Source organism: Mesorhizobium sp. M1050 (assembly GCF_040318715.1).
In the GTDB taxonomy this organism is placed as follows: domain Bacteria; phylum Pseudomonadota; class Alphaproteobacteria; order Rhizobiales; family Rhizobiaceae; genus Mesorhizobium.
Genome location: NZ_JAMYMV010000010.1, coordinates 1 through 55,609, shown reverse-complemented (window position 1 = coordinate 55,609; position 55,609 = coordinate 1). Strand labels below are relative to the sequence as shown.

Sequence of the window (55,609 nt, the reverse complement as noted above, 5' to 3'; positions counted from 1 at the left end):
GACGCCATTGAAACCCTTCTGGCCATAGGTTTCGACATTGTAGCCAAGCGCCTCGATTTCGGCGCGCGGGAACTGCTCGTCGACCGTCTTGATCTCCTGCAGGCAGGCGATATCGGGCGCGCTTTCGGTCAGCCAATGGGTCAGGTTGCCGATGCGGGCGCGCACGCCGTTGATGTTCCAGGTGACAATTTTCATAACGGTCCCGATGCTGCTCAGTTGGGGTCTTGCGGCGGATGGCGTTCGACGAGCCCGATCGTATTGCCGGCGGGGTCCTTTAGGAAGGCCATCCATTCGGTTTCCCCGGCTGGGCCGAACTGGCCCTCGCTGTCACGATGGACAAGTGTCGGCGTCGCGGTGAAGGGGACGCCGGCCGCCGCCGCCGAGGCGTGGAAATCGTCGAGACCCGATATGTCGAGATAGACTGTTCCTGCCGGTATGCCGTCGGTGAACAACAGCCTGGTATCGCCGGCCATGATAAATGCGATGCCGGGCGGATCGAAGCGCGCATGCAGGTTCATGCCCAGGACGTCGCGCCAAAAGGCCAGCGTTGCATCGAGGTCGCGGCCGGCCGACAGTGCGATCTGGCGGACCGCGCCGATGGCAGGCATTCTATATGGAAAAGCTCGTGCCGCAGCCGCAGGAGGCGACTGCGTTCGGATTTCGGATCTGGAACGACTGGCCCATCAAATCATCGACGAAATCGATCACCGAACCGCCCATATAGACCAGCGACAGATCGTCGATCAGCACCGTGGCGCCATCCTTCTCGATGGCGACGTCATCGTCGTTGCGCGTGTCGACCAGATCGAACTTGTAGGAAAAGCCGGAGCAACCGCCGCCTTCGACGGAAACGCGCAGCGCCGTCTTGCCCGCCTCGCTCGAGACAATCTTTGCGATCCGCTTGGCGGCGGCCTCGGTCATGTCGACTTTCATGGCAGTCTTGGCATCCGCGCCCATCGGCGTCACCTTGCTTTCGGTTTCACATGATAGGTATGAAGCGCGAGGGGCCAAGTCAACCAGGCCCAAATTATCTGGACCAAGTCAACTGCGGCGGCATCAGCCATGACCAATGAGTTGGGCGACATCGGATTTGGCTATCGGCCACGCGCCGCCTATGCCTGCGATCCGGCAAAGTCGCGCGGACGGTTGTTCGAAGAGTTGGAGAGCCCGACCCGCACGCCGTTCCAGCGCGACCGTGACCGCATCATCCACTCGACGGCCTTCCGTCGTCTCAAGCACAAGACGCAGGTCTTCATCGCCCATGAAGGCGACCATTACCGTACTCGGCTGACCCATTCGATCGAAGTGGCGCAGATCGCGCGCGCTTTGGCACGAGCGCTGCGCGGCGATGAGGATCTCGCCGAGGCGGTGGCTCTGGTGCATGATTTCGGCCACACGCCCTTCGGCCACACCGGCGAGGATGCGCTGAACGAGAAGATGGCCGCCTGGGGTGGTTTCGACCACAATGCGCAATCGCTGCGCATCGTGACGAGGCTGGAGGCGCGCTATGCCGAATTCGATGGGCTCAACCTGACCTGGGAAACGCTGGAAGGCCTGGTCAAGCACAATGGACCGCTGACGGATGCCGACGGTCAAGGCCTGAAAGGGCGGGTGCCGCAGGCGATCCGTGATTATTCCGAGCTGCACGACCTCGAGCTGGACCGGTTTGCCGGCATTGAGGCGCAATGCGCTGCGATCGCCGACGACATCGCCTACAACACGCACGATATCGACGATGGCCTGAGAGCAGGGCTGCTGACGCTGGATATGCTGGAGACGGTTTCGCTGCCCGGAACCATTCTGAAAGGCGTCCGCGCACGCTATCCCTCTCTTGATGACGTACGCACCGGCCATGAGCTGATGCGGCGGCAGATCACCGCCATGGTCGAGGATGTCATCGTCTCCACCACTGCCAATCTGGAGCGCATCAGGCCACGGAACGCCGATGCCGTGAGAGCGGCTGGCGAGACGATGGTGACTTTCTCGGCCGAAATGGCCGCCTTCGAGAAAGAACTGAAGGCCTTTCTCTACAAGCATCTTTATCGGCACGCGGAAGTCATGCGTGTGCGCGCGGACGCCGAGCGGATCGTCAACGATCTGTTCGACGCCTATTTCGCCGATCCGCGCGCCATGCCGGACGGCTGGCGCGAGGGGCTGGATCGGGCCGCCGTTCGCATCAAGGCGCGCAGCGTCGCCGATTTTCTGGCGGGTATGACCGACACCTATGCACTCAAGGAACATCGGCGCTTGTTTGACCATACGCCGGAATTGAGCTAGGGCGGGCTCGATTTTGCCGGCCAACGAGCCGGATTCCCTGTAAAGCCACCAGAGCCAGTCCCATGAATATCTTCGCCGACTTCACCGCGCGAATCATAAAAGCTGTCGAAGCGCTTGATTTGAAGGACAGTAATGGCGTTTCGCCGGATCTGTCGCGCATTGCCGTCGAACCGCCGCGCGACGCCAGCCATGGCGACCTGGCGACCAATGCGGCAATGGTGCTGGCCAAGCCGACCGGCCAGAATCCGCGCGTGCTGGCCGAGAGACTGGCGCAAGCGCTGCGTGAGGACAAGGATGTCGCCGCCACCGAAGTGGCTGGCCCGGGTTTCGTCAATCTCCGGCTGAAGGACGGCTTCTGGCAGGTGCATCTGACCGCCTTGCTTGGCGAAGGCCGCAATTATGGCCGCTCGTCGATTGGCGCTGGCAGGAAGACCAATGTCGAATATGTCTCGGCCAATCCGACAGGGCCGATGCATGTCGGCCATTGCAGGGGCGCTGTCGTTGGCGACGCGCTGGCCAACCTGATGGCCTTTGCCGGCTACGACGTGACCAAGGAATACGTCATCAACGATGCCGGCTCGCAGATCGACGTGCTCGGTCGCTCCGCATTCCTGCGGTACCGCGAAGCGCTCGGCGAGGACATCGGCGAAATACCTCCCGGTCTCTATCCCGGCGATTACCTTGTCCCTGTCGGGCAGACGCTGGCCAAGGAGTTTGGCCGCTCTTTGCTGCAGATGCCGGATGACGAGGCGCTCGCCATCATCAAGGACCGCACCATCGATGCGATGATGGCGATGATCCGCGAGGATCTGGCGATGCTCAACGTGCATCACGACGTGTTCTTCTCCGAGCGCACGCTGCACGCTGACAATGCCAGGAAGATCCGCTCGGCGATCAACGATTTGACGCTGAAGGGTCACATCTACAAGGGCAAATTGCCGCCGCCCAAGGGCGAGAAGCCCGATGATTGGGAGGACCGCGAGCAGACGCTGTTCCGCTCGACCGCGGTCGGCGACGACATGGACCGGGCGCTGGTCAAGTCGGACGGCTCCTTCACCTATTTCGCCGCCGATGTCGCCTATCTCAAGGACAAGGTCGATCGCGGCTTCGTCGACCTGATCTATGTGCTCGGCGCCGACCATGGCGGCTATGTCAAGCGGCTGGAAGCGCTGGCGCGGGCGATTGCCGGCGACGAGGTGAAGCTCACCGTGCTGCTTTGCCAATTGGTGAAGCTGTTTCGCGACGGCGAGCCGGTGCGCATGTCGAAGCGGTCTGGCGATTTCGTGACGCTGCGCGAAGTGGTGGAGGAAGTCGGCCGCGACGCGATCCGCTTCATGATGCTCTACCGCAAGAACGACGCGCCGCTGGATTTCGATTTCGCCAAGGTGACCGAGCAGTCCAAGGACAATCCGGTGTTCTATGTGCAGTACGCTTCGGCACGCTGCCATTCGGTATTCAGACAGGCGAGCGAGCAACTGGGCGAGGCCAATTTCGATCGTAACAGCCTCGCGTCCGCCGTGGCTTTGCTGACCGACGAGGGCGAAATCGGCCTGATCCGCAAGCTTGCCGAATATCCCCGCCTGATCGAGTCGGCTGCACTTGCGCTCGAGCCCCATCGGCTGGCATTCTACCTTTATGATCTGGCCTCCAGCTTCCACGGACACTGGAACCGTGGCACGGATAATCCCGACTTACGTTTTGTTAAGGTTAACGACCGACAATTGACGCATGCCAGACTAGGGCTGGTGCAGGCTGTTTCAGACGTTTTGACGTCCGGCCTGACGCTGATCGGAGCCGCCGCGCCCACCGAAATGCGTTAGGTTTGACTAAATAACCTGTCACCTTTTGCCCACATTGCGCTGGTAAGGGCCAACCCTACGCGACGTCCATGGCGTCCGAATGAGTGCGAGTTCGGGAACAATAATGGCAGACAGAACCCAGCTGAGAGTAGCCGACAACAACGACATCGCCGACGATGATCCGTTCGCGGAACTGACCAGGATCATGGGGTTCGACCCGCGCCAGCCGGTCAAGCCGCAGTCGCCCGCCCAGCCGAAAGTCCCAGCCGCCGATCACGCGGCGGAAGAGGGCGATTTCGATATCGATCTCGAGAAGGAAATGATGGCCGAGTTCGGCGCTGACGACAGCGACGCCGTTCCGGTTGCCGAGGCCCATGAGCCTACTTTCGAGCATCGGCCGGCGTTCGAAGCGGCTGAGGCCGGCGCAACGGATGACGACGAGTTTTCGGTTTCGCTCGACGACGATTTCCATCTGGACATGGCTGACGTCGACGACCAAGCTACCGGCTCCAGCCAATCGGGCGCTGCCGAAGCCGCACCGTCCGTCGAGCCGGCTTTCGACGCCGATTTCGGCAATGCCGTCGCCAGTTCGCTTGAGGATGTCTCGCCCTTCGAGGACGATCAGCCGATGGCGGACGAGTTTGCCGCGTCGCTCGACCATGACTTCCGGATTGACGAGGAAGCTGAAGAGGTCCAGCACGCTGTTGACGACGCGCCTGCTGCCGAGACGGCCGCCTCCGATCATGAATTCGACGATGTGATTGCGATCTCGCTCGAAGACGAGCTGATGCTCGACGACCATTCGGTGATGGAACAGGCCCACAGGGCTGCCGATCCCGTCGAGTACCCCATGCCGGAGCAGGCTGCTGCGCCTGACGGTCAGGCCCCCGACGAAAATTTTGCCTCCGACGAAAATCTTGCCAGCCATCTCGACGACGGCATGGCAGATGTCGACATGGATTTTGACGTTCGCGCTGACGAGCCGGTCGCATCCGAGGAGCCGGAAGCGCATGATATGCTTGCCGATAGCGCGGATGCGCAGGGCGAGACGCCCAGCGCTGAAGCAGGGTCGGATGATGCTTTCGACCTGAATTTCGACGACACGTTTGCCGAAACAGTCGAAGAACCGGCCACTGAGTTTGTCGCCGCTCCGGTCCAGCCGGTGGCGCCAGACGTCATCGCAGCCGAGCCGGAGCAAACCCCGATCGAGGACGAACGGAGCCTGGAAGACGAGTTGAATGCGCTGCTGGGCGCCATGACCGCGCGCTCGGCGCCTGTAGCCAAGGAGGAGCCGGTCATGGCTCAGCCGGCTGTCGCCGCGCAGTCGCCTGTCGCCGAGGCTGCAGAGACCACCGAGGAGCCGGCCGATGTTGTCGGTGAGCTCGACTGGGATCTTGACGAACCCGCTCCTGAGGAGCCTAACCACCTCGGCACCGCCCAGGCGGCCGATGCCGATGTCGACGATCTTTTGCATGATGAACCTGAAGATCGGGATCCGGGCTCGGAGGCTGCCGGACATGGTGATGTCGATTTCGACGATGACGCCTTCGACGCGGCCTTTGCCAAAAGCCTGGACCCGCGTGATGCGTCCGCTTCCCGGGACAATTCGACAGATTCTCTCGATTGGCCGGCGGAGCGTTCCACGCCGCCCGAGCCAGTCCGTTCGTGGAGCCGCGTGACGCCGGTTCCGCAACAGCCCTCATTTAGCGCTCAGCCTCCGGTTGGTGGTCAGCCGGCCGCTTCGATGGCACCCATGACCACAGCCTCGGCGGTCGCGGGGGTGACGTCCTACCGTTCGGCCGAGCCGGTCGAAACTGTCGCCCCTGTATCCGCGCAGCAATCGCGCCAGTCAGCGCGTTACGAAGACATGCCCGATGTCGAGACTGTCGATGTGCCCGAGCGTGTCGTGGCGCTGGCGGACGATCTCGACATTCCGGAACTGCATTTCGAGGAAGATCAGCCGGCGTCGCCTGGCTATGACGATCTCGACGCCGAGTTCTCCAGCCTTCTCTCCGAGATGAACGCGGTGGAGGTCGCTCCCGCTACCGCGAGCTACGTGGCGTCTTACGAAGATGACTCTTACGCCGCGGGTTTCAAGCCGGGTTATGACACAGCCAAGCAGGGCTATGACAACGCCAAGCAGGGCTATGACAGCGTCAAGCCGGGCTATGACAGGGCCAAGCCGGGCTATGACAGGGCCTCGCTGGGTTATGAGCCGGAAGCGCGGACCTATGCGGCGCGGCCCATGGAAGTGTCTGCCCGCACGGCGGCGCCAACAGGTTATGCCGATGCCGCCGACGGCTTCGATCTCGACAGTCTGCCCGGCAATCAGCCGGCTTCACAGGCGGACGATTTCACCGTCGACGAACTCGACTACGATCCCGAACTCGATGAGGCGATGGCTGTTCCGGGCCTCGGCGAGCGTGAGGCTGCAAGGCCTTCGCGCGGACGTGGCCTGCTCATCGCCGTGATTGTCGGTGGGGTGGCGGTCGCAGGCGGCCTTGGCGCCTTTGCGCTGTCTTTCGGCGGCAAGGGCGGTAGTGAAGCGCCCGTGATCGTTAAGGCCGACAACGCGCCGATCAAGGTCAAGCCGGAGAATCCGGGCGGGGCCGTGGTACCAAACCAGGACAACAAGGTCTATGACGCGGTCAGGGGTGCGAAGCCCGCCGAGCCGGTCCAGGAGAAACTGGTTACCAACACCGAAGACCCGGTAGACGTACAGGCGAAGGATCCGAGCCGCGCCATCGATCTTTCGCCGGACCAGAACGCCGGCGCCGCAGTCACCATCGGACCCGATGACGGCAACGCCGTGCCGACCGCCGGCGCCGCTTCGACCGACAACACAGCGCCCGCGCCCAAGTCCGAGGATCGCATCGCGCAGGTGCTGCAGGATGCCGACAAGGGCACCAATGCCGATGTCGTCGCCGTTGCGCCGCGCAAGGTGAGGACCATGGTGGTCAAGTCGGATGGTTCGCTGGTGCCGCGTGAGGATCCGGCGCCGGCCGCAACGCAAGTGGCCGCAACCGAGCCGGTCGACCCGGCGCCGCAGCATGTTGCCCCGTTGGCGAAGGCCGATGCGGACCAGACCGGCACTGTGGCGCCCGCCGCCGCCCAGGCAGATGATGGGCCGGCTCTCAAACCGGTGGCCGCAGCACCGGTGGCGGCAGCGCCGGTAGCGACAGCCAAGCCCAAGGCTGAGGCCAAGGCGCAGTCCGCCAACACGCCGACCAAGGTTCCGGTCGCGCCGCAGCGTCCGTCCGACCAGCCGGTTGATGTCGTCGGCGAGGTCAAGCCCGATCAGGTCGCGTCCATCGATCCGGCGTCGACCGCGACCGGCGGCGGCTCGTGGTCGATGCAGATTGCTTCACAGCCGACGGTCGAGAGCGCCCAGTCCAGCTATCAGGATCTGCAGCGCCGCTATGGCAGCGTGCTCGCCGGTCGTACCGCCAACATCGTCAAGGCCGAGATCGCCGGCAAGGGCACGTTCTACCGCGTGCGCGTTCCGGCCCAGTCGCGCAATGATGCGATCAATTTGTGCACCAGCTACAAGGCCGCCGGCGGCAACTGCTTCGTCTCGCGCTAGAGCCGGAGCCAACCAATTGTAGAAGCCGGCGCGGTCACCGCGCCGGCTTTTTATGGGGAAAGCAGATCTGGCGTTTGACGGCTTGTGATCCGGATGATTCCCTTTGATCGTGTGAAGCCCTAAACTGCTGACATGACCGAATCAAAATCCATGATCCTCGGCTGTGCCGGGAAATCGCTCACCCGCGAAGAAATCAATTTCTATCGCAATGAATGCCCTTGGGCCTTCATCCTGTTTGCGCGCAACATCGGCGAGACCGAACAGATCCGCGATCTGGTCGCCGAGATGCGCGACTGTATCGGGCGTCCGGACGCGCTGGTGTTCATCGACCAGGAGGGCGGCCGTGTGCAGCGCCTGCGGCCGCCATTGGCGCCGAACTATCCGGCCGGTGGTGCGCTCGGCGCGCTGTGGCGCGACGACCATGATGCCGGCGCCCGCGCGGCCTGGCTGATGGCGCGGCTGCATGCCTTTGACCTGCTGCGCTACGGCATCACCGCGGATTGCCTGCCGGTGCTCGACGTGCCGATTGAGGGTGCCAGCGATGTCATCGGCGCGCGTGCGTATGGCAAGGAACCGCGACCGGTGATCGAACTCGGCCGCGCCGCGGCCGAAGGGTTGATGTCGGGCGGCGTGCTGCCGGTCATGAAGCATATTCCGGGCCATGGACGCGCCTTTGCCGATACGCATTTCGAATTGCCTGTGGTCAATGCCTCGCTGAGCGATCTGCAGCGGCATGATTTCGCCCCGTTCCGGGAGCTCAATCATCTGCCGATGGCGATGACGGCGCATGTCGTCTACAGCGCCATCGATCCCAACAATCCGGCGACCACCTCCGGCAAGGTCATCGACGAGATCATCCGGCGCGAAATCGGTTTCGACGGGTTGCTGATGAGCGACGACACCTCGATGAAGGCACTTTCTGGGGATTTCCCGACAAAGGCGGCCTCGATCCTTGCCGCGGGCTGCGATCTGGTCCTTCACTGCAATGGCGTTTTCGAGGAGATGGCCGGCATCGCATCGCGGACCACGGGGCTCGAGGGCGCGTCGCTGGAGCGCGCAAAGCGGGCGCTGACCTATATAAAGAACCGGGACACGGTTGAAGAAACCGAAATACGTGCCGAATTCGCCACCTACTTCGATGCAGTGGCCTAGCAAGGGAAAGTGAAAAGCAGTGGCGGAAACATTGGAAAGCAAGGCCGCGAAGGCCGCACCGATGGACCGTCTGTGGGCCGAGAATGACGATTCACGCGTCACCGGCGACCCGTCGCTGGTCGTCGACGTGGCCGGCTTCGAAGGTCCGCTCGATCTTCTGCTGCATCTCGCCCGCACCCAGAAAGTCGATCTGGCGCGCATTTCGATCCTGGCGCTGGTCGAGCAATATCTGACCTTTGTCGAGACGGCGAGGGCACTCAGGCTCGAACTTGCCGCCGACTATCTGGTGATGGCGGCGTGGCTGGCTTTCCTCAAGTCGAAGCTTCTGATCCCCAAACAGCCGGGCGATGAGGGCGAAAGCGGCGAGGAACTGGCGGCGGTGCTGCAGTTCCGGCTGAAGCGGCTGGAAGCCATGCGCGACGCCTCGGCCCGCCTTGTCAATCGCAACCGGCTTGGCCGTGATGTGTTCGCGCGCGGCATGCCGGAAATGGTCATCGTCGAAAAGCGTAACGCCTATTCGGCCTCGCTCTACGATCTCCTGACCGCCTATGCCCAGCAGCGGCAGAAGCAGGCGATCAACAATGTGACGATCGCCAGGCGTGGTGTCTGGTCGCTCAAGGACGCGCGCGATATCCTGACCCGCCTGGTCGGAGCCCTGCACGACTGGGCGACGCTGGAAAGTTTCCTGATCGTGTACATGACCAGCCCCGAGGAGCGGCGCACGGCGATCGCCAGCTCTTTCGCGGCCACGCTGGAACTGGTGCGCGAAGGCACGATGGACATGCGGCAGGACGAAGTGTTCGCTCCGATCTATCTGCGCGGCCGCGCGCAGGCAATCAAGGCAGTCGAGGTGGCATCATGAGCGAACGCGCCAACGCTTCGGTTATCCCGTTCAAGGTCGGCGATGAACCCGAAGAGGAATCGCTCTCCCAGTATCCTTCAGAGCAACAGGTGCAGAATCCGGCCGAGCGGCTGCATCTGGCGGAAGCCGTACGCATGGCCGAGGCGATCGTGTTCGCCAGCGCTGAACCTGTCAGCGAAAAGCAGCTTGCGGCGCGTCTGCCAGATGGCATCAACGTCGCCCTGGCCATGGCCGAACTGCGCCAGATCTATGCCCGGCGCGGCGTCAATCTGGTGCGCGTCGGCGATGCCTGGGCATTCCGCACCGCCGGCGATCTGGCTTTCCTGATGAGCCGCGATACTGTCCAACAAAGGAGGCTGTCGCGCGCAGCGCTCGAAGTGCTGGCGATCATTGCCTATCACCAGCCAGTGACGCGCGCCGAAATAGAGGACATCCGCGGCGTTGAAACCTCGAAAGGGACGCTCGACACGCTGCTGGAAACGGAATGGGTGCGCATGCGTGGCCGGCGCAAAACGCCGGGACGCCCTGTCACCTACGGCACCACCGACACTTTCCTTGATCATTTCGCGCTGGAGGAGATCCGCGATCTTCCGGGCATGGAGGAACTGAAAGGGGCCGGGCTGCTTTCGGGCCGCATGCCGTCGAATTTCTCCATTCCGCAGCCGCCGGCCGATCCCGACGCGTTGACCGACGACGAGGACGCTCTGACCGACATCGACCTCGAGGAACTCGGCCTGCTGACGCCGCGCGTCACGGAGGATTGACTGGCGTAGCTGCCAATCTGTCGAGGATGCGCGGATTCGTAGCGGGCCATCGCGTTGAAAATGCGTGACATCCGCCACCCTTTCATAAACTCTGTCGCAGTTGTGTTTGAATCCCTACGCGAAAGCGCATAGATCATCGCCAGGGAAAACGTTCGAGAGAGATTTGCTATGGGTTCATTTTCGATTTGGCATTGGATGATCGTGCTGGTGATCGTGCTGCTGGTGTTCGGCCGCGGCAAGATTCCCGAGCTGATGGGCGACATGGCCAAGGGCATCAAGAGCTTCAAGAAGGGCATGGCCGACGATGACGTTGCCGAAGACAAGCGCACCGTCGAACACCGTGCGGATGAGACCGTTGCGGCCGCGAAGGAAAAAGCCAGCAAGAGCTGAGCCACAGGTTCTAGTCGGAACAGAGTGCCATGTTTGAAGTCGGCTGGACCGAAATGCTGGTCATCGCGATCGTCATGATCGTGGTCGTCGGACCCAAGGATTTGCCCAATATGCTGCGCACTTTCGGGCGCACGACGGCGAAGCTGCGCGCGATGGCGTCCGATTTCCAGAAGCAGTTCAACGAAGCGCTGAAGGAAGCCGAGCTTGACGACGTCAAGAAGTCGGTCGACGAGCTCAGAGGCCTCAGCCCGATGGCCGAGATCAAGAAGCAGCTCAATCCGTTCGAGCAGGCCGCGGCCGACGTTCGCTCCGGCGTCGATGCGGCGATGAAGCCCAAGCCGGCGGCCGATCCGGCAATGCCTGCCGCTTCGACGCCGCTGGCGGCCGAGCCTTTGAAGAATGGCGCAACGACCATGCCTGGCGTCAACGGGCCGGAAGCCACGCCGGCAGCGCCAATTTTCCCGGCAATGGCCGATGACTCGGTGGTGACGTCGTCATTGCCGACAGAACCGGTCGTGGCGCCAAAGGCGTCCGCGGCGAAGGTGGCCAAGGCTGCGCCGGCAAAGGCAATGCCGGTTGCAAAAGTACCGGCCACGGCTTCGACGAATGTCGCAAAGGCTCCTGCGCCGGCGAAAACGATCGCCACCAAGGCCCCGCCTACGCCCAAAGCGCCAGCGAAGACCGTGGCGGCGGCAAAGGCTGAAACGCGCAAAACCGCGAAGCCTGCTGCGGCCAAGGCGATCGCGATCAAGACCGTGGCGAAAGCCGATCCGAAGCCTACGCCGGCCAAGACACCGGCGGCCAAGAAGACGGCGGGAGCCGCCAAGTGAGCGTTTCGGACAAGGAAAAGGACGAGATCGAGAAATCGTCGGCGCCGCTGATGGAGCATCTGATCGAGTTGCGCCGGCGGTTGATCTGGTCGCTGGGCGGCTTCTTCGTCGCGTTTCTCGTCTGCTTCTTCTTCGCCAAGAAGCTGTTCAACCTTCTGGTCGTCCCGTTCAGATGGGCAACGCAGTGGGCAGGGCTCGATCCGCACAAGGTCGAGCTGATCTACACCGCGCCGCAGGAATTCTTCTTCACCCAGGTCAAGCTCGCAATGTTCGGTGGCATGGTGATCGCCTTTCCGCTGATCGCCACGCAGATCTACAAGTTCATCGCTCCAGGCCTCTATAAGAACGAGCGCAACGCCTTCCTGCCGTTCCTGATCGCTTCGCCGATCCTGTTCCTGATGGGCGCGTCTCTGGTCTATTTCTTCTTCACGCCGATGGTGATGTGGTTCTTCCTCGCCATGCAGCAGACCGGCACCGACGAACAGGTGCAGATTTCGCTGCTGCCGAAAGTGTCGGAATATCTCAGCCTGATCATGACGCTGATCTTTTCCTTCGGCCTGGTATTCCAGCTACCGGTGGTGACCAGCCTGATGACGCGGGTCGGCATGCTGTCGTCCAAGGCGCTGGCCGAGAAGCGCAAATGGGCAATCGTGATTGCCTTCGTCGTCGCCGCGGTGCTGACACCACCCGATCCGATGAGCCAGATCGGCCTGGCCCTCCCGACGATCCTTCTCTACGAGGTCTCCATCTGGGCTGCCCGTCTGATCGAGCGCGATCAGGAAAAGCAGCGTGTGGCGCGCGAGAGACAGGACACAGCGGAAACCGTGGCGGACAAAGCCCCAGACGAGCCTCCGGCGCCTGCTGCCTCCTAATACCGGGCTGCGTGGAAAACGGCTGCCGCTGCCTCGCCTCATCTTGCATCGATCAAGGATGCGGTTTACCCCCTCTTGCTGAAACGCATCGCTATCAAGCGCTGCGTTTCAGTTTTGTTTTGAGCATGTCGTTGTCCAAAACCGCTGCGCACTTTTGGGCGACATGCTTCCTGAGGACGGATGAACCATGCTTGACATCAAATGGATTCGCGACAACCCGAAGGCCCTTGTCGAGGCGCTAGTCAAGCGCTCGTGGTCGGCCGGTGAGGCGCAGTCCACGGTCGACGGGCTGATCGCCTCGGACGAGGCGCGGCGCGAACACGTCACCGAATTGCAGACCAAGCAGGAGCGCCGCAATGCCGCCTCGAAAGAGATCGGCAACGCCATGCGTTCAGGCGATGCGGCACTTGCCGAAAGACTGAAATCCGAAGTCGGCGAGATCAAGACCTTCATCCAGAATGGCGAGGCGCGCGAACGCGAACTCGACAAGGCGCTGAACGATGCGCTTGCGGTGCTGCCCAACGTGCCGCTCGACGACGTACCTGTCGGCAAGGACGAGCACGACAATGTCGTCAAGCGCGTCGTCGGCAAGGCGCCGACACCGCCGAACTGGGTGAAGGAGCATTTCGAGATCGGCGAAGCGCTCGGCATGATGGATTTCGAGCGGGCGGCAAAACTGTCGGGCTCGCGGTTCACCGTGCTGAAAAGCGGCCTGGCGCGGATGGAACGCGCGCTCGGACAATTCATGCTCGACCTGCACACGACCGAGCATGGCTACCAAGAAGTCATCCCGCCACTGATGGTCAAGGACGACGTTCTGTTCGGCACCAACCAGTTGCCGAAGTTCGAGGAAGATCTGTTCTTCACGCCGCACGGGGAGGGCAGGCTTGGCCTGATCCCAACAGCCGAAGTGCCGCTCACCAATCTGGTGCGCGAAGAAATCACCTCGCATGAAAAACTGCCGCTGCGCTATACGGCGCTGACGCCGTGCTTCCGTTCGGAAGCGGGTTCGGCCGGGCGCGACACGCGCGGCATGCTGCGTCAGCACCAATTCTACAAGGTCGAGCTGGTGTCGATCACCGACCAGGAGTCCTCGCTCGCCGAACACGAGCGGATGACGCAATGCGCCGAGGAAGTGCTGAAGCGGCTCGGCCTGCCGTTCCGCACCGTGACGCTGTGCACCGGCGACATGGGCTTTGGCGCGCGCAAGACCTACGACATCGAAGTCTGGCTGCCCGGCCAGAACGCTTATCGCGAGATTTCGTCCTGCTCGGTGTGCGGGGATTTCCAGGCGCGCCGCATGGACGCCCGCTACAAGGACAAAGACGGCAAGGGCAACCGCTTCGTCCATACGCTCAACGGTTCGGGCACCGCGGTTGGTCGCGCGCTCATAGCTGTCATCGAAAACTATCAGAATGAGGATGGCAGCATAACCATTCCTGAAGTGCTGCGGCCTTACATGGGCGGTCTGGAAAAGATCGAAGCGAAATAATGCGCATCCTCCTGACCAATGACGACGGCATTCATGCCGAGGGCCTGGCGTCGCTCGAACGCGTCGCTCGCACCCTGTCCGACGACGTCTGGGTGGTGGCTCCGGAGCAGGATCAGTCAGGCTACGCCCATTCGCTGTCGATCTCGGAGCCGCTGCGGCTGCGCAAGATCGGCGAGAAGCATTTTGCCGTGCGCGGCACGCCGACCGATTGTGTCATCATGGGAGTCAAGAAGATCCTTCCCGGCGCACCCGACCTGATCCTGTCCGGCATCAATTCCGGCGCCAACATCGCCGACGATGTCACCTATTCCGGCACCGTCGCCGGTGCCATGGAAGGCGCGCTGCTCGGCATCCGCTCGATCGCGCTCAGCCAGGGCTACAGCTATGTCGGCGAGGACCGCGTCGTCCCATACGAGACGACCGAGGCGCTGGCGCCGGCGCTGCTGGAGAAACTGGTCGCGACGCCGTTGCCGGACGGTGTTTTGCTGAACGTCAATTTTCCGAACTGCCTTCCAGAAGAGGTCGCCGGAACGGTCGTCACCTCGCAAGGCAAACTGGTGCACAGCTTGTGGGTCGATGAGCGCCGTGACGGGCGCGGCCTGCCTTATTACTGGCTGCGTTTCGGCCGCGAGCCGGTCGAAGGCAAGCAAGGCACAGACCTCTATGCTCTGCGCAACAGGCTGGTGTCGGTGACACCACTGCAGCTAGACCTCACCGCGCATGAAATCCGTGATCAACTGAGCAAGGCGCTTGCATGAACCAGGGCCTCGATGACCGTGAAGGCTTTGCCGCCTTTCTGTTGCGCCTGCGCGGCAGGGGGACGGTGCCGAAGGCGTTGATCGCAGCCTTCGAGGCGACGCCGCGGCGCGGCTTCCTGGCGGCCCAGTTCCATCAGATCGCCTGGTCGGACCGCATGCTGCCGATCGAATGCGGCGAGGCGATCGAAGGCGCGGACATGCAGGCGGCGGTGATCGCCGCACTCGCCATCGAGCAGGGCAATCGCGTGCTCGAGATCGGCACCGGCTCCGGTTATACCTCGGCCGTGATGTCGCGGCTGGCGGCGCGGGTCGTCACCACCGATCGCTACAGGACGCTCGTCGAGCAGGCCAGGCAGCGTTTCGAGGCGCTCGGTATCGGCAATGTCATCGTGCGCCAGGCCGATGGTTCCGGCGGGCTGCCGAACGAAGGGCCGTTCGATCGCATCGTCGCATGGGCAGCCTTCGACAGCCTTCCGCGCTTCCTGCTCGATCAATTGTCGAGCGGCGGCATCGTCATCGCCCCGATCGGGCCCGAGGAGGGCGAGCAGGTGCTGGCCAAGCTGACCAAGGTCGGCAGCCGGTTCGAGCGTGAGGATATCGGCCTTGTCCGCTTGCAGCCTATCCTGCGCAGCGTGGCCGCCGTCATATAGGCGATGTTGCAAACGCCAGCTTCGCGCCCGTCCTCGACACCGGCTCGGCTGACGTAAAATCTCCCCTCAGCTCACCCTCTAATATTTTAAGAAAAATTTCGCCGGATTCCATGGGGTTAACCGTCGAGTAACATTAACGCGCTTTAATCATGCCTAGTTTGTACCGGGTATGTGCGGGTTAGTGCGATGCAACTCAGAGTTTTGAAGACAAACGGTCGCAATCTGGCGCGAGGCTGCGCCATACTGGTGGTCGCGGGTGCTGCTGCGGGATGCAGTTCCCAGGTTTCGCGGTTCAATGGCGTCGACGACGTCTTTACATCCTCGACGAACAATCAGCGCGCGATCATCAACAAGCAGGATGCCGTACAGCAGCCCTATCCGGGTGATGTCGCGGCCGCCCCAATCGATGGCAGCCACACACAGTCGGTCAGCCGCTCCAGCCTCGAGCCGGTTTCGACGCGGCCATTGCCGCCGCCCGTTGCCCAGGCGCAGCCGGCTCCCGCACTGGCGCCTGCCGCAAAGCCGATGCGCACCGCATTGGCTGCGGCGCCGCATGTCGACAGGACCACGACCGGTACCGTCGCTCCGGCCGCATCGCCGTTCAAGGTTGCGCAGCCCGATGCACCGCGCGTGGCAGCTGCTGGTACGCCGCATGCGACCGAGATCGTCGTCAGGGACGGTGAAACGATTTCAGGCATAGCGCAGCACTACAAGGTGCCGGCCGACGCGATCATGAAGGTCAACGGGCTGAGCGCGACCAAGGGTCTGAAGACCGGCCAGAAGCTGGTTATCCCGGCCTATGCCTACTCGAACAAAGGCGAGCCGAAAGTCGCCGAGGTCAAGCCGGCGAAAGACGGCAAGCACGACCAGCCGGCCACGGCACCCGAAAAGGTCGCGGTCCTGCCCCAGCAGCCGAAGCTGAAGGAGGGCAAGTCCGCCGCTCAGGTCGACACGGCGGCCGCCGCAAACCAGCCCAAGCAGCCCAAGCCGCAGATGGCCGCGGCCAAGGCCGCTGGGACCTACACGGTCCAGTCGGGCGATACGATGTCTTCGATTGCCAGGAAGACCGGCGTTGGCGTCGTTGCTCTGAAGCAGGCCAACGGGATGAAGGATGGACTGCTTAAGATCGGCCAGACCCTGAAGGTGCCGACTGGTGGGGCCGCGACGGTCGCCAGCGCCAAGCCTGCCAAGATCGATCCGGTGACCACGGCCACGACGCAGCCAGCGGCAAAGACCACGCCGTCGGAAACGCTGGCGTCCTACACGCCGCCGAAGAAAGATTCGAAAGTCATCCAGCAGGCCGAGGACGACGATGCCGTCGCGCCTGACGCCACCGGCATCGGCAAGATGCGCTGGCCGGTGCGCGGCCGCGTGATCTCCGGTTTCGGGTCCGGCAAGGACGGCGTCGACATCGCCGTGCCGACGGGAACGCCGGTCAAGGCGGCCGAGAACGGCGTCGTCATCTATGCCGGCGACGGGCTCAAGGAATTCGGCAACACGGTTCTGGTGCGCCACGAGAATGGCCTGGTCACCGTCTACGGCCACGCCAGCTCTATCGAGGTGCAGCGCGGCCAAAAGGTCAAGCGCGGCCAAGAAATCGCACTGTCGGGCATGAGCGGCACGACGGACTCGCCGAAGCTGCATTTCGAAGTGCGCAAGAACTCTGCCCCGGTCGATCCGTCGGGCTACCTCGAATAGAAAAAAAGCAATTTGCAGGCCGTCTGACCTCCAGTCCGGCCCGCCGGCTCAGCCCGCTCCGCCAGGAGCGGGCTTTTTCAGTTGGTTGCGAGATGCTTGTTCCTCAAGACTCAAAGATGATCGCGGAGCGTGTCGGCGATCATCACTTCAAGGCTGCTGGCCTTCACCCCTAAGAGTGCCTCTGCGTCGGATGAATCGACCAGCAAGGGCCTTTCGAAGAGGTAGCTCATCTCGATAAGCTCATGCATGCCCAATGCTTCCATCTCTGAGACCGAATAGGAACGTACTTCTGAAACCTCCCGGCGAAGCATCGCCGCGGTTTTCAAGATGAGTTCCCGGGGGGAGGCGTGTTGCGAGGGAACATGAAATGCCCGTCCCCATTCACCCGTGTAGCGGGAGGCCGCGACAAGTGTCCTGGCGACGTCCCTGGTGAAGCTCCAGGCATGAGTTGCCTCAAGGTTTCCAATGAAAGCGTTGGGCTTCCCCTCGATTATGGAGGGCAGCGCGACCAGTGAGAAATAGCTGATCGCGCCCTGTCCCAGATAGTCGCTTGACCGCACTTCGATCGCCGGTACTTTGGCACGGACCGCCCGCTGCCACATGATGGTCCTGGCAGTTCCTTTCTTCGAAGTCGGGTCCAGAGACAGGTCGGAGCGAAGCGGGCTATCGGCATTTTCCCCATAACCATAGAGGTTTCCGAGCACGATGAGCTTCGCGCCGACAGTTTCCGCTGCGCGCACGGTGCCATCGATGATGGGAAAAAAGTCGGTCGGCCACCGATGATAGGTGGCCATCGCACACATGAAGATGACATCGGCGTCTCGGCAGATGCGCGACAGCTCCGAGGCATCCGTGGCGTCGGCCTGTATTGGCCGCACGTTCTGCAACGCGTTCGAGCCGACGCTTCGGCTTGTGAGAACGACATCATGTCCTTCCTCGCCAAGAAGGCGAGCGGTCTCGCTTCCAACCGGCCCTGCACCGACAACAACATAGAAACTCATCGCAACCTCTCTTTCAACCTTGATGGAGAGGCGGAAGTACAGGTTCGCGGCATTGAAAATCGCGCGAGAATTGCCAAATCTTCAACAGATTTTGCCATGAATCGAGAGAGCATGCGTTCGCAATTCGCTTCGGACCAATCCTCGTCCCACGTAACGATGGTTTCCCGGCATGTCGAAGCAGGCGTCCATCGTCTGTCGCGGGTGCCACACCATCGCATCATGGTGCATGCAAGCGCGGCGACGCGCTCTTACTGCAATGAGGTTGGACGATATTTCGTGAGGCGAGCCGGCGATATCGACCTGGTACCCGCCGGCCAAGAGGGCGGCTTCGAGGCCGAAAGCCCGTTCGACACCATTGAGATTGCATTGCGGCCGGCCTTGATGGAAAGGGTGGCGGCGGAACTTGGTGGCAAGGCGCGAGCATCGCGGCTCGACACACGCCACTTACTTCGGGACCCGCGCATCGAACATCTTGCTCGAGCACTCGAGAGCGATCTCAATGCAAACGCGCCGAGTGGTTCCTTGTTTGCCGACAGCGTTGGTGCCGCACTCGCGGTGAGGCTGCTTGGCCTCGATGATCCTGGTATCGATCGAACGAACCGGCTGTCGGATACCCAGCTCAAGCGCGTGTTGGAGCACATTGAGGCCGCATTACACGAGCCCCTCTCGATCGATCGACTAAGCCGGGTTGCCGGCGCGAGCAGTTCGCATTTGCGGACATGGTTCAAGGTGGCGACGGGCTTTACCCTGCACCGCTACGTGTTACGACGTCGCGTCGAACGCGCACGGGTTCTGTTGCAGCGAGGCGATCTCAGCACAAGCGAGGTCGCAGAGTTGACGGGCTTCGCACATCAGTCACATCTGGCGCATTGGATGCGCCGCGAGATCGGCCAAACGCCGCGTGACTTGCGAAGGGCGTCGCGGCCCAAATGACCTTGTCTTTGGATTGCGTTGGTGACGCAATCCACGCCTCAATCCTTCAGCGGTTTGCCGAGCCGGCCGGCCAGGTCCTGGGTGAACTGCCAGGCGACGCGGCCCGAGCGGCTGCCGCGGGTCGTCGCCCATTCCAATGCTTCGGCGCGCAGTTGCTCGGGATCAATGGCGAGGTCGTGATGGCGGACATAACCGTCGATCATGTCGAGATATTCGTCCTGGGAGCATTTGTGGAAGCCGAGCCACAGGCCGAAACGATCGGAGAGCGAGACCTTTTCTTCAACCGCTTCGGACGGGTTGATGGCGGTCGAGCGCTCATTGTCGATCATGTCGCGCGGCAGGAGATGGCGACGGTTCGAGGTAGCGTAGAAGATGACATTAGCCGGGCGTCCCTCGACGCCGCCTTCAAGTGCTGCCTTCAGCGACTTGTAGGAGGTGTCGTCGTGGTCGAAGGAGAGGTCGTCGCAAAACAGGATGAAGCGGAAGGAGGCTGCCTTCAGCAATCCCATCAGTTTCGGCAGCGTGTCGATGTCCTCGCGGTGGATTTCGATCAGCTTCAACGGCAGCTCGGACTTGGCCTCGCCGTTGATCCGCGCATGGACGGCTTTGACCAGCGACGATTTGCCCATGCCGCGCGCACCCCACAACAACACGTTGTTGGCTGGATAGCCGGCGGCGAAGCGCTCGGTGTTGTCGACCAGGATGTCGCGGACGCGGTCGACGCCACGGATCAGGCCGATGTCGACGCGGTTGACGTTGCGCACCGGCTCCAGATAGCCCGGATCGGCCTGCCAGACGAAGCAATCGGCCTCGCCGAGGTCGGTTTGGGGCACTGGCGGCGGGGCGAGGCGGCTCACCGCCTCGATCAGCCTGTCGAGTTTCTGGTTCAGGGCTTCAATGCTGCTGTCGGTCATGTCTGTCTTTTGTTTTCTGTTTTACCTGTCGCGTCGAGGTTCGAAATCGGTTGCAACCTTTTGTTCGAGCATGATCTTTTCTCAAAACCGGCTCGCGCTTTTCGCGATCATGCTCTAACACGGCTCAACAGGCCGGAAAAGCAGCCGATTTGGCTGGCCGCGCAGTTGCATTGACAACTTTACCGACTATATTCCGGCCAAATTTCAAGGGGCCGCCAAGTTGGCGGCTGTTTTCTAAATTCAGGAGTACCTCGATGTTCGTGACACCGGCATACGCTCAAGGCGTCGGCGCTTCTCCCGACATGTTCATCAGCATTTTGCCGTTTGTCCTGATTTTCGTGATCATGTATTTTCTGATCATCCGGCCGCAGCGCACGCAGTTGAAGAAGCGCGGCGAGATGCTGGCGGCGGTTCGTCGCGGCGACACGGTCGTCACCGGCGGCGGCTTTGTCGGCAAGGTGACCAAGGTGATCGACGATAACGAACTCGAGATCGACCTCGGCGGTGGCACCAAGGTGACCGCGCTGCGTTCGACGATCGCCGATGTGCGCGTCAAGGGCGAGCCGGTGGCGAACCAGAACGCCAAGAAATAACCAGATTTCAGGCGGAGCGATCCGCGGACACGCTCTGACGGACGACGCCATATGTTGTATTTTTCGCGCTTCAAGATGATCCTGATCTGGGTGGCAGTGGCCATCACGGTGATCCTCGCCGCGCCCAATCTCATCCCCGCAAGCACCTTGGCCCAACTGCCCAGCTGGGTGCCGAAGCGTCAGATGACGCTCGGCCTCGACCTGCAGGGCGGCTCGCACATCCTGCTGGAAATGAATCAGAACGATCTGATCAAGGATCGGCTGGAGACGACGCGCGACGAAATCCGCACACTGCTGCGTGACGCCAAGATCGGCTATACCGGCCTTGCCGGCACGGGGCGGACCTTGCAGGTCCGCATCACCGATCTCACTCAAGTGGATGCCGCCAAGACGGCGCTGAAGACGCTAACCGATCCGGTTGCTGCCGGCCTGTTCACCGGCGGCTCCATCCAGGAAATGACGCTCGACGATTCCGAGCCCGGCCTGCTCAAGTTCAACGTCACCGACGCCGGCATCAAATATCGCACATCGACGGCGTTGACGCAGTCGATCGAGGTGGTCGAGCGCCGCGTCAACGAACTCGGCACGACCGAACCCATCGTGCAGCGGCAGGGCGACGATCGTATCCTTGTCCAGGTGCCGGGTCTTCAGGACCCGCAGCGGCTTAAGGAAATCCTCGGCCAGACCGCCAAGCTGACCTTCCAGATGGTCGACCAGTCGATGCCGGTGCAGGACGCCCTCAACGGTCGTCCGCCCGCCGGCTCGTCCGTGCTCTATTCGCAGGACGACCCGCCGGTTCCCTATCTGATCGAGAACCGCGTCATCGTTTCCGGCGAAAATCTCGTGGATGCGCAGGCGACATACAATTCGCAGAACAATGAGCCGGTGGTCTCCTTCCGTTTCGATTCGAAGGGGGCTGCGCGTTTCGGCCAAGCCACCGCGCAGAATGTCGGGAAGCTGTTTGCCATCATCCTCGATAACCAGGTGATTTCGGCGCCGCAGATCCGCGAGCCGATCCTCGGCGGCACCGGCCAGATCTCGGGCAATTTCACCGCCCAGAGCGCCAACGACCTGGCCGTGCTGCTGCGCGCCGGTGCCTTGCCCGCGACATTGACGGTGATCGAAGAGCGCACGGTTGGCCCGGGTCTCGGCCAGGATTCCATCCATGCCGGCAAGGTCGCCGGCATCATTGGTTCGATCCTGGTCGTCGTGTTCATGTTCGTTGCCTATGGATTGCTCGGCTTCCTCGCCAACATCGCGCTAGCGGTGCACGTGGCAATGATCGTCGGACTGCTCTCGCTGCTCGGCGCGACACTGACCTTGCCGGGTATCGCCGGTATTGTGCTGACCATCGGCATGGCAGTCGACTCGAACGTGCTGATCTACGAGCGTATCCGCGAGGAGCGGCGTGCCGGCCGCTCGGTGATCCAGGCGATCGATACCGGTTTCACCAAAGCGCTGGCGACGATTGTCGATTCCAACATCACCTCGCTGATCGCGACCGTGGTGCTGTTCTATCTCGGTACCGGACCGGTCAAGGGCTTTGCCATCACGTATGCGATCGGCATCCTGACGACCGTCTTCACCGCGTTCACCTTCACCCGTCTGCTGGTCTCGATCTGGCTGCGCCGCGCTCGCCCGAAGGAGTTGCCGCGTGCGCCAGTGACCTTCGTCCCCGCCGGCACGAAAATTCCGTTCATGGGAATCCGTCGCTGGACGTTCACGCTGTCGAGCGTGCTGTCGATCTTGTCGGTGGTGCTGTTCATGACGGTCGGCATCAACTACGGCATCGATTTCAAGGGCGGTTCGCTGATCGAGGTTCAGGCCAAGAGCGGCAATGCCGACCTCGCAGACCTCCGCGCGCGACTGACCGAACTCAATATCGGTGAGGTGCAAGTCCAGCAGTTCGGTACGCCGAACGACGTGTTGATCCGTGTCGGGACCCAGGATGGCGGCGAGAATGCCGAGCAGACCGTCATCGACAAGGTGCGCGGCGAACTGCAGGACAATTATGACTTCCGCCGCGTCGAAGTGGTGGGGCCGACCGTCTCGGGCGAACTCGCCAAGCAAGGCACGATCGCCATGCTGATCGCGCTGCTTGGTATTCTGATCTATGTCTGGTTCCGTTTCGAATGGCAGTTCGCGGTCGGTGCCATCGTGGCGACGGTGCACGATGTGGTCATGACACTTGGCTTCTTTGTCATCAGCGGGCTCGAATTCAACCAGTCATCGCTGGCGGCGATCCTGACCATCATCGGCTATTCGCTGAACGATACGATCGTGGTCTATGACCGTGTTCGAGAGGATCTGCGAAAGTACAAGCGGATGCCGCTGCCGCAACTCTTGAACAACGCCATCAATGAGACGCTGTCGAGAACGACACTGACCTCGGTGACGACGATCCTTGCGTTGCTGGCGCTGGTGCTCTTCGGCGGCGAGGTGATCCGCTCGTTCACCATGGCGATGCTGTTCGGCGTCGTTTTCGGCACCTATTCGTCGATCTTCATCGCGGCACCGCTGCTGATCCTGTTCAAGCTGCGGCCGCAGGCTTCGGTAGACGAGGAGAAGCCGCTCGGCGGTGGCAAGGCGGTCGCGACCTGACGCGCCGCCCCGAAGGGGTGACAAAACGGTGACCAGCAAAGGCATCGTCATCCGCGAGGCTCATTTTCCCGGCCGCGCGCCGATCGAAGCCTACGGCAATGGCGGGTTCCGCTTTGCCGACATGTCGCATCGCGGCTCGCTGCTCTGCCTGCCATCCGGCATCCATGGCTGGGAACCGGCGGATCCGTTTGCCCTGACTGTGGCGGATTTCGACAAGCTGCTGGGAGAAGCCGAAAAAGTCGAGATACTGCTGGTCGGCATGGGCAGGGATCTCAGGCCATTGCCCGCCACACTACGGGCCGCGCTGAAAGCGGCCGGCATTGCGTCCGACCCGATGTCGACCGGTGCAGCGGTACGGACCTACAATGTCCTTCTGGCGGAAGAGCGCGCCGTGGCCGCCGCGCTCATTGCCGTCGACTGACATGTCTCAAAATGCCGAAATCGTCATGGACGCAGTGCGCGCCGGCGACCCTGACCGCTATCTCACGGCGCTTTATGCGCCGGCAGACAAGCGCGACGCGCTGTTTTCGCTCTACGCCTTCAACGCCGAAGTCGCAGGCATCCGCGACCGCATCCACGAAGCGTTGCCGGGCGAGGTGCGCCTGCAATGGTGGCGCGATGTCATAGCCGCCGGCGGCGAGGCCGGCGCCGGCCATCCCACAGCCGAAGCCTTGAATGCCACCATAGCGACATTCAACCTGCCGAGACTGGCCTTCGAGAACATGCTCGATGCGCGCATCTTCGATCTTTACGACGACCCGATGCCGTCGCGCACCGATCTTGAAGGCTATTGCGGCGAGACGGCCGCCGCGCTCATTCAGCTTGCGGCAATGGTGCTCGATCCCGGCGAGGCGCCGCGCTTTGCCGAACTGGCGGGCAGGGCAGGCTGCGCGCAGGCGATGACCGGCCTGCTGCTGTTGCTGCCATTGCACCGCAAGCGCGGACAGTGTTTTATCCCAGCCGATATCCTTGCTGCGGCTGGCTCTTCGCCGCAAGAATTCATCACAGGCGATGGCGGTCCCGGTGCCAAGCGCGCAGTGGCGGCAATGACCGCTCTGGCGCGGGACCATCTTTCCGCCTTCGAGCAAGGTGCTGCGGCGTTGGCGGTCTCGCTGCGCCCGGCATTTCTACCGCTGGCGCTGTCGCGCGCCTATCTCACGAAAATGGAGCGCGGCTCCCCACTCGACGGTGTGGCGCGGCTGTCCGCCGTGCGCCGGCATTGGCTGCTTTTGCGCCGCGCGACCAAAGGCTGGCCGGCATTTTGACGTAAACGTCAATCATGCTAAGGAGTCCTCGAGCCAGAACTATCGCCAAAGACGACAGGCCGGCCGGAGGAGATACCCGTTCATGAGCCTGCCGCTGCTGATCGCGATCGTCGCCCTTGGCATTGCGCTGTCGGTTGCCGCGGTGCATTTCACCGGCGGCAGCAAGACGGCAACGCTGGCCGGCGCCGATCAAGCAATGCGCCGATTCGCCGAGGATTTTCCCGACGAGATAGCGGCATTGATCCGCCTGACGGCGGACGCCAGGACCGCTTTTCTGGATATCGGGCGAGGGCGCATCGGGATCGTTCATAGCATCGGCGACTGCTTTTTGACCCGCATCGTCACGCCTGAAGATGTGGCGGTTTTGAACGTCGGAGATGTGAACACGGTCTCGTTCCGGCTCGCCGATTTCACCTGGAAGGGCGGCCGCTTTCGCTTTTCCAGCGCAGCAGATGCACAAGGCTTGCTGAAGACACTTCAGCCGCAACATCCAAGTTCCGCCCGGGAGGCTGCGTGATGGACGACTACAACTTCCCGCAGGTTACTCAGTTGGCCATTCCGTTCTTCGTTGCCGCGATCCTGATCGAGCTTTGGCTGGTGCGAACCGGCCGCGCCAAGGGATCGTTCGAGACGCGCGACACCTTGACCAGCCTGATGATGGGCACCGGCAATGTCGTTGCCGGGCTGCTGCTTGGCGTCGTGTCCTACTGGGCGCTGCTGTGGCTGTGGCAATTCCGCGTCTTCAATCTCGGCCTGTCGGTCTGGGTGTTCCTTGCCGCCTTCCTGCTCGATGATCTGCGCTACTATCTCTATCATCGCATCGCGCACCGGGTGCGCTGGGTATGGGCGGAGCACGTCAACCACCATTCCAGCCAGCACTACAATCTGTCGACGGCGCTGCGGCAAAGCTGGACCGGCCTGTTTACCTTCATGTTCGTGCTGCAGGCGCCGCTGGTGCTGCTCGGCTTCCATCCGGCGGTCATTGCCTTCACCTTCGGCTTCAATCTGGTCTGGCAGTTCTGGATCCACACCGAGACGATCGGCAAGATGTGGGGCTGGTTCGAGTTCGTCTTCAACACGCCCTCGCATCACCGCGTCCACCATGCCACCAATCCGCGCTATCTCGATGCCAACTACGCCGGCACGCTGATCATCTGGGATCGCATGTTTGGCACCTTCGTCGGGGAATTGGAACAAGACCGGCCGCGCTACGGCATCGTCAGGAACCTCGGCACCTTCAATCCGCTGAAGGTCGCGTTCCATGAATGGATCGGCATGTTCAGGGACGCCCTTGCGCCGGGGCTGACCTTGAGCGATCGCCTGAATTACCTGATCAAGCCGCCAGGCTGGAGCCATGACGGCTCCCGCGAAACCTCGGAAAGCCTGAAGGCTGCCTATGTCAGGCGAAATCCTGACGAGGCCGGCAAGCCAGGGTTGCCGATGGCTGGTGTCGAGCTAGCCGAATAACTATCGCCTCAGGAAGGTTCTCTCGACCCGCCATCACGCATGAGCGTCTCATAGTCGCGGCCGCCATAGAAAACACTAACGATGCGGACGAAGTTGTCGTCGACGATGTAAGCGATGACTGCAGAGTGCTCGAACGGAACTGTTCGCAATCCCGGCAGGATGTCGTCGCGGGAACGACCGCCGCGAGGCGCGTTGCCGATGCTCTGGCACCGGTCTTCGATCCGCAGAACGAACTTCAATGCGACATCGGGACTTCCGCTGGCCTCGACTACATGTCTGAAAATGTTGGCAAGATCATTTCTGGCATCTTCGCGATACTCGACCTCAAGCCGCCGAATCATCAGCACGGCTCGAATACTGGGCGAAGAGGCCCCGGAGGTGAGCGCGAACCTCTTCTCCCGAACGGCCTGGCCTTGTATCCTCCATCGACGCCTTAACCCGGGCCCTGATCGAGGCCATGCGCTCGGCATGCTCTTCCTCTTCGCGCTGGAAGGCACGAAGGGCGGCGCGGATGACCTCGCTGGCCGATCCGAAGGAGCCGTCTTCAACCTTTTCGCGGATCATGCGCGCCATTGCGGGCGTGACGGTGACGGATAGTTTCTCGGCGGATTCCATGGCAGTCTCTCTTACGCGCGAAGTGGGATAATATCCTACTTGACGCGTAAGGTCCATCAGGAGAAGAAGCTGCTACTCCGCCGCTTCGGCCGTTTCCGTTTGCACCGGCAGTCCCAACCACTGCCGGCAATCGGCGCGTGCGCGTGATGTGATGGCGTGGCGCTTGGCAACGGTCTTGTCCTTGCCGCGCATGCGTTTGCCCTCGGACTTCGGCGCCTCCACGGGCGGGAATAGGCCGAAATTGACGTTCATCGGCTGGAAGGAGCGTTTTCCCGGTTCGTCATCCGATACGATGTGGCCACCGGTGATGTGGTTGAGCAGCGCGCCGAACGCTGTGGTGAGCGGCGGCAGCGACGGCGCCTGGCCGAGCCGCTCAGTGGCGGCGAAGCGGCCGGCGAGCAGGCCGATCGCAGCGCTCTCGACATAGCCTTCGCAGCCGGTGATCTGGCCGGCAAAACGTAGTCCCGGGCGCGATTTCAGTTGCAGCGAAGCATCGAGCAGGGTCGGCGAGTTGATATAGGTATTGCGGTGCAAGCCGCCGAGCCGGGCGAAATCGGCGTTTTCGAGACCCGGTATGGTGCGGAACACGCGCACCTGCTCGGCATGCTTGAGCTTGGTCTGGAAACCGACCATGTTGTAGAGTGTGCCCAGCGCATTGTCCTGCCGCAGCTGGACGACGGCATAGGCCTTTTCCGTCGGGTTGTGGGCATTGGTCAGCCCCATCGGCTTCATCGGCCCATAGCGCAAAGTCTCGACGCCGCGCTCGGCCATGATCTCGATCGGCAGGCAGCCGTCGAAATAGGGCGTGCCTTCCCATTGCTTGAACTCGGTCTTCTGGCCGTCGACCAGCGCCTGGACGAAAGCAAGGTACTGGTCCTTGTCCATGGGGCAATTGATGTAGTCCTTGCCGGTACCGCCGGGTCCGACCTTGTCGTAGCGTGACTGAAACCAACAGATGTTCATGTCGATCGTGTCGAAATGGACGATCGGCGCGATCGCGTCGAAGAAGGCGAGCGCATCGGCGCCGGTCGCCTCCGCAATCGACTGGGCAAGCGAAGGCGCGGTCAGCGGACCGGTGGCGACGATCGCCTGGTCCCAATCCGGCGGCGGCAGATCTGGCACTTCCTCGCGCTGGATGGTGATCAGCGGGTGGGCTTCGAGTTTTTTCGTCACAGCATCGGAGAAACCGTCGCGATCGACGGCAAGGGCACCGCCGGCCGGCACCTGGTTGGCGTCGCCGGCGCTCATGATCAAGGAGCCGGCCAGGCGCATTTCGGCATGCAACAGGCCGACGGCGTTGTTTTCGGCGTCGTCGGAGCGGAAGGAGTTGGAGCAGACCAGCTCGGCCAGGCTATCGGTCTTGTGTGCATCGGTGCCGCGAACGGGTCGCATTTCATGCAGGATGACGGGAACGCCGGCCTGCGCTGCCTGCCAGGCGGCTTCGGAACCGGCGAGGCCGCCGCCGATGATGTGGATGGGATTTTTGCTCATGAGCGTCGGAATAATCGCTTGATGCAGCGATTGCAATTGCCGTGCGTAGCGCAGGCAAACAGCGGTTCGGAGAATCAACCCCGAATATAACAACACCCGCCGGGGGAGGAGGTCCGGCGGGTGTCGTTTTTTGGGTCGACTTTCGGGAGGAGGTGAAGGCCGACCGTATTCGTCATCGCCGGGGAGGAGGTCGGCTTTGACGAAAACTCTTTCGCTGTTTTTACGAGGGGCGAAACCTCTGGGGCAAAATCAGCCTTGCCCCGGGAAAACAACGCCCGCCGCGGGAGGAGGTGCGGCGGGCGCCGTTTTTGTGGTCAACCCTCGGGAGGAGGTGAAGGTTGACCGGATCCGTCAAGGTCGGGGAGGAGGTCGACCCTGGCGAAATTCTGGTTAGATCGCCCGGCGGGCGATGACCTTGATTTCGTCGCGGACGATACCGAGGTCATGCAGCTGGCGGTTCGAGAGGCGACCCAGCTCGGTAACCGTCTCGCGATAAACGCGCCAGTTACGATAGTTGCGGATCAGGTTCATTGTCGTTCTCTTTTTCAAAACTGGTTCGGACCATTCGCGGTCCGAAGAATTAGACCGCCTTGCGAGCGACGTAAGGAATATCGCTGCGGCTAATGCCGAGGTCGGTCAGTTCGCGGTTGCTCAGGCGGCTCAGCTCGGACACGGTGTCTCTGTAGCGGCGCCAGTTGCGGTAGTTGCGGATCAGGTTCATGGTAGTTCTCGTTTCGTCTTTCTTGCGGATCATTCCGTTTGTGTACGAACCATAAATAGGCGGGCCTATATCGATTTAAAAGCGCTATGGCTGCATGGCAGCAATGCAAATTGTGCAATGCAGCATTAACGCGCGTTCACGGACCTGACACAAAGAAACCCGAATCGGAAAATGCCGCAGCGTCAACGGTTTGACCTCGTCGGCTGACAAGAAGACCAAACTGGGGAGAAGCGGCATGGCGGGTTATTCGTCGCGGGTCAGGGTGGATATTGCCCGCTGGCAGCAGGCCGGGCTGATCGATGCGCCGACGGCCGATTCGCTCGCACGCGATATCGAGGCTAACGAGCGCAAATCGCTCAGCTTCGGCTCGATCCTGGCGATGATGGCTGCCTTGCTATTCGGCGCCTCCATCCTGATTTTCGTCGCCGCCAACTGGGACACGGTTCCGCGGCTGGCGCGCGTTCTGGCACTCTTTGCGGTCATCGTTGGCGGCTACATCGGCGGCGCGGTGTTGAAAACGCGCGACCATGCGGCGATCGGCGAGGCGCTGTGGATCGTGGCCGCAGCGGCTTTCGGCGGCTCGATCGCGCTTATCGGCCAGATGTATCATCTGTCCGGCGACGAGGCGTCGGCTCTGGTCACCTGGGGCACAGGCACGGCATTGGCGGCGGTGATGTTGCGTTCGAACCCGCTGACTGTCGCTTCTGTCGGCATTGCCGATGCCTGGCTGTTTCTGAGAGGCTTCGACTATTTCAGCCGCAGTGAATTTCCGCATGCCTTCGTCGTCATGGCGACCGTGCTGTATGCCGTCTCGTTTTGGACCCGCAGCCAGCCGGCGCGGCACCTGATCATCCTGTCGGTGTTGTCCTACCTGGTGCTGCTGATCACGAACCACGACACGCTGCAGGTTGCGATCCCGCTGGTCATCGTCTCGGCGCTGCTGTTCGCGGCCTCGGTCCTGGCGCCAGACCCCGTCGACAGGATCGTGCAACTCGGCGGCCGCTTACCCTTGCACGCGTTGCTCGGCTTCCTCACCGGCCTGGCGATGATCGAGTTCGAACTGGCCGATGAAAGCACCTACAACAGCGGTTTCGCCATCGCTTCGGTCATCGCCCTGGCCGGCATCGTCGCGGCAATCGTGCTGGCGGGACGGGAGAGCCGTGGGTTGCGCTGGCTTGCCTATGCCGGTTTCGCCTTCGAACTTGCCATCATCTATGTCGTGACCTTGCAATCGATGCTCGACACGGCCGGCTTCTTCCTGGCCGCCGCGGTGCTGCTCGGCGTCCTTGCACTGGTCATCATCCGCGTGGAAAAACGCATGAAGGGTCCAGTCGCCGGGGGAGTCGCAGCATGATGACCGGGAAAAGACTTGTTGTCTCGGCGCTGGTGCTGGCGCTTGTCCAGATCGGCTTCCTGGGCTGGATCATCGCCGGCCGAGCGGCGATCCTGCGCAACGGCAAGGAAGTGCTGCTGAAGGTCGAACCCATCGACCCGCGCGACCTCCTGCGCGGCGACTATGTTGTCCTCGGCTACGAGATTTCGCGAATACCGGTGAAAATGATCACCAACATTCCGCCCGGCAAATTTTCGAGCGACGACACCATGATCGTCGTCCGCCTGAGCAAGGGCGCCGATGGCTATTGGCAGCCGATGACCGCCTGGTTCGGCAAGGCGCCGACGCCGGCCGCTGCCGGCGAGGTTGATATCGTTGGCCATGTCGCCGAGGGCTGGGATCTTCGCGGCGATGTCACGACCATCGCGCCGGACTATGGCATCGAGCGCTTCTACTTGCCGGAAGGCGAGGGGACGGCGATCCAGAACGACATGCGGGTGCGGCCGTTCGGCATCCGGCTCGCGCTCGCCAGTGACGGCACCGCGCAAATCAAGGCGCTGGTCGACGGTGACAGGACGCTGTTCGAGGAACCGCTATATTAATAACGATGGATGCCGGTGATCGGTGCGAACAGCGCGGCGCCGGAATGGACTCATTTTTGTATCAACTGTGGTACCCCGCCGGGCGGAGCGTGTGCCACTATACGAAATAGCCAATAGATTGTTCGCAAGAAAGTTCACTGACTCAGGGATGGAGAACTCCGCTGATCAACTCCGGACCTTACTCGTCTCGGCGATGATTTTGGGATAGGGGCCAAGCAATATTGTGTAGCTAAAGTCTGCAACGCCTTTTTCCTGCTTGTGTATCGAGGGGCTGCGCACAACCCAGTCATACACGCCAGAAACCATGCAGCGATCGTTTGCACAGGTGACCACAATGCTGTCATTGCGGACGTTATATGCGCGTTCGGGCCATCGCTGGTAATATTTCCTCTTGTCCTGAATGATCGAACTCAGGTTCGTCAACTTGCCATAATAGTCGACCGTGCGAGCGTAGGACGCCTGAACTTGAGCAAGAGCGAAATCGTCGTTGTCGCCATGATGCTCGAGGAGATCCTTGACGAAGGCGACCGCAGCGCTCTCCGCCTGTTGCCTTGCGTCGGGTGCAGGCATTGGCACGGGCGCAGGATCTGGCCTCGTCGACACCTGCGATGTATCTGCGGGCGATTGGTTCGCTGCGACATTGGTCACACGTAACTCTGCCATTTCGCCGGCCGATAGATACCTTATGTCATGATTGTCATAGCTCGAAGCCAATTCCATCAGCTTGGGGTCCACTCCCATCTCGACTACATAGGATGTGATTGCGGCCGTTCCGAGCTGGACACGGGCCTTTGCTTCTTCTCTGGACATCCCGTCAGCCGGTTTCAAAAACGCCCGATGAACGCCTATAGAGCCTGGTTCGGCAACACGGTGGACGCCGCCCAAGAAGGCCAGTGAGCAGGCTGAAGCGCACTGCAATTGGCGAACCTGAAGCGTATCCAACCCCGCCGCGCGGATCATACGCCCCAACCGAAGCGCGCTGCCGACATTGCCGCCGGGGGAGTTGAATACGATCATCCGGGCCCCGCTGCTCACAACCGCGTTGCTAAAAGCGTTCAGGGGTTCATTGTTGTTGAACTCGCCGGAAACAACAAGAAACGGCTGCTGCCCTGGAGACGAAGCAGGCGTGTATTCTAGGGCCTCAACTTTACATGTTGCTGCCGCGACAATTGACGCTACCGCCACAACTAGAGAAACTACTCGCACAGCCCGACAGCGCCCCAACCTGCCTGCCGCAAGTAAGAACCTGTCAACGAACTATTTCAAGGGCCTTCATTGAAAGTTGGATTTAATTCGAAGCGGTCATTGGCCTAAAAATTGGTGCGGATGAAGGGACTCGAACCCCCACGCCTTTCGGCACTGGAACCTAAATCCAGGGCGTCTACCAGTTCCGCCACATCCGCATGGACCGGCAATCCCATGTAGCCATCATTCTGTCAATGTCGGAGACAAGATGTTGGGTCAGAGACAAGATGTTGGATCAGGATCAAAATGTCGGTCATTCGCCGAAATGCGAAGACTGTTGAAAATTGGCCTCGCCTGTGACAAAAGGCGTGTCAAATGTGACGGGACGCGCCGATCCGCTTCTGCAGAATGTGATAAGAAGTAGGAAAAACAAGAACTTATTCACATTTTGGAACGCAGTTTGGGAGAGTTTGAGCCGGATTTTCGGTCAAATCGCCAGGTTCCGTACCAAAAGCCATTCCCGGCAAGAATATACCGGCAGGCTGTAAACGGCAGAGGCCGTGCAGTCTCATTGGTGAAAACAAAGGTTTTACGATGCAGGTCACCGAAACGCTCAACTCCGGTCTCAAGCGTGAGATCAAGATCACCGTGCCGGCCGGTGACATGGAAGCCAAGCTGATGGCACGGCTTTCGGACGCCAGGAACAAGGTCCGCATCAACGGCTTCCGTCCCGGCAAGGTGCCGGTGCAGCACCTGCGCAAGGTCTACGGCAAGTCGTTCATGGCCGAAGTGGTCAATGAGATCCTCAACGATTCGACCCGTTCGATCATTACAGGGCGTGGCGAAAAGGCTGCCATGCAGCCAGAAGTCATCATGACCGAGGACGAGAAGGAAGCTGAGAAGATCCTGGCCGGCGGCGCCGATTTCGAGTTCCGCCTCAACTACGAGGTCATTCCGGCGATCGAGATCAAGGACTTTTCCGACATCAAGGTGACACGCCAGGTGTTCGACGTGCCGGACAGCGAGATTGACGAGCAGGTCCAGCGCGTTGCCGAATCGGCGCGCAGCTACGAGCCGAAGACCGGCAAGGCTGCCATTGGCGACCGCGTCTCCATCGATTATGTCGGCAAGATCGACGGCGAAGCCTTCAATGGCGGCGCCGGTACCGATCAGCCGCTGGTGCTGGGCTCGAAGGAGTTCATCCCCGGCTTCGAGGATCAACTGGTCGGCGCCAAGGCCGGTGACGAAAGGCAGGTCACCGTGACCTTCCCGGAAAACTACCAGGCGGCGCATCTTGCCGGCAAGGAAGCGACCTTCGACGTCACAGTCAAGGAAGTGTCCCAGCCCGGCGCGCTGGAAATCAACGATGAGACGGCCAAGAACCTCGGCCTGGAGTCGCTGGAGCGCCTGCGTGACGTCGTGCGCGGCCAGATCGAAAACCAGTTCGGGGCCATGACGCGCCAGAAGGTCAAGCGCCAGCTGCTGGACCAGCTCGACGCGTCCTACTCGTTCGAGGCACCGTCGAAACTTGTCGATGCCGAGTTCAACAACATCTGGGCGCAGGTCGTTCGCGACCTGGAAGCGGCCGGACGCACCTTCGCCGACGAAGAGACGACGGAAGAAGAGGCGCGCGCCGAGTATCTGCGTCTCGCCGAGCGCCGCGTGCGCCTCGGCTTGGTGCTGGCTGAAATCGGCGAGAAGGCCGGCGTCACCGTATCGGACGACGAGCTGCAGCGCGGCCTGTTCGAGCAGGTGCGCCGCTATCCCGGCAACCAGCAGCAGGAAGTCTTCGAATTCTACCGCAACAACCCGGAAGCGCTGAACACGCTACGGGCGCCGATGTTCGAAGAGAAGGTGGTCGATCATCTACTCGGCCAGATTTCGGTTACCGACGTCAAGGTCAGCAAGGAAGAGCTGATGGCCGACGACGAGGGGGACGAAACCGCCGCCAAGGCGAAGCCGGCGAAGAAAGCCGCCGCCAAGAAGGCTGACGAGAAGAAGGCCGACGACGCCGAAGAGACCAAGAAGAAGGCCGCGCCGAAGAAAAAGGCCGCCAAGGACGCCGAATAACACCAGCGCCCTAGCTAAAACAGGAAGGCCGCCCTCGGGCGGCCTTTTTCGTTGCCAAACTGCAACAGCCGCGACACTTCGCGCGGTACGGCCTGTGGCGACCAAGCTTTGATCATTATCTGCGCTTCTATTGCAGCCGCTTGGGTTGTTGGAGGACGTGTTGAAGCTGTTCGTCGAAATGGGACACGCTGCGGCAATTGCCCTGGTGCTGGTCTCGGTATGCGGCATTGCCCGTGCCGAAGCGGTGCTTGACATTTGGCGGTTCGAAACGGGCGAAGACGGCGTCGTCACGGCCTCGCTCTATGCCACCAACAAGCTGATCACCGGTGGCGGCGCCTTGAGCTACAGCCCGATCCTAACGATTGCCTGCAGGGCAAACGGGGAGCCGCATTGGACCGAATGGCTGCAACTGAATGACGGTGTCTCGGCCAGCCGCAAGATCACCATGTCGGTGACGGTCGATCAGGGCAGCAAGTTCGACGAGAGCTGGTCGGTCGGGCCCCGCGGCAGGATGCTGGTGCGCGATGGCGCCGATGGCATCAGGCGCCTTGCTGCCGCGAACCGGCTCCAGCTATCATGGCGCTTCGGGCTGCTTTCGGGACGCGGCGAGGCCGACTTCAACCTCGCCGGGTTCGGTGAAGCGGTCAACCAGGTGGCCGGAAACTGCAACGCCGACCCGCCGTGACCGGATCGACGGGCCAAAGCGGCATTGTTTGCTCAAGCGCTCACCTTTTGGAACCCACCACTTAGATTAGCAGCAGGCCCTTCATCGAGGCGTTGCCCTTGCGACCGATGATGATATGGTCATGCACAGCGATCCCCAGCCGCTTGCCGGCGTCGATGATCTCCTTCGTCATCTCGATATCGGCGCACGACGGCGTCGGATCACCTGAAAGATGATTGTGCATCAATCTTGAGAAACGACGTAACAGCTTGAAAAAGCGTCGAAAAATGAGATTGGCGGAAGGCGTTGATGCCGGTAATTGAGAGCGGTTAATCATGGGTCCCCGTGAATGTCACGCGCCATCAGACTGGTTCATGGACGGGCGGCGGCACTTCACGATACTCTGTTGCTCCTAAGCCTTCTTGGCCGCACGTGGCCCAAAGCGGACGTGAAGACGTAGGTGCACCCCAGCCTGCCATTTGGATGGCCAACTTAAGAGCCAAGTCGTCATCAAACGCTCTCGGGGCTGTACATATCGAATGGAAACGTGATCCTAAATACCCCGTTATCAGGACCTGCGTTCTTCGCTTTCACCAGAGTTGCGATAGTCTCAGATGCAAAACGCTCTATGGGGTGTGACAGGATCAGCGAAATCGTACCGTCTATCAAAGCAGCCCGCGTATCTTCAAAGAGTTCATAGCCTACGGTAACGAAGTCTTCCCGTTTTGGAGTAGCCCTGAGTGCGGCTATCGCACCTGTAACACCACCCCCTGAGATGAATAGTCCGCACATATCCGGATGATCTGTCAGCAGCTTTTCGACATGTTCACGGGCAACCACGGCTGACTCGTAAGTTGGCAACGGTTCGAGCAGCGTGAATTCCGAATTATGTTCACGGAAGTAAGAACGAAACCCGCTTTCGTTCATTTCCTGGTTCCGCAATCGGTGGCTGCCGACAAGAATGCCTATCTTGCCCGGTTCCCGCACCATGCGGTCAAACGCCCAGGCAGCGGTGCGTCCTACTTTCCAATTATCGAGCCCGACAAAGCTGATGGCTCCCTTGGCCGTGAGGGGGCCGATAAGTGAAACGACCGGCACGCCGCTTTCAAGAACTGCGTCAATCGCGTCAGCAACGGCAGGATGCTGCGGCGCTACAATCGCAAGTGCTTCGCACCGCCCGCCGAGCGACTGAATATGTGCCGCGACTTTCTCCGGCGTGAGGTCTTCCATGTACTCGACCGTTAGATCGATATTGCAGGCAGGATAAGCTTCCGCAGCTTGCGCAATTGAATCGCCGAGTAGGCGATAGAAGCGTCTCTCCCGTCGCTGCAGCAAAACCCCGACACGGTGGATCACCTCTTGTGGCTTCGCCGCCTGCTTGATGGTGCCAAGTCCGTAGAAGCCGATTTCCTCAGCGGCTGCCAAAACGCGTGTGCGCGTATTGCTCCGGACCGATTCAGGCTCGGACAGTACACGATTGACCGTTGACACGGATACACCTGCAGCTTTTGCCAAGTCCGGAATGGTTGGTCTCTTCATGTCAAAAATTCCATTACTCTGGTTTCGGCGTCTCAAGAAATATCATCCATACAAATTTTCGAAACGATTTGAGACGATTTTCCGAAGAGATAGTAATCCATATTGACCTGAAAGATGTCAACGTAGCATTCATTACGCGTTGACAGTGCTCAGCGATCTACGAGCTGTCAGCGCTTTTGGGGGGAGGCCCAGCGCACAATTGGGACGAGGAGGCTCAACGTCGTTGTGTTGAGATCGCGGACCTGCGCGTGCCTACCGGGATCGGCCGCACGGCCAAAAAAGGCAAAAAAGTATGACGAGCCGCAGCCATGCGGCTTTAACCTGAGGAGGAATTTCGACATGTCGTTCACCAAGAAAATCGCCACCGCAGCCATGGCATTCATGCTGGCATCCAGCGCTCATGCGGGTGACACGGATATCGCCGTCATCGTGGGTTCGGCCCAAGATGGCTTCTGGAACATGGTCAAGAAGGGCGTCGATGATGCTTCGCTGATGGTCAAGGCCAATGGCGGCACCGTCAATTTCATGCAGACCCAAAACTATGACAACTTCGGCCCGGACCTCGCTTCGCTAATCGAACAGGCTGTAGCCCAGGGTGCTAAAGGTATTGCTATCCCGAACTGGCTGCCAGAATCCGAAACCCCTGCCCTTAAGGCCGCGCGGGACAAGGGCGTGGTGATCATCTCCTTCAACGCTGGCCAGAGTGAGATGGATAATTACGGCTCGCTAAACTATTTCGGGTCGGACGAATATCTGGCAGGTGTTGAGGGTGGCAAGTATCTCGCTTCTCATGGTGCAAAGAAAATCCTCTGCCACATCCAGAACCCAGGTGCCGTAAATCTCGAGACCCGCTGCAAGGGCGTTCAAGACGGTGCAAAGAAGGCTGGCGCAGACACCTTCATCCTCCGTGTTCCTGCTAACCTTGACCAGGACATGAATGGTACCTCTGAAGCAATCAAATCCGAGCTGATCGCCGATCCGTCCATTGACGCCGTCATCACGCTCGCTGCATGGGCTGCAGATGCTGCCGCTAGCTCCATCGATCAGCAGAGCAAGGCCGGCAAGATTCAGCTTGGCACCTTCGATATGTCCGCCTCGGTTCTGGATCGCATTTCGAAGGGCACCCAAACCTTCGCAATCGACCAGCAGCCTTATCTGCAGGGGTTCCTCGCAACCTCCATGCTGTTTGCAAACCTGAAGTTCGGCACTGCGATTGCAACGAAGCCGGTTCTGACTGGTCCGGCGATTGTCGACAAGACCAATGTTGCTTCGGCAATCGAAGGCGTCAAACTCGGCGCACGTTGAGGCTGGCCCGAGGCTGAGACCTGGCCGCTAACTTGGCCGGGTCTCATCCATGCTCCCTCTATGCAGCTTCGTCTGCGCTAACTGAGGATTTTGCTTCCATGACCGCCACAAACCAAAGAACCAGCACCGTTGAAACACCCGCCATCGAGAGTGAATCGGCCATTTCATCCATTAAGGCCTTTTTTCGCACCCCTGCCGCTGGTGCTTTCATGGGTTTCGTGGCTGTATTCATCCTTTTTGCGATGTTCGGATATAGCCGCAACTTTTTGTCCGTAGCTGGTGTAACTACGTGGGTGAACTTCGCGTCACTCATAGGAATGATTGCAATTCCGGTCGGGTTCCTGATGATTGCCGGTGAACTCGATATTTCAACCGGTGCTGTACTTCCCGCGTCCACGATGACAGTTGCGATTGTCTGCGAGCACTATCAGATGCCTGTGCTTGTCGGTGTAGCTGCAGCGCTTGCCATCGGTGCACTGATCGGCTTCATCAATGGATACATCGTAACTCACACGCGCGTGCCGTCGTTCATCGTGACATTGGCGACGCTCTTTGCAGTGGCAGGCATCACGCTCTACCTGTCGATCTTCTTCATCAACAACACCAATTCCTTCTATCACGCGCCAGATTGGGCAAAATCGCTCTTCGGCGGAAAGGTGTATGGCTTCAATTCTTCCGTCTTCTGGTGGGGTGGGCTTATCGCAGCCTTCGTCTTCTTTCTGCATTACTCTCCGAAGGGAAGCTGGGTCTTCGCTCTTGGTGGAGACCAAGAAAGTGCGAGAAACGCAGGTATTCCTGTAACCAGGATGAAGATTGCACTCTTCATGCTGTGTTCCATATCGGCGGCCTTTGCTGGTGTCCTTCAGGTGATGACATTCAGCTCCGCAACATCTCAGGCCAATTTTGGCCTAATCTTCAACACCATTATCGCCGTGGTCGTAGGTGGGGTTCTCCTCACGGGTGGTTTTGGTACTGTAATGGGCATTGTCTTCGGGGTGCTCACCCTTTCGATTGTTACCCAAGCTATTGGTTTCACGGAGATCGACAGAAACCTGTCCTTCCTAATTATCGGTGTCATGCTTTTGATCGCTGTCCTGCTCAACGACACGTTTCGTCATTTGGCCACCAGCTGGTCGACGTTCAAGAAGAAATAAGAGAGCGACAATGTCCGATAAGAAACCCGTTCTCGAATTTCGAAACGTCGACAAATCGTTTGGCCATATTGATGTTCTGAACGATATCAGCCTCAAGGTGGGTGAAGGCGAAGTGCTCTGCCTGCTTGGCGACAACGGCGCGGGTAAGTCGACGCTCATCAAAACGCTGTCTGGTGTCTATCAGCCGACGCGTGGCGAAATTCTGATGGATGGTCAGCCCGCACTTTTCTCCAGTCCCCGTGAGGCTCAGGAACGCGGGATAGCTACGGTTCACCAATTCGGCGGGACATATCCATTGATGTCCATAGGACGCAACTTTTTCATGGGTTCGGAGCCGACAAAGGGTTGGGGACCGTTCAAGTATTTCGACCGTAAAACTGCCAACCTAGTGGCGGTCGCAGAGGTTCAGAAAATGGGGATCACACGCATCACCGACGGGGATCGTTTGGTCGGTGGCCTTTCCGGAGGAGAGCGCCAGTCGCTCGCGATTGCCCGTGCTGTCTATTTCGGAGCCCGTGTGCTCATTCTCGACGAACCGACGGCAGCCCTCGGCGTCAAGCAGGCTGCTCACGTACTGCGTATCGTCAATGAGGCCAAGCGTCGTGGCCTCGCGGTCATTTTCATCACCCATCAGGTGATGCATGCCATGGCAGTGGGCGATCACTTCGCAGTGCTCATTCGTGGTGCAATCGCGGCCGACTTCCGCAAGGGGGAAAAGACACGCGAGCAGATCGCTGATCTGATGGCCGGTGGTGAATCCATGGCCAGTCTCGAAGCCTCACTTGAAGGGTATATGGAGACCCATGACGGTCTTCCGCCACCGCCCGCTCACTGAGTGAATATTGGCATAGCCGACAAGTAGTGGAATTTGTTGAATGGAAGCGGTTGAGCTCTTGTGCCAACCGAATGGAAGGAGTTTGTCCAATGGTGCGTGTAGCAGTCATTGGTGCAGGGCTGATGGGCGCTGACCACGCCAAGATCGTCGTGGAGGAAATGCCGGGCGCGACCCTTCAGGTGGTCTGCGACATGGATAAAGTCCGCGCTCGCAAGGTGGCCGATGCCCATGGTGCGGCAGACGTTGCAAGTAATCCGGAAGCCGTGATTGCCCGTGCCGATGTGGATGCGGTGATCGTCGCGAGCCCGGACTTCACTCATGCGCCGCTGTCACTCGCCTGCATCAACGCGGGCAAGAAGGTGCTCTGCGAAAAGCCCCTATCGCAGTCCTCGGCCGAATGCCTCTCGATCATGCAGGCCGAACAGGAAGTTGGTCAAAAGTTCGTCCAGCTCGGCTTCATGCGGCGCTACGACCAGTCCTATGTCGAGATGAAAGAGACAATTGAAAATGGCACGCTTGGCCGAGTCCTGATGATGCACAACTTCCACCGCAATGTGGAAACGCCAGCCTCCGACTTCACCGGTGCCATGGCAATCACCAACTCCGCCCCGCATGAGTTCGACGTCGTGCGCCATGTACTTGGCACCGAATATGCCTGGATCTCTGCCTTCCAGCCGAAGCGCTCTGATCGACGCGTCGCGCCCGTCTTCATGGTCCTCGAAACCGTCGATGGCCAGCTCGTCAACATCGAGATCAACAACAACGCTGCGTACGGCTACGACGTTCGTGCCGAACTCGTGGGCGAGCAGGCGAGCATTTCCATGAGCCATGTCGCTTATACCCATCTCGAACGCTCGCTTGGCGTCCACACCGGCTACGATGCCGATTGGCGGACCCGCTATTTCGATGCCTATCGCCGCCAGAACCGCGCCTTCCTACGCTTCGTCGACACAGACGTGTTTCCCGAGATCGCATCAAGCTGCTGGGATGGCTATGCCGCAGCAGTTGCCGCCGAGGCAGGCGTGACGGCACTCGCTTCCGGGCAGAAGCAGCTCGTCACCATGATTCCCAAGCCGGAGTTCTACGCATGAAACTGGGTTTTGTGTCTGACAGCCTCGGCGGCATGCCGCTCGACGACCTTCTCGACAACGCTGCACGCATGGGCGTCTCCGGTATTGAGGTCAACACCTGCGGCTGGTCGACCGCACCGCATTTCGATCTCAAATCCATGCTGGGTAACACGGTCGCGCAGAAAGACTTCCTCAAGGGCTTTTCAGATCGTGGGATTGATGTGATCAGCCTCAATGCCAATGGCAATCCGCTTCACCCGTCCGATCCGGCTCAGGGCGAAGGTCTGAAGAACACCATCCGGGTCGCAGGCGAGATGGGCATCAATACGGTCTGCACCATGTCTGGCCTGCCTGCGGGCAATCCGTCCGATACCATGCCAAACTGGGTCGTCTCTTCCTGGCCTCCGGAAACGCAAGCTATCCTCAAATACCAGTGGGAAGAAAAACTCTTCCCGTTCTGGACCGAGATCGTGGCGCTGGCAAATGAATGCGGTGTGAGAAAGATTGCGCTCGAACTGCATGGCAACCAGTGCGTCTACAATGTGCCGTCGCTCCTGAAACTCCGTCAAGAAGTCGGCCCTGTCGTTGGCGCGAACCTGGATCCCTCGCACCTCTTCTGGATGGGAGCCGATCCGCTGATAGCAGCCGAGGCATTGGGGGAGGCCGTCTATCACGTCCATGCCAAGGACACATTCCTGAACGCTCCCAAACAGGCAGTGACCAGCCTCCTCGAAAACGGCAACCTGACCGACATTCCAGCCCGTTCCTGGTCATACATAACACTCGGCTTCGGCCACAGTGAGGAGTGGTGGCGACAGTTTTGCTATCGCTTAAAGATGGCTGGCTACGACGGCTGGCTTTCAATCGAGCATGAGGACGTGCTTCTCAACTCACTTGAGGGCCTCGAAAAATCCGTGGCCCTTCTCAAGGGTGTCATGCCGGTTGCACCGGCCGATTTCAAACTTCAGGAAATCTAAGATGAGCTTCCAACTTGCTGCTTGCGCCGAAATGCTCTGGCGCGACAAACCAATCGAATGGCGGGCAAGCCGCCTGAAGGAAATGGGCTTCGGCGTTGGCCTTTGGAACTGGCCCGCGTGGAATCTTGATGCGCTTGAAAAAACCGGTGCCACCTTCACTATCATGAATGGCTATCTCGAAGGTCGGCTCACCGATGCAGAAGGTTGTGAGATGCTTCTGGCATCTGCCACGGAAACGGCGAAGGTCGGCAAGCGGCTCGGTGTCCACCGCCTCAATCTGCATGGCACAGGGCTTGGCGACATGGGCATTCCGATCCTGAAGATCGGTGCCTTCGCGCCGGGCATGGAACAGCGGGCTCGCGATACACTCAACCGCATCTGCGATCTGGCAGAAGCCGAGGGTCAGGTCTTCACGTTGGAAAACCTCAACCCAATCGATCACCCCGGCTGCCCCTTCGGCTCGACGGCAGACGTGCTTGCGCTCGTTGCAGCCGTCAACCGCCCGCAACTGCGAATTAACCTCGATCTCTACCATACCCAGATCGGTGAAGGTGATCTTATCCGCTGGTGTAAGGCCTGCCTGCCCTGGATCGGGGAAGTTCAGGTGGCTGATAATCCCGGCCGTTGCGAGCCGGGCACGGGCGAAGTGAACTGGCATGGCGTCGCAAAAGCCCTGAAATCCATGGACTACGCGGGGCCGGTCGGTATGGAAGCCTTTGCCTCCGGTGATCCGGAAGCTGCACTCGAAGCCTTCCGCACCGCTTTCACTATCTGATGTTGTTTTCCTAAGAGGATCATCCGTGTCATCCACCATTCTGAACGTCGGCCTTTTGGGCGCAGGCCGTATTGCTGGCGTCCATGCCACCGCCATTTCCACCAATCCCGGCAGCCGCCTTGCGGCTGTCTCGGACATCAATCAGGCCGCCGCTGAGAAGATCGCCGCCCAGTATGGCGCCGAAGCCTGCTCGACCGATGCGATCCTCAATGATCCCGCCATCAATGCCGTGCTGATTGCCACCTCCACCGATACCCATTCCGACTTGATCGAGCGGGCGACGGCAGCGGGCAAGGCCGTGCTTTGTGAAAAGCCTGTCGACCTCAGCCTTGCAAGGGCACAGGCTTGCCAGAAGGTGGCCGCCGCTACCGGCAAGCCGGTGATGATCGGCTTCAACCGCCGTTTCGATCCCAACTTTGCGGCTCTCAAGGCAGCAGCCGACCGTGGTGAAATCGGCAAGACGGAACTGCTCTCGATCACCTCTTTCGACCCTGCGCCGCCGCCGATCGCCTATATCAAGGTTTCGGGTGGTCTTTTCCGCGACATGATGATCCATGATTTCGACATGGCTAATTTCGTTATGGGGACAGCGCCGGTCTCCGTCTCGGCGGTGGGTACATCGATTGTCGATCCGGAAATTGGCGCGGCAGGCGATGTCGATACCGCCGTCGTGACCCTTGCCTATGCGGATGGCCGGATCGCCGTGATCAAGAACAGCCGCCGAGCCGTCTATGGTTATGACCAGCGGCTGGAGCTTCTCGGCTCCGAAGGGCTGCTACAGGCGCAGAACATGTTGGAAAACACCTTGGTCAAGTCCACGACTTCCGGTGTCACGGGCGCAAAGCCCACCTATTTCTTCCTCGAACGCTACATGCCCGCCTATGCGGCGGAATGGGCAGCATTTGTCAACGCTGTGAAGACAGGCTCGGCTCTGCCGGTCAACCTTGATGATGGTGTCGCAGCGCTCGCCATGGCGGAAGCTGCAACCCAGTCTGCAAAGAACGGGTCTCCGGTGAAATTGGTAGAGATTCTTGGCTGAGCTTTCGGAGAAGCAAAACAATCTCTGTCGGACAACTCCTCCTATCCGATCTAGCGGCGGCCCGACCTTCGGATCGAGCCGCCGCATACTCCTGATGCCGGAGGATGCGACGCGAAGGACTCGATCAAACGAGCTGCTGCGACTACAGGTACCGGCCACAGGATATCAGCTTCAGCGATGGTGCGGACGGGAATGTTCGCCATCCGAAGGAACGTTTTCCCAGACTTCGATCCGGTCGTCCACTTGTGAAGAACGTGGATTGTGCCGGATGGCTCGTCGTCGAAGCGGGCATGATTCCGCGATCTCTCCTCCTAATACATGGCGCAGGCCTGTGTTTCCATCCACGCAAAGTTCGGGGGTTAGATGACAACCTCCAACGACCCTTCCCAATAAGTCATGGCCGAACAAGCACCGGAAGCATGATCATGAGCGCGGAAAAAACCATTCGAAACCTGACGACCATCGCCGAGCTAAAGGATATGATTGTAGCAACCAGGCTTAGCCTCCCAGAGCAACAGGAGCGCGTCGCACGCACGGCTCTCGCCCACCCGGAAATTGTAGCATTCGGCACCGCGCAATCGCTTGCGGACCGATGCGAAGTGTCGCCCTCAACCGTGGTCAGAGTGGCCACTGCTCTCGGGTTCGATAACTTCAGGGAGTTCCGACAGGTTTTCCGTCAGCACATCCGGGAGATTTCGATACGAGCGGCGGACACCCTATGCTGACAGAAAAGCCGCAATAACCGTAAGCGCTGTTGTGGGACCACCTTTCGGGAGTGGTCGCGATCTGTGAGGTTGCCGATCCTGTATTGGGATCGGAGATCGGCTTGTGTCTGGACTTGACCTTACGCTTGGCCCAGAGCGGCAGCCTCGGCGTTTCGAGGTGATAAACGGTGCTGGCGGTCGGCGTCAGTGGTCGGTGGATGACAAGGCGCGGATCATCGCGGAGACGCTGGAGCCGAACGCAGTCGTTTCCGAGGTCGCCCGCCGGTATGGCCTCAGGCCGCAGCAGGTCTTCGCCTGGCGCCGCGAAGCGGGCAAACAGGCCGCTTCGGTGCAGCAAGATTCTCCTGCCTTCGTGCCGGCGGTTGTGGCGGCGGCGGAGCCTGTAGCCAGGCATCCACCGAAGCAGCGGAAACGGCAAGCCACTCGAGACGCCGGCATGATCGAGCTTGAGATCGACGGCATCGCGATGCGGGTCGGCCGGGGCGCCGATACCAAGACGTGGCCGCAGTGATCCGCGCGCCGAAGGCGACGTCATGATCGGGCCGACGGGTGCGGTCAAGGTCATGGTGGCGACGAAGCCGGTCGACTTCCGCAAGGGCCTCAAGCGCTCATCTTTTGGAACCCACCACTTAGATCAGCAGCAGGCCCTTCATCGAGGCGTTGCCCTTGCGACCGATGATGATGTGGTCATGCACAGCGATCCCCAGCCGCTTGCCGGCGTCGATGATCTCCTTCGTCATCTCGATATCGGCTCGTGATGGTGTGGGATCGCCTGATGGGTGATTGTGGACCAGGATAATGGCGGTCGCCGAGAGTTCGAGCGCGCGCTTGATTACCTCTCGCGGGTAGACAGGCGTGTGATCGACGGTGCCTGTCTGCTGCACCTCGTCGGCGATCAGCGCGTTCTTCTTGTCGAGAAACAGGATACGGAACTGCTCGCGTGCCTCGAACGCCATGACTGATCGGCAATAGTCGAGAAGCTGCGTCCACGACGAGAGGATTTCGCGGCCGTGGACCTCGCCGCGCGCCATGCGCTGGGCGGTCGCCGCGACGATTTTCAGGTCGAGCGCCACAGCCGGGCCGATGCCCTTGACCTCCTGAAGCAGGCCAAGCGGTGCGCCAAGCACTTCAGCCAGCGTGCCGAAGCGTGCCAGCAGCGCCTTGGCCGCCGGCTTGGTGTCGGCGCGAGGAATCAGGCGAAAGAGCAGAAGTTCCAGAACTTCGTAGTCGGGCAGGGCGTCCGGACCTGCCGAGGCAAAGCGCTCGCGCAGGCGGTCGCGATGGCCGAGATAGTGCGGCTTTTCGCCGATCGCCGGCTTGGTTTTCGCCGCTGGTCGCATCGGCGCTTCGGAGAAGAAACTCCGCTCGTCGTCGTCGCTTGTGTTGCCCATATGCCCCCCGGCGCTGACATTAGAACCGTTCTGGCCCGGATTGAAACAGTTCTGTTCTCCGATCGCGAGACTATCCCGACAGATCGTGACGGCTGCCTATCAGCCTCCGGCTTCCTAATATGGCGGCCAGATGAAACCACGATTTGCGCAACAAGACTTAACATCGCTTAGCGCATGCGGCCACGTTCATCTGACATGTGACGGGATCGAAGGCTCGTTGCCTCGCTATACTTAAGCAGGGATGTTGGCCAAGCATGCGGAGGCGTGGCGCGGAACCGCGATCCTTGGTGAAGCAAGATGGCTAGCCCGCCTGCAGGAAGGCGCGGGCAAAGCCGGGCTCCACGGCTTTGATCGTTCCGTCGGGCAGCTTGAGCAGGCGGTCGATCGCGACACCGTAGAGCCTGAGGCGCTCTTCGAGCAGGCGCGCGGCCTCCTCGATGTTTCCTTGGTCGGCCTGACGAAGAGCGCGATGCATCACGTCGCGAAAGATCAGCCTGATCTGCAGCAGCATGTCGGCGAACGCCAAGGGATCGGGTACGTCAAAAGCGTCCTCTTCGCTACCCTTCTTCAGCAGATCAGCTATCAACGGTAGGGCAAGCTCCCTGGCAGCCAGATCGACCCGGTGGAAGAGCACGACGTTCTCAGGTCGAAACAGGACCGCAAAGGTCGTCCTGAGCTGCGGCGCGAGCTCGACATTCAGCCGCTGCGAACCTGCGAAAAGCGCGTTGAGCCGGCCGACTGGTCCGAGCGACGGATCGTCGAGCATCGGTTGCAACTCGGCGAGGCTGTCGCGGGCAAGCCGCGCCGCGAGCGCCTCCAGCAGCGCCTCCTTGGAGGCGAAGTAGTGGTAGAAGGCACCTTTCGACAGGCCAGCCGCGCGGATGATGTCTTCTACCGTCGTATCGTCATAACCGCGCTCGAAGAACAGGCGCTGTGCGCAGTCGAGAAGCTCGGCAGAGCGTATTTCAGGCGCTTTTCTTGCTCTGGCCAATAAGGTTTCCCGCGACGGCTTTCCTGAAAAACGTGATCGACGGACCGGAACGCGGCAGCCGCCAAGACGTTCTCCCGTACTATAGACCGACGGTCGGTCTGACGCCACAGGTCTCGCCAAAAAGGGAGCACTGCATGCGGTTGAGGCGCTGGATTGCGGGTATGGCCATCGTTGCGGTGGCGGCAGGCGGTGCCGCGGCCTGGCATTTTCTGAGGCCGATACCTGTCTCGGTGGTGACCGCCAAGCGCGGCGACGCCGCCGAGATCGTCTATGCCAGCGGCGCAGTCGAGCCCAAGACCTGGGCCAAGGTGGCGCCGGTGGTGCGCGAGAGGATCATAGAGCAGTGCGACTGCGAGGGATCGCGGGTCGAGCGCGGCCATGTGCTCGCCAAGCTTGACGACAGCGAAGCGAAGGCCGTGCTTGGCGAACTTGAGGCGCGGCGGGCGCTCGCCGAACAGGAGCTCCAACGCCAAACCGTGCTCGCGCAAAAAAATGCAGCGAGCCAACAGGCGCTCGATCGCGCGCGTAGCGAACTATCGCAGATAGAAGCGCAGCTTGCCGCGCAGAAGGCACGGCTTGAGACTTACATATTGCGGGCGCCGAGTCCCGGCGTCGTGTTGAGGCAAGACGGCGAGGTGGGCGAGATCGCGGAGCTCGGCACCGTGCTGTTCTGGGTCGGCGAGCCGCGTCCGCTGCGGGTGGTCGCGGACGTCAACGAGGAGGATATTGCGCGCGTCGAGGTCGGCCAGCGAGTGCTCCTCAGGGCCGATGCATTCCTCGGGCAGAATCTCGAGGCGGCGGTTGACAGCATCACGCCCAAGGGCGACCCGACGACGAAAACCTATCGCGTCTATCTGCACCTGCCCGACGACACGCCGCTGAGGATCGGCATGTCGACCGACGTCAATGTCGTCACCCGTGAAGCGAAGAACGTGCTGTTGATACCCTCGGCTGCGGTCCAGGGGAACGACGTATTCGTGGTCCAAGGCGACAGGGCGCGGCGGCTCGAGATCCGCGCCGGCATCCGCGGCGTCGACGGTGTCGAGGTGTGGTCCGGCATTGGCGAGCAGGAGCGGGTCGTTTCGCCCTACCCAGCGGACCTTGCCGACGGCGCGCGCGTCGCGGCCCGAGAATCGTGAGGTGGAAATGCCGCTGATCCTCGACATCGCAGTCACGCACATCGCCGGCCGCGGCCGGCAGACGCTCGTCGCGGTGATCGGCGTGGCGGTCGGCGTCGGCTTCTCGATCGCCATGGCAGCGCTCATGCAGGGCGGCCAGGACGACTTCGTGCGCCAACTCGTCGACACGATGCCCCATGTCGACATCACCGACGAACAACGCACTGCCCGACGCCAGCCGGCCGAGGATATATTCGACACTGTCGCGATCTCGGGGCTGAGGCCGCGTGACGACCGCCGCGGCATCATCAACCCGACCGAGGCGACCGCCTGGCTGGAGAGCTGGATTCCCGGACGCTACGCGCCGAGCCTCAAGACACAGGGCGTGATCCGCTATTCCAGCCGCGAGGTGGGCGCGACCATCATCGGCGTCGAGCCGGAGCGCGAGCCCGGCGTATCGCCGATCGTGGAGGATTTCGTCCAAGGCAGCTTCGCCGCACTTGCGGCCGGCGGCAACAATGTGCTCGTCGGCGACACCATGGCGAACCGGCTCGGCGCCGGGCTTGGCGACACGATCACGGCGGTTTCCTCGCAAGGCCAGGCGCGCAATTTCAAGATCGCCGGGCTGTTCCACACCGGCACGACCCAGCGCGACGAGAGCGAGGCCTACATTCTTCTAAAGAACGCGCAGATCGTGTCCGTGCGGCCGAACGCGATCAACGAAATCCGCATCAAGCTCGATGATCCGAACCGCGCGCCCGCGGTGGCGAGGCGGGCTGAAGCCGAGCTCGGCTACAAGGCCGTGGCGTGGCAAGAGGCCAACGAATCCATCCTTGAAGCCTTCGTCATCCGCAACGTCATCATGTACACCGTGGTCGGCGCGATCATGCTGGTGGCCGGCTTCGGCATTTTCAACATCATCTCCACCATCACACACGAGAAGGCGCGCGACATCGCCATCATGAAGTCGCTCGGTTTCCCCGAGGCCGACATGCGCCGGCTGTTCCTGCTGGAAGGGGTGGCGATCGGCGCCGGCGGTTCGGCGCTCGGCTGGGTGCTCGGCTTCGCGATGGTCTACGCGCTGTCGCTGGTTCGCTTCGAGATCGCCGCGACCGGCCAGGAGATGACGCATCTGCCCATCGCCTGGAGCGTGCTGCATTACGTCATCGCCACGGGCTTCGCGGTCGGTTCGGCGGCGGTGGCCGGATATCTGCCGGCGCGTCGGGCGGCGATGCAAAACCCGGTCGACATCATCAGAGGCGCGACATGACCACGCTGGTCGAGACCGAAGGGCTGATGCGCATCCTGCCGGAAACAGTCCCCGTTACGCTGGTCGAGGACATCACGCTTGAGATCCGCGAGAAGGAGTTCATCGCCGTCACCGGTCCATCCGGCTCAGGCAAGTCGTCGCTTCTCTATCTGCTCGGGCTGCTCGATCGGCCGACCCGTGGGACTCTGAAGATCGGTGGCCGTGACGCCGGTCCCATGGACGAAAGGGAGCGGGCAAGAACGCGGCTTGAGATGCTCGGCTTTGTGTTCCAGTTCCACTTCCTGCTGCCCGAATTCACTGTGCGTGAGAATGTCGAGATCCCGATGCGCAAGCTCGGCAGATTAAAGCGAGAAGAGATGCGCGAGCGCGCCGGCGAGTTGCTTGGCTCGCTGGGACTTGCCGAGCATCTGGACAAGCGGCCCGACCAGCTCTCGGGTGGTCAGCGCCAGCGTGTGGCGGTGGCGCGCTCGCTCGCCAATGACCCGCCGCTCATCCTCGCCGACGAGCCGACGGGAAGCCTCGACTCCAAGAGCTCCGAGCAGGTGTTCACAATTCTCGAAAAACTGGTGCGCGATCGTGGCAAGACAGTCGTCGCGGTCACGCACAATCTCGATATGGCAGAGCGGATGGACCGCCGCCTCCATATCGTCGATGGCAAAATCGAGTGAGGGTGGATCGATTCTCAGGCGAGACCTGCCTGCATGCACCGGCTTTCTGTTGCTAATGGCGATGCGTTGCTTCGGGTCTATTGTTGTGGACCTTTGCTCAATAGAAGCCCGGCACACTTGAGGCGAATGGCGAATTTATTTTCCCAGAACTGAAACGCTTCGTGTGCGTCAAGTACACGGCCTGGTGGCCTCATTATCCATTTGCCGAGCGGAGCAGAGGGAGGGTGTGTCAAGTCGAACAACGTGGAGGTAAAATATGTCATGGCAAATGGATGGTACAGGCTGCGGAAAATGGTAAGCTGACAAAGTACTTTATTCGGAAATCAGGCGACGCCGAGAGTCAATCCGAAGAACTGCACCTGGTTTCTGTTGCATGGAATCCGCAAAATATCGATAAAATCTGAATTGGAGGAAAAATCTGTGGGTGACTTCGACAAGAGATCCAGCGAAACATCAGATTTCGTGGTCACCTACGTTCTCCGCCACCTCGAGTATTCTGATAGCGGAGTTGCTGTTTCGCTAATCGATACGCAGGGAAGCCGCATTCGCCTCCACCTAACGACCGTCACCGCTGAAATGCTTTGCGAACGAATTGCAGATGCGCTGGAATCCCGATACGGCAAATCATAAAGGACAATTGTTGATCGATTGCTCCGTGCCAGTTCGTTTTGTGTTTTCGAACCATTCTTCAAGGAAGATGCGTCGCGCGGCATTGCATCGAAGCATGGCTTCGGCCTGGGCCTCTCGATCGTTGCCGACATCATCGAGGTCACGGCGGCAGGATCGAATTGCAGGACAACCAACCCAACGGACTGGTCGTCACCTACGACCTGCCGAAATGCTACGGGTGTCCAATCGTCATAAGACGATCTCACGTCCAGTCGGGCATGACGCCGTGCTCTACGCAAACGGCCGGGATTGAGGTGCCAGCGCCGCCCTACACGACAAAGCTCTAGGCCGGCAGGCCCGGACGGTCGAGTTTTTTGGGCGACAGCGTGAAAATCTCGCAACCGGTGTCGGTGACGCCAATCGTGTGCTCGTATTGCGCCGACAGCGAGCGGTCGCGCGTCACCGCGGTCCAGCCGTCCGACAGAACCTTCACGTGCGGCCGGCCGAGATTGATCATCGGCTCGACGGTGAAGATCATGCCGGGCCGCATCTCGACGCCCTCATTGGCGCTGCCGTAGTGCAGGATGTTCGGCGCATCATGGAAAAGCTGGCCGACGCCGTGGCCGCAGAAGTCGCGCACCACCGAGCAGCGCTCGCCCTCGGCATAGGTCTGGATGGCAGCACCGATGGCGCCGGTGCGTGCGCCTGGCCTGATCGCCGCAATACCACGCATCAGGCATTCATGCGTGACTTCGAGCAAGCGCTCGGCGGCGCGCTTGATCGTGCCGACTGGATACATGCGCGAGGAATCGCCGTGCCAGCCGTCCAGGATATAGGTGACGTCGATGTTGACGATGTCGCCATCCTTGAGCGGCTTGTTGTCGGGAATGCCATGGCAAACGACATGATTGATCGAGGTGCACGACGATTTCGTGTAGCCGCGATAGTTGAGTGTCGCCGGCAGAGCGCCATTGTCCATGCCGAATTCGAAGACGAAGCGATCGATGGTTTCGGTGGTGACACCGGGCTCGATCATCGGCACCAGCTCGTCGAGGCAGCGCGCGGTGAGATCGCAAGCCTTGCGCATGCCGGCAAAGCCTTCCTCGCCATAAAGGCGGATCTGGCCGGTGTTTCTGAGTGGTGCCGTGGCTGCGTCGAGATAGGTGACCATTTTGTCCGTTTAAGCGGTAGGGCCCTGCAAGAGAGCCGATGTGAAAATCTCCCCAGATTTGGCACTTGAGGGCAGAAGGTTCAAGGAAGAACTGCCCAATGCGGCCGCACTTCGGGATATTCCTCTTGCATGGGGCTATGTCTAGCCGATTTTTGCGCGGCTTGCTTTTCCCTTCTGACGATCCCAAGTGACGACACATTTCTGGGCCAAAAGCCGGTCAAAGCAATTTTTTGACGACGAACGGCATTGCCGCCCCGGTGACGCCAGTTCGGGAGACGTGGGATGGACAGATTGCAATTCGAGGTGCCTGTGCGCATCGCACCCGGACCCGGCCTGCCAGTCGAGGAAATCTACGGGGTCGAACAGGCGCTCGATTTTCTGCAGGACTGGCCTGCGCGCCATCAGGGCCCGATTTATCAGAAAGCTTTCAACGCCTGCTTTGGCGCCACGGTGGACGTGGTCAAGACCGAGGATGCGTGCCGGGCGTTCATGGCGTTTTGCCGGGCGAGCAGGCTGATGGCCAGGGACATGATGACGCCGCGCAAGCGCGACGGTGGGTCGAGGGCGCTCCAGGCCTGAGGGCTGCCACCGTTTCGCCTTGTCCGATTGCAACGCGCACCAACGTCAGCGCCGTTAAGCTTCCGTTTCCACCTTGCCGGCTACGCCATTGCTTGTTGGCAATGGTTGATTCGTTGCGTCTGTCTCATGGTTCGGAAGATGTCCCCAGAAAAAGTTCGTGCATTCCCGATCGACCGTCAGGTGTTCTTGGTCAGAGAAGTTGCCGCGAAGCTCTGCAACCTGCACGGCGAAACCGCCACCTCCTTCTGGAGAGCGAAGGCATCGGAGTTGCTCGCTCTCGTTGTCGGATCCGGCAGGGACAGAACAGCAGCCAGCGACGAAGTGCGCAGGTTCTTCCTGGCCGTACAGAGAGAGATGTCGGCTGGGGCAGTCGCGGAGACGATGCCAGTTCTTTCCGCTTGAAAAAAAGCCGCACCGGCGAACCGGCGCGGGCCACAAGGAGTGTCACGTCAAAGCGCCACGACCCCAAAGCTCTCTATTCCGTAGAGCCAGTGGTTTCGTCCGATGAGTCATCCGTCGTGTCTGCCGGATCTTCAGTTGCGTTCTTCGCCAAGAGCTTGTCCAAGGCTGCCTGCAGGGACAGCGTAGCCTGCGGTGATGCCGGCGTGGTCGCCACGACGCTGAGCGCTTTTGTCAAACCACTGGTCGAAGGATCTCTTGCCGCCGCGGATGTCGCAGCTCCATGCCCCTGCGATCCAGCTCCGGCTGAATTCCCGCCGTTACCGTTCCCACTGCCGTGGCCGCCGCCATTACCATTGCCGCCAGGACCCGCAAAGGCCGGAGAGGCGAGAAGTGCGAGCGCCGCAACCGCTGCGAGCAGATTGGTTCGATTTTTCATGGTCCATCCTTCGAGTCGGCCGTCCCGCTCGGTGAATCATGCGACGTCGTCGATGAACCCGCCAGACGGACCTTGGTCCCCGATTTGCCGCGCATAAGTCCCATTGCGAAGGTGAGCCGGCCGATCCTTGCCTCCGGCTCTGCAATCGTGCTGTTAGCAAACGGTAAACTATCCTCGGAACTCATCCATCGGGGCATGGCCTTTAAGTCGTCTGTTGCCTTGCATGCTCGCTGATCAGACAACGAACCCATTTTTTTGAGGACAACAGATAGCTGATCAAAAATGAACTGAACTTTTTAGCCATTCGTTCATACATGCGTGCTTTCTAATCTAGGTTATGACCTTCATTTGCTTCACCCGGATTCGACGTATTGCGAACGGTATTCGCCGGGGAACAAGCGCAAATGTCGCCACCATTTTTGCCCTGACCTTGCCCATTGTGGTCGGTGCCGCGGGCTTCGGTGTCGAGACCTCCTATTGGTACTACAACAGCCTGAGATTGCAGGCGACGGCCGATGCCGCCGCCTATGCCGGCGCGCTTGAACAGATCTCAGGTTCCGACAAGCCGACCATCGTCGCGGCCGCGACCCAGTCGGCCGCCACGAATGGGCTGGGCTCGGGCACGATCGTCGTCAACACGCCGCCGACGTCGGGACCGAATACGACGAAGAAAGCAGTCGAGGTCATAGTCCGCCAGAACCTCGACCGGATGTTCACCTCAATCTTCACCCAGGCCCAGGTTCCCGAGCAGGCGAGGGCGGTGGCCCTGATCACCGACGCCTCAAAGGCCTGCATGGAAGCGCTCGATCCGACCGCCTCGCAGGCTGTAGGGTTTTCCGGCAATACCAGCGTTAAGGTCACACACTGCGTCATCATGTCCAATTCGAACGCCCCGGACGCCATCAAGCTTCAGGGCTCGGCGGCCCTCCAGGTCGATTGCCTGATATCGGCGGGCGGTGTCTCTCTTAGCAATCCCGTCACCACGGTCTGCGCCGCGCCGATCACCCAGGCGCTGCCCGCCAGCGACCCATTTGCCGACCTACCAACGCCGGCGGCCAGCAACCCGTGCAAGAATATTAACGGCAACAAGACGACGCAGACAATCCAGCCCGGGACCTATTGCGGTGGCATGAACCTCAACGGCACCATCACGCTTTCTCCCGGCGTCTATGTCGTGCAGGGCAATTTGAAGATCAACGCGGGTGCGGTCATTTTGGGCAGCGGGGTTACCATCTTCATGCAAGGCAGCAACACCGTCAGCATGAACGGCAACGCCACGGTGACGCTGAGCGCGCCGACCTCAGGCACCTATTCCGGGGTGCTGTTCTATGGCGACAGGACGGGGACCGCGGCGCAGAGCACCTTCAACGGCACGGCGGACTCGCTTTTGACCGGCGCGCTCTATTTTCCCAAGCAACAAGTCAATTACCTCGGCAATTTCTCGGGCAACAGCGGCTGCACCCAGGTGGTTGCCAACACGATTCAATGGTCCGGCAGCGCGACTGTCAATCAGAATTGCTCGAGCCTCGGAATGCGCGACATTCCAGCCGCGCAGTCCGTGGCACTGGCCGAGTAGCTACGTGGAACGCCGATCGACGCCGATCCTTGGAGATGATGCGGGCGTTGCGGCGGTCGAGTTCGCGCTGGTCCTGCCCATCCTTTGCCTCGTGCTGCTTGGTATTCTGGACGGCTGGTCCTACGTAACGAGTTCGCTGTCGATGCGCGCTGGCGTGAAGACTGCGGCGAACTTGATCATGGCAGGATCGACCAACGATACGGCGACGCAGGCCGTTGCCATTTCGAGTTGGGAGAATCGGCCGGAGGACGGTCAGGTCACGCTAAGCCGGATCTACATGTGCGGGACGACCGTGGTCGACGCTTCCACCATGTGCAGTGGGCCGAAGGCGCCATCGGTCTATGTTCAGATCCAGGCAACGGCCACCTGGTTGCCGCCCGTCGCCTTCGGTGCCTTTTCCGGTTCCAGCACCATCGGCCATCTGGAGGTGATCCGTGTCCGCTAAGACGAACGCGTTCAGTCAGGATCGGTCGGGCGGGGCTGGGTTGGAGTTCGCGCTGATCGCGCCTTTCCTCGTCATGCTGCTGTTCGGGATCTTCGCCTTCGGCTGGTCGATGCACTCCGTGTCCAGCGTTCGCTATGTGTTGGAGACATCATCACGCTCGTTGCAGCTTCAGAACACGCTGACCCAAGCCGACATCCAATCGATCGTCACGCAGAAACTGCAGGCGTTGGGTTTGACGGATGTGAATGTCACGATCGTCATCGACCCGGCGAGTGGTGGCTTCCGCATGGCGCATCTGACCGCCACCTACGCCTTCGTCGTCGATTTCCCTTACTTCAGCAACTTCCCGATCAACTACGCGACCACCGTAACCGTGCCGCTGGTCGGTTAGGCTGCCCAGTGTGGGAACGCGGCGGTCGCACCGCTGTCCCGTGTTTTTGCCAACCCGTGAAGAGGGCGCGTTAACCGGCGGGCGCCCCTTCTCAGTATAGGCTCTTGCCGCAACGCCGCCTTTGTCACGGTCGCGTCAACCGGCCGGCACCTTGCAAGCTGCGTTTGGAAAGTTCTGGTACGCCCAAGGGGAATCGAACCCCTGTTACCGCCGTGAAAGGGCGGTGTCCTAACCGCTAGACGATGGGCGCGCTCAGACGAAGCGGCTTATACTGGCGTTGCGCGCAACCGGCAACCCGTCAGGCGCCACCTTGGACAACTTTTTTCCGGCTTGTAAAAACGGCACATTCGCCAGGGCTGAGCAAGGTGCCAGCATGACTTGGCGATCAGCGGGGACGCCCATCGCTTCGTCATCCACTGGGCGGAACAAGGAGCGCGGCGACCAGACCCCAAGATGACGAAGTGCAGGAGGCTAGGCTAGTGCGCATCCATAAACGCTGTTTTTGCGAGTGTTCTGAGCCAGTTTGGCGGCCCAATTCATGCTGTTCTTGCGGCGCGTTAT

At 60.7% G+C, this 55,609-nt stretch carries 57 protein-coding genes, 2 tRNA genes and 2 pseudogenes (1 of these 61 cut by a window edge); 42 read left to right on the top strand and 19 right to left on the bottom strand.

Annotated elements, in window-relative coordinates; genetic code table 11:
- The 3 genes in view from xth to erpA are tightly spaced (at most 17 nt apart) and all read right to left on the bottom strand, a layout consistent with a single transcriptional unit that may run on beyond the window.
- Positions 1-195, bottom strand: partial view of an exodeoxyribonuclease III gene (gene xth / locus NKH57_RS08775; RefSeq protein ID WP_352606958.1) — the 5' portion only. Its footprint begins 600 nt before the window's first position; only the first 195 of its 795 coding nucleotides appear in the window; the start codon lies at positions 193-195; its stop codon lies beyond the left edge, outside the window.
- Between the two features lie 17 nt (positions 196-212).
- A complete protein-coding gene (locus NKH57_RS08770; protein ID WP_352943540.1) occupies positions 213-608 on the bottom strand; it encodes a VOC family protein in 396 nt (131 codons plus the stop codon).
- A 1-nt stretch (position 609) separates the two neighbouring features.
- Positions 610-957, bottom strand: a complete 348-nt coding sequence (erpA, locus tag NKH57_RS08765; RefSeq protein WP_352827870.1) for an iron-sulfur cluster insertion protein ErpA — start codon at positions 955-957, stop codon at positions 610-612.
- Between the two features lie 105 nt (positions 958-1,062).
- On the opposite strand from erpA, the gene NKH57_RS08760 reads away from it, so the two are divergent.
- From NKH57_RS08760 to NKH57_RS08700, 13 genes are all read left to right on the top strand, one after another.
- The gene (locus tag NKH57_RS08760) at positions 1,063-2,277 is read left to right on the top strand and encodes a deoxyguanosinetriphosphate triphosphohydrolase (protein ID WP_352943538.1); all 1,215 of its coding nucleotides are present in this window, start codon (positions 1,063-1,065) and stop codon (positions 2,275-2,277) included.
- A 62-nt stretch (positions 2,278-2,339) separates the two neighbouring features.
- Positions 2,340-4,097, top strand: a complete 1,758-nt coding sequence (gene argS / locus NKH57_RS08755) for an arginine--tRNA ligase (RefSeq protein WP_352943536.1) — start codon at positions 2,340-2,342, stop codon at positions 4,095-4,097.
- A 103-nt stretch (positions 4,098-4,200) separates the two neighbouring features.
- On the top strand, positions 4,201-7,659 hold the full coding sequence (locus NKH57_RS08750; RefSeq protein WP_352943534.1) for an SPOR domain-containing protein: 3,459 nt from the start codon (positions 4,201-4,203) through the stop codon (positions 7,657-7,659).
- 132 nt (positions 7,660-7,791) lie between these two features.
- Positions 7,792-8,811, top strand: a complete 1,020-nt coding sequence (gene nagZ, locus NKH57_RS08745) for a beta-N-acetylhexosaminidase (RefSeq protein WP_023757624.1) — start codon at positions 7,792-7,794, stop codon at positions 8,809-8,811.
- Positions 8,812-8,872: 61 nt separating this feature from the next.
- Complete coding sequence (locus NKH57_RS08740; RefSeq protein WP_023757623.1) at positions 8,873-9,673, top strand: segregation and condensation protein A; 801 nt, start codon at positions 8,873-8,875, stop codon at positions 9,671-9,673.
- Positions 9,670-10,437 carry an SMC-Scp complex subunit ScpB gene (gene scpB / locus NKH57_RS08735; protein WP_023757622.1) on the top strand — a complete coding sequence of 256 codons (768 nt, stop codon included), beginning with the start codon at positions 9,670-9,672 and terminating at the stop codon, positions 10,435-10,437. The genes NKH57_RS08740 and scpB overlap by 4 nt, the downstream gene beginning before the upstream one ends.
- A 168-nt stretch (positions 10,438-10,605) precedes the next feature.
- Positions 10,606-10,827, top strand: coding sequence for a twin-arginine translocase TatA/TatE family subunit (locus NKH57_RS08730; protein ID WP_013531295.1), 222 nt, complete (start codon positions 10,606-10,608; stop codon positions 10,825-10,827).
- Positions 10,828-10,856: 29 nt separating this feature from the next.
- Entirely contained in the window at positions 10,857-11,657 is an 801-nt protein-coding gene (tatB, locus tag NKH57_RS08725) for a Sec-independent protein translocase protein TatB (RefSeq protein WP_023757621.1), read from the top strand.
- Complete coding sequence (tatC, locus tag NKH57_RS08720; protein WP_023757620.1) at positions 11,654-12,529, top strand: twin-arginine translocase subunit TatC; 876 nt, start codon at positions 11,654-11,656, stop codon at positions 12,527-12,529. Before tatB ends, tatC begins: the two co-directional genes overlap by 4 nt.
- Positions 12,530-12,716: 187 nt before the next feature.
- The gene (gene serS / locus NKH57_RS08715; protein ID WP_352943531.1) at positions 12,717-14,021 is read left to right on the top strand and encodes a serine--tRNA ligase; all 1,305 of its coding nucleotides are present in this window, start codon (positions 12,717-12,719) and stop codon (positions 14,019-14,021) included.
- Positions 14,021-14,779, top strand: coding sequence for a 5'/3'-nucleotidase SurE (surE, locus tag NKH57_RS08710; RefSeq protein ID WP_023757618.1), 759 nt, complete (start codon positions 14,021-14,023; stop codon positions 14,777-14,779). The genes serS and surE overlap by 1 nt, the downstream gene beginning before the upstream one ends.
- Positions 14,776-15,429: a protein-L-isoaspartate(D-aspartate) O-methyltransferase gene (locus tag NKH57_RS08705; RefSeq protein WP_023757617.1), complete on the top strand. Its 654-nt coding sequence runs from the start codon at positions 14,776-14,778 to the stop codon at positions 15,427-15,429. Before surE ends, NKH57_RS08705 begins: the two co-directional genes overlap by 4 nt.
- Positions 15,430-15,615: 186 nt before the next feature.
- Positions 15,616-17,127, top strand: coding sequence for a peptidoglycan DD-metalloendopeptidase family protein (locus NKH57_RS08700; RefSeq protein WP_023757616.1), 1,512 nt, complete (start codon positions 15,616-15,618; stop codon positions 17,125-17,127).
- A 110-nt stretch (positions 17,128-17,237) separates the two neighbouring features.
- On the opposite strand, the gene NKH57_RS08695 is transcribed toward NKH57_RS08700, so the two are convergent.
- Positions 17,238-18,128 carry an NAD-dependent epimerase/dehydratase family protein gene (locus tag NKH57_RS08695; RefSeq protein ID WP_352943528.1) on the bottom strand — a complete coding sequence of 297 codons (891 nt, stop codon included), beginning with the start codon at positions 18,126-18,128 and terminating at the stop codon, positions 17,238-17,240.
- Positions 18,129-18,224: 96 nt separating this feature from the next.
- On the opposite strand from NKH57_RS08695, the gene NKH57_RS08690 reads away from it, so the two are divergent.
- The gene (locus NKH57_RS08690; RefSeq protein ID WP_502907271.1) at positions 18,225-19,061 is read left to right on the top strand and encodes a helix-turn-helix domain-containing protein; all 837 of its coding nucleotides are present in this window, start codon (positions 18,225-18,227) and stop codon (positions 19,059-19,061) included.
- Between the two features lie 38 nt (positions 19,062-19,099).
- Here NKH57_RS08690 and NKH57_RS08685 read toward each other — a convergent pair whose 3' ends face one another.
- Positions 19,100-19,975 (bottom strand): ATP-binding protein, encoded by an 876-nt coding sequence (locus NKH57_RS08685; RefSeq protein ID WP_352606983.1) that lies wholly within the window; start codon positions 19,973-19,975, stop codon positions 19,100-19,102.
- Between the two features lie 254 nt (positions 19,976-20,229).
- On the opposite strand from NKH57_RS08685, the gene yajC reads away from it, so the two are divergent.
- The 6 genes from yajC (at position 20,230) to NKH57_RS08655 (ending at position 25,901) form a co-directional block, all read left to right on the top strand.
- The gene (yajC, locus tag NKH57_RS08680; protein WP_008876289.1) at positions 20,230-20,568 is read left to right on the top strand and encodes a preprotein translocase subunit YajC; all 339 of its coding nucleotides are present in this window, start codon (positions 20,230-20,232) and stop codon (positions 20,566-20,568) included.
- 51 nt (positions 20,569-20,619) lie between these two features.
- Positions 20,620-23,169 carry a protein translocase subunit SecDF gene (gene secDF / locus NKH57_RS08675; protein WP_352827833.1) on the top strand — a complete coding sequence of 850 codons (2,550 nt, stop codon included), beginning with the start codon at positions 20,620-20,622 and terminating at the stop codon, positions 23,167-23,169.
- 28 nt (positions 23,170-23,197) lie between these two features.
- Positions 23,198-23,590: an Mth938-like domain-containing protein gene (locus NKH57_RS08670; RefSeq protein ID WP_352827830.1), complete on the top strand. Its 393-nt coding sequence runs from the start codon at positions 23,198-23,200 to the stop codon at positions 23,588-23,590.
- 1 nt (position 23,591) lies between these two features.
- Positions 23,592-24,434, top strand: a complete 843-nt coding sequence (locus NKH57_RS08665; protein WP_352827827.1) for a phytoene/squalene synthase family protein — start codon at positions 23,592-23,594, stop codon at positions 24,432-24,434.
- An 82-nt stretch (positions 24,435-24,516) separates the two neighbouring features.
- Complete coding sequence (locus NKH57_RS08660; protein WP_352827825.1) at positions 24,517-24,951, top strand: hypothetical protein; 435 nt, start codon at positions 24,517-24,519, stop codon at positions 24,949-24,951.
- Positions 24,951-25,901 (top strand): sterol desaturase family protein, encoded by a 951-nt coding sequence (locus tag NKH57_RS08655; RefSeq protein WP_352943524.1) that lies wholly within the window; start codon positions 24,951-24,953, stop codon positions 25,899-25,901. The genes NKH57_RS08660 and NKH57_RS08655 overlap by 1 nt, the downstream gene beginning before the upstream one ends.
- An 8-nt stretch (positions 25,902-25,909) precedes the next feature.
- Here the strand turns inward: NKH57_RS08655 and NKH57_RS08650 are convergent, their stop codons facing one another.
- The 5 genes from NKH57_RS08650 to NKH57_RS08630 all read right to left on the bottom strand — a co-directional run bounded on the left by NKH57_RS08650 (position 25,910) and on the right by NKH57_RS08630 (position 28,728).
- Entirely contained in the window at positions 25,910-26,242 is a 333-nt protein-coding gene (locus NKH57_RS08650; RefSeq protein ID WP_352606995.1) for a type II toxin-antitoxin system RelE/ParE family toxin, read from the bottom strand.
- Positions 26,226-26,516, bottom strand: a complete 291-nt coding sequence (locus tag NKH57_RS08645) for a type II toxin-antitoxin system ParD family antitoxin (RefSeq protein ID WP_352606997.1) — start codon at positions 26,514-26,516, stop codon at positions 26,226-26,228. The genes NKH57_RS08650 and NKH57_RS08645 overlap by 17 nt, the downstream gene beginning before the upstream one ends.
- 72 nt (positions 26,517-26,588) lie before the next feature.
- Complete coding sequence (trmFO, locus tag NKH57_RS08640) at positions 26,589-28,007, bottom strand: methylenetetrahydrofolate--tRNA-(uracil(54)-C(5))-methyltransferase (FADH(2)-oxidizing) TrmFO (protein ID WP_352943522.1); 1,419 nt, start codon at positions 28,005-28,007, stop codon at positions 26,589-26,591.
- Positions 28,008-28,397: 390 nt separating this feature from the next.
- Entirely contained in the window at positions 28,398-28,538 is a 141-nt protein-coding gene (locus NKH57_RS08635) for a DUF1127 domain-containing protein (RefSeq protein WP_023757605.1), read from the bottom strand.
- Positions 28,539-28,587: 49 nt separating this feature from the next.
- Positions 28,588-28,728, bottom strand: a complete 141-nt coding sequence (locus NKH57_RS08630; protein ID WP_013531315.1) for a DUF1127 domain-containing protein — start codon at positions 28,726-28,728, stop codon at positions 28,588-28,590.
- A gap of 235 nt (positions 28,729-28,963) precedes the next feature.
- On the opposite strand from NKH57_RS08630, the gene NKH57_RS08625 reads away from it, so the two are divergent.
- The gene (locus NKH57_RS08625; RefSeq protein ID WP_352943519.1) at positions 28,964-30,082 is read left to right on the top strand and encodes a DUF2157 domain-containing protein; all 1,119 of its coding nucleotides are present in this window, start codon (positions 28,964-28,966) and stop codon (positions 30,080-30,082) included.
- A complete protein-coding gene (locus NKH57_RS08620) occupies positions 30,079-30,663 on the top strand; it encodes a GDYXXLXY domain-containing protein (RefSeq protein ID WP_352943517.1) in 585 nt (194 codons plus the stop codon). The genes NKH57_RS08625 and NKH57_RS08620 overlap by 4 nt, the downstream gene beginning before the upstream one ends.
- A 165-nt stretch (positions 30,664-30,828) precedes the next feature.
- Here NKH57_RS08620 and NKH57_RS08615 read toward each other — a convergent pair whose 3' ends face one another.
- The gene (locus NKH57_RS08615) at positions 30,829-31,680 is read right to left on the bottom strand and encodes a COG3904 family protein (protein WP_352943515.1); all 852 of its coding nucleotides are present in this window, start codon (positions 31,678-31,680) and stop codon (positions 30,829-30,831) included.
- Between the two features lie 301 nt (positions 31,681-31,981).
- Positions 31,982-32,066: transfer RNA gene (locus NKH57_RS08610), tRNA-Leu, on the bottom strand.
- A gap of 376 nt (positions 32,067-32,442) precedes the next feature.
- On the opposite strand from NKH57_RS08610, the gene tig reads away from it, so the two are divergent.
- Together tig and NKH57_RS08600 are read left to right on the top strand one after the other, a co-directional pair.
- Entirely contained in the window at positions 32,443-33,918 is a 1,476-nt protein-coding gene (gene tig / locus NKH57_RS08605; protein ID WP_352607007.1) for a trigger factor, read from the top strand.
- A gap of 160 nt (positions 33,919-34,078) precedes the next feature.
- Positions 34,079-34,603 carry a hypothetical protein gene (locus NKH57_RS08600; protein WP_352943513.1) on the top strand — a complete coding sequence of 175 codons (525 nt, stop codon included), beginning with the start codon at positions 34,079-34,081 and terminating at the stop codon, positions 34,601-34,603.
- 61 nt (positions 34,604-34,664) lie between these two features.
- On the opposite strand, the pseudogene NKH57_RS33850 reads toward NKH57_RS08600, so the two are convergent.
- Both NKH57_RS33850 and NKH57_RS08590 read right to left on the bottom strand, forming a co-directional pair.
- A pseudogene (locus NKH57_RS33850) lies at positions 34,665-34,829 on the bottom strand (JAB domain-containing protein); the annotation flags it as partial.
- Positions 34,830-35,092: 263 nt separating this feature from the next.
- Entirely contained in the window at positions 35,093-36,121 is a 1,029-nt protein-coding gene (locus tag NKH57_RS08590) for a LacI family DNA-binding transcriptional regulator (protein ID WP_023757598.1), read from the bottom strand.
- A 339-nt stretch (positions 36,122-36,460) separates the two neighbouring features.
- On the opposite strand from NKH57_RS08590, the gene NKH57_RS08585 reads away from it, so the two are divergent.
- From NKH57_RS08585 to tnpA, 9 genes are all read left to right on the top strand, one after another.
- Positions 36,461-37,426, top strand: a complete 966-nt coding sequence (locus NKH57_RS08585; RefSeq protein WP_023757596.1) for a substrate-binding domain-containing protein — start codon at positions 36,461-36,463, stop codon at positions 37,424-37,426.
- Between the two features lie 98 nt (positions 37,427-37,524).
- Positions 37,525-38,580 (top strand): ABC transporter permease, encoded by a 1,056-nt coding sequence (locus NKH57_RS08580; protein WP_084025143.1) that lies wholly within the window; start codon positions 37,525-37,527, stop codon positions 38,578-38,580.
- A gap of 10 nt (positions 38,581-38,590) precedes the next feature.
- Positions 38,591-39,415: an ATP-binding cassette domain-containing protein gene (locus NKH57_RS08575; RefSeq protein WP_023757594.1), complete on the top strand. Its 825-nt coding sequence runs from the start codon at positions 38,591-38,593 to the stop codon at positions 39,413-39,415.
- Between the two features lie 89 nt (positions 39,416-39,504).
- Positions 39,505-40,506, top strand: coding sequence for a Gfo/Idh/MocA family protein (locus tag NKH57_RS08570; RefSeq protein WP_352726792.1), 1,002 nt, complete (start codon positions 39,505-39,507; stop codon positions 40,504-40,506).
- Positions 40,503-41,462: a sugar phosphate isomerase/epimerase family protein gene (locus NKH57_RS08565; RefSeq protein ID WP_023757592.1), complete on the top strand. Its 960-nt coding sequence runs from the start codon at positions 40,503-40,505 to the stop codon at positions 41,460-41,462. Before NKH57_RS08570 ends, NKH57_RS08565 begins: the two co-directional genes overlap by 4 nt.
- Before the next feature lies 1 nt (position 41,463).
- Positions 41,464-42,237 carry a TIM barrel protein gene (locus NKH57_RS08560; RefSeq protein WP_023757591.1) on the top strand — a complete coding sequence of 258 codons (774 nt, stop codon included), beginning with the start codon at positions 41,464-41,466 and terminating at the stop codon, positions 42,235-42,237.
- A gap of 37 nt (positions 42,238-42,274) precedes the next feature.
- Entirely contained in the window at positions 42,275-43,276 is a 1,002-nt protein-coding gene (iolG, locus tag NKH57_RS08555) for an inositol 2-dehydrogenase (RefSeq protein WP_352943623.1), read from the top strand.
- Between the two features lie 104 nt (positions 43,277-43,380).
- Positions 43,381-44,001 (top strand): MurR/RpiR family transcriptional regulator, encoded by a 621-nt coding sequence (locus NKH57_RS08550; RefSeq protein WP_352943509.1) that lies wholly within the window; start codon positions 43,381-43,383, stop codon positions 43,999-44,001.
- A gap of 103 nt (positions 44,002-44,104) precedes the next feature.
- A complete protein-coding gene (gene tnpA, locus NKH57_RS33845) occupies positions 44,105-44,512 on the top strand; it encodes an IS66-like element accessory protein TnpA (protein ID WP_502907270.1) in 408 nt (135 codons plus the stop codon).
- Positions 44,513-44,630: 118 nt separating this feature from the next.
- Here the strand turns inward: tnpA and radC are convergent, their stop codons facing one another.
- The gene (gene radC / locus NKH57_RS08540) at positions 44,631-45,392 is read right to left on the bottom strand and encodes a RadC family protein (protein ID WP_352827790.1); all 762 of its coding nucleotides are present in this window, start codon (positions 45,390-45,392) and stop codon (positions 44,631-44,633) included.
- 301 nt (positions 45,393-45,693) lie between these two features.
- Positions 45,694-46,383 (bottom strand): TetR/AcrR family transcriptional regulator, encoded by a 690-nt coding sequence (locus NKH57_RS08535; protein WP_352827788.1) that lies wholly within the window; start codon positions 46,381-46,383, stop codon positions 45,694-45,696.
- A 134-nt stretch (positions 46,384-46,517) separates the two neighbouring features.
- On the opposite strand from NKH57_RS08535, the gene NKH57_RS08530 reads away from it, so the two are divergent.
- From NKH57_RS08530 to NKH57_RS08515, 4 genes and pseudogenes are all read left to right on the top strand, one after another.
- Positions 46,518-47,522 (top strand): efflux RND transporter periplasmic adaptor subunit, encoded by a 1,005-nt coding sequence (locus tag NKH57_RS08530; protein ID WP_352943506.1) that lies wholly within the window; start codon positions 46,518-46,520, stop codon positions 47,520-47,522.
- Positions 47,523-47,529: 7 nt separating this feature from the next.
- The gene (locus NKH57_RS08525; RefSeq protein WP_352943504.1) at positions 47,530-48,771 is read left to right on the top strand and encodes an ABC transporter permease; all 1,242 of its coding nucleotides are present in this window, start codon (positions 47,530-47,532) and stop codon (positions 48,769-48,771) included.
- Entirely contained in the window at positions 48,768-49,439 is a 672-nt protein-coding gene (locus NKH57_RS08520) for an ABC transporter ATP-binding protein (protein ID WP_023757584.1), read from the top strand. Before NKH57_RS08525 ends, NKH57_RS08520 begins: the two co-directional genes overlap by 4 nt.
- 672 nt (positions 49,440-50,111) lie before the next feature.
- Positions 50,112-50,303: pseudogene (locus NKH57_RS08515) on the top strand (sensor histidine kinase); the annotation flags it as partial.
- A gap of 88 nt (positions 50,304-50,391) precedes the next feature.
- Here NKH57_RS08515 and map read toward each other — a convergent pair.
- On the bottom strand, positions 50,392-51,219 hold the full coding sequence (map, locus tag NKH57_RS08510) for a type I methionyl aminopeptidase (RefSeq protein ID WP_352943502.1): 828 nt from the start codon (positions 51,217-51,219) through the stop codon (positions 50,392-50,394).
- Positions 51,220-51,501: 282 nt separating this feature from the next.
- Here map and NKH57_RS08505 point away from each other — a divergent pair, with 282 nt between their 5' ends.
- On the top strand, positions 51,502-51,798 hold the full coding sequence (locus NKH57_RS08505) for a DUF982 domain-containing protein (protein WP_352943500.1): 297 nt from the start codon (positions 51,502-51,504) through the stop codon (positions 51,796-51,798).
- 126 nt (positions 51,799-51,924) lie between these two features.
- A complete protein-coding gene (locus NKH57_RS08500) occupies positions 51,925-52,200 on the top strand; it encodes a DUF6074 family protein (RefSeq protein ID WP_352943498.1) in 276 nt (91 codons plus the stop codon).
- 73 nt (positions 52,201-52,273) lie between these two features.
- Here the strand turns inward: NKH57_RS08500 and NKH57_RS08495 are convergent, their stop codons facing one another.
- On the bottom strand, positions 52,274-52,636 hold the full coding sequence (locus NKH57_RS08495) for a hypothetical protein (RefSeq protein WP_352943496.1): 363 nt from the start codon (positions 52,634-52,636) through the stop codon (positions 52,274-52,276).
- A 337-nt stretch (positions 52,637-52,973) separates the two neighbouring features.
- Here NKH57_RS08495 and NKH57_RS08490 point away from each other — a divergent pair, with 337 nt between their 5' ends.
- Genes NKH57_RS08490 through NKH57_RS08480 form a run of 3 tightly spaced genes read left to right on the top strand, consistent with a single transcriptional unit; the run spans position 52,974 to position 55,048 of the window.
- On the top strand, positions 52,974-54,212 hold the full coding sequence (locus tag NKH57_RS08490) for a pilus assembly protein TadG-related protein (RefSeq protein WP_023757579.1): 1,239 nt from the start codon (positions 52,974-52,976) through the stop codon (positions 54,210-54,212).
- Between the two features lie 4 nt (positions 54,213-54,216).
- Positions 54,217-54,657: a TadE/TadG family type IV pilus assembly protein gene (locus tag NKH57_RS08485; protein ID WP_023757578.1), complete on the top strand. Its 441-nt coding sequence runs from the start codon at positions 54,217-54,219 to the stop codon at positions 54,655-54,657.
- Complete coding sequence (locus tag NKH57_RS08480) at positions 54,647-55,048, top strand: TadE/TadG family type IV pilus assembly protein (RefSeq protein ID WP_352943494.1); 402 nt, start codon at positions 54,647-54,649, stop codon at positions 55,046-55,048. Before NKH57_RS08485 ends, NKH57_RS08480 begins: the two co-directional genes overlap by 11 nt.
- Positions 55,049-55,223: 175 nt before the next feature.
- Here NKH57_RS08480 and NKH57_RS08475 read toward each other — a convergent pair.
- Positions 55,224-55,298 (bottom strand) — tRNA-Glu (locus tag NKH57_RS08475).
- Between the last annotated feature and the right edge of the window lie 311 nt (positions 55,299-55,609).

Bases quoted from the DNA above. Each gene is read 5' to 3' on its own strand.
- NKH57_RS08770 (WP_352943540.1), bottom strand. From the start codon at position 608: ATGCCTGCCATCGGCGCGGTCCGCCAGATCGCACTGTCGGCCGGCCGC.
- erpA (WP_352827870.1), bottom strand. From the start codon at position 957: ATGGGCGCGGATGCCAAGACTGCCATGAAAGTCGACATGACCGAGGCC.
- NKH57_RS08760 (WP_352943538.1), top strand. From the start codon at position 1,063: ATGACCAATGAGTTGGGCGACATCGGATTTGGCTATCGGCCACGCGCC.
- argS (WP_352943536.1), top strand. From the start codon at position 2,340: ATGAATATCTTCGCCGACTTCACCGCGCGAATCATAAAAGCTGTCGAA.
- NKH57_RS08750 (WP_352943534.1), top strand. From the start codon at position 4,201: ATGGCAGACAGAACCCAGCTGAGAGTAGCCGACAACAACGACATCGCC.
- nagZ (WP_023757624.1), top strand. From the start codon at position 7,792: ATGACCGAATCAAAATCCATGATCCTCGGCTGTGCCGGGAAATCGCTC.
- NKH57_RS08740 (WP_023757623.1), top strand. From the start codon at position 8,873: ATGGACCGTCTGTGGGCCGAGAATGACGATTCACGCGTCACCGGCGAC.
- scpB (WP_023757622.1), top strand. From the start codon at position 9,670: ATGAGCGAACGCGCCAACGCTTCGGTTATCCCGTTCAAGGTCGGCGAT.
- NKH57_RS08730 (WP_013531295.1), top strand. From the start codon at position 10,606: ATGGGTTCATTTTCGATTTGGCATTGGATGATCGTGCTGGTGATCGTG.
- tatB (WP_023757621.1), top strand. From the start codon at position 10,857: ATGTTTGAAGTCGGCTGGACCGAAATGCTGGTCATCGCGATCGTCATG.
- serS (WP_352943531.1), top strand. From the start codon at position 12,717: ATGCTTGACATCAAATGGATTCGCGACAACCCGAAGGCCCTTGTCGAG.
- surE (WP_023757618.1), top strand. From the start codon at position 14,021: ATGCGCATCCTCCTGACCAATGACGACGGCATTCATGCCGAGGGCCTG.
- NKH57_RS08705 (WP_023757617.1), top strand. From the start codon at position 14,776: ATGAACCAGGGCCTCGATGACCGTGAAGGCTTTGCCGCCTTTCTGTTG.
- NKH57_RS08700 (WP_023757616.1), top strand. From the start codon at position 15,616: ATGCAACTCAGAGTTTTGAAGACAAACGGTCGCAATCTGGCGCGAGGC.
- NKH57_RS08695 (WP_352943528.1), bottom strand. From the start codon at position 18,128: ATGAGTTTCTATGTTGTTGTCGGTGCAGGGCCGGTTGGAAGCGAGACC.
- NKH57_RS08690 (WP_502907271.1), top strand. From the start codon at position 18,225: ATGAATCGAGAGAGCATGCGTTCGCAATTCGCTTCGGACCAATCCTCG.
- NKH57_RS08685 (WP_352606983.1), bottom strand. From the start codon at position 19,975: ATGACCGACAGCAGCATTGAAGCCCTGAACCAGAAACTCGACAGGCTG.
- yajC (WP_008876289.1), top strand. From the start codon at position 20,230: ATGTTCGTGACACCGGCATACGCTCAAGGCGTCGGCGCTTCTCCCGAC.
- secDF (WP_352827833.1), top strand. From the start codon at position 20,620: ATGTTGTATTTTTCGCGCTTCAAGATGATCCTGATCTGGGTGGCAGTG.
- NKH57_RS08665 (WP_352827827.1), top strand. From the start codon at position 23,592: ATGTCTCAAAATGCCGAAATCGTCATGGACGCAGTGCGCGCCGGCGAC.
- NKH57_RS08660 (WP_352827825.1), top strand. From the start codon at position 24,517: ATGAGCCTGCCGCTGCTGATCGCGATCGTCGCCCTTGGCATTGCGCTG.
- NKH57_RS08655 (WP_352943524.1), top strand. From the start codon at position 24,951: ATGGACGACTACAACTTCCCGCAGGTTACTCAGTTGGCCATTCCGTTC.
- NKH57_RS08650 (WP_352606995.1), bottom strand. From the start codon at position 26,242: ATGATTCGGCGGCTTGAGGTCGAGTATCGCGAAGATGCCAGAAATGAT.
- NKH57_RS08645 (WP_352606997.1), bottom strand. From the start codon at position 26,516: ATGGAATCCGCCGAGAAACTATCCGTCACCGTCACGCCCGCAATGGCG.
- trmFO (WP_352943522.1), bottom strand. From the start codon at position 28,007: ATGAGCAAAAATCCCATCCACATCATCGGCGGCGGCCTCGCCGGTTCC.
- NKH57_RS08635 (WP_023757605.1), bottom strand. From the start codon at position 28,538: ATGAACCTGATCCGCAACTATCGTAACTGGCGCGTTTATCGCGAGACG.
- NKH57_RS08630 (WP_013531315.1), bottom strand. From the start codon at position 28,728: ATGAACCTGATCCGCAACTACCGCAACTGGCGCCGCTACAGAGACACC.
- NKH57_RS08625 (WP_352943519.1), top strand. From the start codon at position 28,964: ATGGCGGGTTATTCGTCGCGGGTCAGGGTGGATATTGCCCGCTGGCAG.
- NKH57_RS08620 (WP_352943517.1), top strand. From the start codon at position 30,079: ATGATGACCGGGAAAAGACTTGTTGTCTCGGCGCTGGTGCTGGCGCTT.
- NKH57_RS08615 (WP_352943515.1), bottom strand. From the start codon at position 31,680: ATGATCGTATTCAACTCCCCCGGCGGCAATGTCGGCAGCGCGCTTCGG.
- tig (WP_352607007.1), top strand. From the start codon at position 32,443: ATGCAGGTCACCGAAACGCTCAACTCCGGTCTCAAGCGTGAGATCAAG.
- NKH57_RS08590 (WP_023757598.1), bottom strand. From the start codon at position 36,121: ATGAAGAGACCAACCATTCCGGACTTGGCAAAAGCTGCAGGTGTATCC.
- NKH57_RS08585 (WP_023757596.1), top strand. From the start codon at position 36,461: ATGTCGTTCACCAAGAAAATCGCCACCGCAGCCATGGCATTCATGCTG.
- NKH57_RS08580 (WP_084025143.1), top strand. From the start codon at position 37,525: ATGACCGCCACAAACCAAAGAACCAGCACCGTTGAAACACCCGCCATC.
- NKH57_RS08575 (WP_023757594.1), top strand. From the start codon at position 38,591: ATGTCCGATAAGAAACCCGTTCTCGAATTTCGAAACGTCGACAAATCG.
- NKH57_RS08570 (WP_352726792.1), top strand. From the start codon at position 39,505: ATGGTGCGTGTAGCAGTCATTGGTGCAGGGCTGATGGGCGCTGACCAC.
- NKH57_RS08565 (WP_023757592.1), top strand. From the start codon at position 40,503: ATGAAACTGGGTTTTGTGTCTGACAGCCTCGGCGGCATGCCGCTCGAC.
- NKH57_RS08560 (WP_023757591.1), top strand. From the start codon at position 41,464: ATGAGCTTCCAACTTGCTGCTTGCGCCGAAATGCTCTGGCGCGACAAA.
- NKH57_RS08550 (WP_352943509.1), top strand. From the start codon at position 43,381: ATGCGACGCGAAGGACTCGATCAAACGAGCTGCTGCGACTACAGGTAC.
- radC (WP_352827790.1), bottom strand. From the start codon at position 45,392: ATGGGCAACACAAGCGACGACGACGAGCGGAGTTTCTTCTCCGAAGCG.
- NKH57_RS08530 (WP_352943506.1), top strand. From the start codon at position 46,518: ATGCGGTTGAGGCGCTGGATTGCGGGTATGGCCATCGTTGCGGTGGCG.
- NKH57_RS08525 (WP_352943504.1), top strand. From the start codon at position 47,530: ATGCCGCTGATCCTCGACATCGCAGTCACGCACATCGCCGGCCGCGGC.
- NKH57_RS08520 (WP_023757584.1), top strand. From the start codon at position 48,768: ATGACCACGCTGGTCGAGACCGAAGGGCTGATGCGCATCCTGCCGGAA.
- map (WP_352943502.1), bottom strand. From the start codon at position 51,219: ATGGTCACCTATCTCGACGCAGCCACGGCACCACTCAGAAACACCGGC.
- NKH57_RS08505 (WP_352943500.1), top strand. From the start codon at position 51,502: ATGGACAGATTGCAATTCGAGGTGCCTGTGCGCATCGCACCCGGACCC.
- NKH57_RS08500 (WP_352943498.1), top strand. From the start codon at position 51,925: ATGGTTCGGAAGATGTCCCCAGAAAAAGTTCGTGCATTCCCGATCGAC.
- NKH57_RS08495 (WP_352943496.1), bottom strand. From the start codon at position 52,636: ATGAAAAATCGAACCAATCTGCTCGCAGCGGTTGCGGCGCTCGCACTT.
- NKH57_RS08490 (WP_023757579.1), top strand. From the start codon at position 52,974: ATGACCTTCATTTGCTTCACCCGGATTCGACGTATTGCGAACGGTATT.